The organism is Xanthomonas rydalmerensis, from assembly GCF_033170385.1.
GTDB lineage: Bacteria > Pseudomonadota > Gammaproteobacteria > Xanthomonadales > Xanthomonadaceae > Xanthomonas_A > Xanthomonas_A rydalmerensis.
Map to the genome: position 1 here is coordinate 4,872,812 of NZ_CP126170.1, position 56,805 is coordinate 4,929,616.

Genomic DNA, 56,805 nt, shown 5'->3' on the forward strand with positions numbered 1-56,805 from the left:
CACCTGCCGCCGTTGCCGCTGGCCCTGCTGCAACTCGGTCTGGGCACCGGCAACTGGGCGCTGATGGGCGCCCTGCTGTACGTGCTGATGCCGGCCGGCGTCGGCTATACCTCGGTGCTCGGCGCACTGCTGGCGGCGGCCGTGGCCACCGCCATCGCGCATGTGCCGGCCGGTATCGGCGTGCTGGAAGCGGTGGTGCTGCCGCTGCTGGGGTCGCAGGCGCCGCAAGCGGAACTGCTGGCGGCGTTGCTGGCCTACCGCGCCTTCTACTACCTCGGCCCGTTGCTGCTCGCCTGTGCCGGCTATGCGGTGCTGGAGGCGCGGCGCCGGCGCGGCGCTCAGGCGCCACCACACGCAGCGGGCACCGACTGACACGGCTGCGGCCAATCGCGTTAGCGGCGGCCCCGGCGAGCTGAAGGCGATCGCGCAGTTCCTTCTCGACTGTGCCGCGGAGATGGAGCGCGTGGGTGCCGATTACGATCATCTGCACCTTTCCGACCACATCGCGCAGTTCGAGACTGCACCGCAGTTCGTGGTGGCTGCCGCGACGTTGGGATGATGCAGTCCGCGCCGGAGCGGTCGGCGGGCGACCTGCGCACCACGCCGCCCCCCGGCATACCACCATCGCCGCGGCCTACAGCACCGTCAGATTGGCGTACGCCATCACCAGCCACTTGGCGCCGGCCTCGTCGAACTGCACCTGCACGCGGGCGTGGGCGCCGCTGCCTTCGTAGTCGATGACCACGCCGCCGCCGAACTTGGGATGCTGCACGTTGGCACCGAGCTTGACCGCCGGCGCCTCGATCACGCCATGCCCCATGCTGCGCGGCGCGCCCAGCGATGCGCTGCGCGAGACCTGCACCTTCGGCCGTACTTCGTGCAGCAGCTCGCGCGGGATCTCGCGCAGGAAGCGCGAGGGCACGTTGTAGTTGTCCTGGCCGTGGATGCGCCGCGATTCGGCATAGCTCAGCACCAGCTTGTGGCGGGCGCGGGTGATGCCGACGTAGGCCAGGCGCCGCTCTTCCTCCAGGCGCCCGCTCTCTTCCAGCGAACGCGCACTGGGGAACAGGCCGTCTTCCATGCCGGCCAGGAACACGATCGGGAATTCCAGGCCCTTGGCCGAGTGCAGGGTCATCAGCTGCACGCCCTCCTCGCCGGCCTGGGCCTGGCCTTCGCCGGCCTCCAGCGAGGCGTAGGCCAGGAACGCGACCAGTTCGGTCATCGCCTGGCGGCCTTCGTCGGCGTCCTCGTCGCCGTCGGCGCGGACGAAGCGCGAGGCCACCGACACCAGTTCGTCGAGGTTGTCGGTGCGCGATTCCGAATCCAGCCCGCCGCGGCTCTCCTTGCTCCAGTGCTCGCGCAGGGTGGAGCGCGCCAGCACCTGGTCGATCTGCTCGGGCAGCGGTAGCCCTGCCACTTCCGCGGCCAGTTGCTCGATCAGGCCCAGGAACTGGCCCAGCGCGTTGCGCGCGCGTGCGGCCAGTTCGCCGCCCTGCTGCGCGGCCTGTTGCGCCGCCGCCCACAGCGACAGCGACTGCGCGCGCGCCAGCCGCCGCACCTCGTCGAGCGTGCGATCGCCGATGCCGCGCGCCGGCGTGTTCACCGCGCGCTCGAACGCCGCATCGTCGGCACGGTTGGCGACCAGGCGCAGGTAGGCCAGGGTGTCCTTGATTTCGGCGCGCTCGAAGAAGCGCATGCCGCCATAGACGCGGTACGGCACCTGTTCGGCGATCAGCGCCTCTTCGAACGCGCGCGACTGCGCGTTGCTGCGGTAGAGCACCGCCGCCTCGCTGTAGCTGCCGCCGTCGCGTACCCACTGGCGCACGCGCTCGACCACGTAACGCGCCTCGTCCACCTCGTTGTAGGCCGCGTACAGGTCGATCGGCTCGCCATCGCCCGAATCGGTCCACAGCTGCTTGCCGATGCGGTCGGGGTTGTGCGCGATCACCGCGTTAGCGGCGTTGAGGATGTTGGCGCTGGAGCGGTAGTTCTGCTCCAGGCGGATGGTCTGCGCGCTCGGGAAATCGGTGAGGAAGCGCTGCACGTTCTCGACCTTGGCCCCGCGCCAGCCATAGATCGCCTGGTCGTCGTCGCCGACCACGAACACGTGGCCGCTGTCGCCGGCGAGCACGCGCACGAACGCGTACTGGATGGCGTTGGTGTCCTGGAACTCGTCGACCAGGATCTCGCCGAAGCGGGCGCGGTAGTGCGCCAGCAGCGCCGGGGTGTCGCGCAGCAGTTCGTGCGCGCGCAGCAGCAGTTCGGCGAAGTCGACCAGGCCGGCGCGGTCGCAGCGCTCCTGGTACAGCGCATAGGCGCTGCGCAGGGTGGTGACCCACTCGTCGCGCGGCTCCGGCTGGATGTGCTGGGCGCGGCGGCCCTCGTCCTTCTGCTGGTTGATCCACCACACGATCTGCTTGGGCGGGAACTTGCCCTCGTCCAGCTCCAGCTGCTGCACCACGCGCTTGACCAGCCGCAGCTGGTCATCCGAATCGAGCACCTGGAAGCTCTCGGGCAGCTTCGCGTCCTGCCAGTGCAGGCGCAGCAGCCGGTGCGCCAGGCCGTGGAAGGTGCCGATCCACATGCCGCGGCTGCCGTTGCGCAATTGCAGGTCGGTGCGCTGGCGCATCTCGCCGGCCGCTTTGTTGGTGAAGGTGACCGCAAAGATGCCGTGCACCGGCACGCGCTGGACTTCGTTGAGCCAGGCGATGCGGTGAATGAGCACGCGCGTCTTGCCGGACCCGGCGCCGGCCAGGACCAGGTAATGGCCGGGCGGTGCGGAAACGGCCTCGCGCTGGGCGGGGTTCAGATCGTCGAGCAAATGAGAGACATCCACCCGCGCATTTTAGCCGGTGCGGCGGCGCAGCGGCTGCGACAGCGCGCGCCGATCGGCGTGCGGCATCGCCTCAGTCGGCGCGGAACAGCCGATCGGCGAGGAAATCCACGAACACGCGCAGCTTCGGCGACAGCTGCCGGCTCGAGGGCCACACCACGAAGAACGCGCCCCCGTCGGCCAGGTGCGCGTCCAGGACCGACTGCAGGCGGCCGTCGGCCAGTGCATCTTGCGCAAGGAACGCCGGCATGCAGGCGATGCCCATGCCGGCGATCGCCGCCGCGCGCACCGCTTCCATGTTGTTGCAGGTGAGCACCGCCGGCGGCAGCGGCGCCGGTTCCGCCAGCGGCCAGTCCTGCGGCTTGCCGGTGCCGGGAACGCGGAACAGCACGCCGTCGTGCGCGGCCAGCTGCGCCGGGGTCTGCGGTACGCCGCGGCGGCGCAGGTAGTCCGGCGCGGCGCACAGACAGAAACGGAACGGCCCCAGGCGCCGCGCCAGCAGCCGCGAGTCGGCCTGCACGCCGCTGCGGATCACCGCGTCCAGGCCGTGTTCGAGCAGGTCGACCACGCGGTCGTCGAACGCCAGGTCCAGTTCCACGTCCGGATAGCGCTGGCGGAACTCGGGCAGCAGCGGCACCAGGAAGCGGTAGCCGATCGTCGGCAGGCCGACCCGCAGCCGCCCGCGCGGCGCCTGCCGGGTCTGCGCCAGCGCGTCCTCGGCCTCGCGCAGGTCGGCCAGTACGCGCTGGCAATGCTCCAGGAACAGCGCGCCCTCGGCGGTCAACGCGATGCGCCGGGTGGTCCGCTGCAGCAGGCGCACGCCGAGCTCGCGCTCCAGCGCGGCCACGCTCTTGCCCACCGCCGAGGCCGAGATGCCGAGCACGCGGCCGGCGCCGACGAAACTGCGCTGTTCGGCGGTGCGGACGAAGGCAACGATGCCGGTGAGGCGATCCATGCCGGGATATTAGAGCGTTCCATTCCGCAAAGCGCGGAGGACTGCGGCCTTTTTCGCGGATTGCCGCCTCGGTATCTCTAGTGGCGTCCCGATCTCCGCCGCAAGAGTCGCTCCGATGACCTCCGCTTCAACCTCCGCTTCAACCTCCGCTTCAACCTCCGCTTCGCCCTCCCGCTCCACTCCCGTGCCGCGCCGCGGCGCCGCCCTGGCCGCGGTGTGCCTGGCCGCCCTGGCACTGCCGCTGAACTTCTCCGGCGGCGCCGTCGCCACCCCGGCGATCGGCGCGGCCCTGGGCGGCAGCGCGCTGGCCCTGGCCTGGATCACCAACGCGTTCATGCTCAGCTTCGGCAGCCTGCTGCTGGCCGCCGGCGCGCTCGCCGATCGGCATGGGCGGCGCCGGGTGTTCCTCGGCGGCCTGGCACTGTTCGCCACGGCCAGCCTGGGCGTGGCCGTGGCCGGCTCGGTCGCGGCGATCGATCTGTGGCGGGCGCTGCAAGGCGTCGGTGCCGCCGCCGCGCTCGCCGCCGGCACCGCGGCGCTGGCGCAGCTGTACACCGGCGCGGCGCGCACGCGCGCGTTCAGCCTGCTCGGCACCACCTTCGGCACCGGCCTGGCGTTCGGCCCACTGGCCGCCTGCGCCCTGAGCGAACAGTTGGGCTGGCGCGCGATCTTCTTCGGCGTGGCCGCGGTCGCGGCACTGGCGTGGGCACTGGCCGCGCGCTGGCTGCCCGCCTCGCGCGCTCCGGCCGCCGGGCCGCCCGACCGCGCCGGCGCGCTGTGTTTCAGCGCGGCGCTGGCGCTGTTCACCGCCGGCCTGATCCAGGGGCCGCACAGCGGCTGGGGCAGCGCCGCGACGCTGGCCCTGCTCGGTGCCGCCGCGCTGCTGCTGCTCGCTTTCGTGCGGATCGAACGGCGCCGCCGCCATCCGCTGCTGGACCTGAGCCTGTTCCGCTACCGGCGCTTCGTCGGTGTGCAGCTGCTGCCGGTCGCCACCTGCTACAGCTACGTGGTGCTGTTGGTGCTGCTGCCACTGCGCATGATCGGCGTGGATGGCGCGCCGGCCGCCAGCGCCGGCCTGACGCTGCTGGCGCTGTCGGCGCCGATGCTGCTGGTGCCGAGCCTGGCCGCCGCACTGGCGCAGCGCATCGCCCCGGCCTGGCTGTCCGCGGCCGGGTTGGCGGTGGCCGCGGCCGGCCTGTGCTGGCTGGGCGCGCGGCCACCGGCGCAGGCGCTGCCGGCGCTGCTGTTGATCGGCGCCGGCACCGCCCTGCCCTGGGGCCTGATGGATGCACTGTCGGTCAGCGTGGTGCCGACCGAACGCGCCGGCATGGCCGCCGGCCTGTTCGGCACCTTGCGCGTGGCCGGCGAAGGCATCGCCCTGGCCAGCGTGGCGGCCTTGCTGGCGGCGTTGTTGCACGTGCGCCTGGCCGCGCTTGCGCCGCTGCTGCCGCACGCGGCCCTGGCGGACACCGCACAGCGGCTGGTCGCCGGCGATCTACCGGCATCCTTACAGGGGGGCGCGTTGTCCGCAGCGCAACTGCGCTTGGCCTACGCCGCGGCCTTCGGCACGCTGACCCGGGTGCTGGCGGCGATCACCGCGCTGGCGGCGATCGCGATCTGCGTGCTGCTCGGGCGCACGCCGCAGGATGCGGTGGAGGGAAGCCGCGGATCGCGATAGGAGCCCCCCTGTAGGAGCGGCTTCAGCCGCGACGGGCTTTCCCGAAATCCCGGGTCGCGGCTGAAGCCGCTCCTACAAAAGGAGGTCGCGGCTGCGCCGCGCGCAACCGCGGCCGGCATGCGCCGCGGCGCTCAATGCACGGCGGCGACCGGCAACTCCAACGTCAGCAAGGCTTGCGCGGTCTGCTGCGCCTGCGCCCGCAGCTCGGGGATCGCCAGGCTTTCCCACAGGCTGCCGATGCGCAGGCTGCCGAGCACGCGGATACGCGGCGTGGCGCGGCCGTCGGCGTCGAGCAGCGCCCCGTCGGCGGCGCTGCCCACGCCGATGCCGTGCGGCCCCGGCTGCGCATGGCCGCAGCCGAGCAACTGATGCAGCAGCGGATTGCGCATGGTCTGCGCGCGCAGTTCGACGCCGGTGGCGTTGATCACGCAGTGCGCATCGAGCTGCAGCGGCACGCCATCGGCGCCCGTGCCGTTGACCTGCACGCAGGCGCCGACCGGGAACACCGTGTCCAGCCGCGCGCGGTGCAGGCGCAACTGGCCGACCCGGCGCATCGCCTGCAGTTGCGCGAAGACCGGTGCGGCGATGCGATGACGGTGCACGTCCCAGTAGCGCACCACGTGGCGCAGGAAGCGGCGCTGCTCGGCCACCGACAGCGACTGCCACAGCGCCTGGCTCAGCGGCCGCACCCGGTCCATCACGCTCTGCCAGGGCTGGCCCTGCGCCTGCGCCGCGGCGGCGTGGCGGCGCAGCGCGCGCATCCGCTGGCGCAGCGGCATCGCCAGCAGCGCCTGCGCATCGAAGTCGGCTGGCGCGCCATGCGCAGCGTGCGGTAACGGCAGCAACGCATGCCGCGACACCACGTGCACCGGGCCACGGTGCGCGTTGGCCAGCAGGGTCAGCACGCTGTCGGCCATGCTCAGCCCGGAGCCGACGATGCACACCGTCGCCTCACGCGGAATCGCCTGCAACTGCGCGTAATCCCACGCCTCCACTCGCGCCGGCGCATCGAGACTGGGGGCGCCGCGCGCCGGCAGCGGGCGCAGGCTGTTGCCCAACGCCAGCACGGTGGCGCCGGCATGCAACTGGCCACCCTCGTGCAACTGCAGACGTTGTCCGCCCGTCGGCTGCGGGTGCAACGCCAGCACCCGCGCCTGGCGCCATTGCAGACGCGCCGGCCCGGCGGCCTGCGCCTGCAGCAGGCGCGCGCGCAGATAGGCGGCGTAATGGCGGCGCTGCACGTAGGCCTCGGCCAGTGCGGCGCGCGACAGCTGCGGATACAGCGCCTGCTGCTGCAGCCAGTCGAGGAAATCGTCGGGCGCCTCGACGAAGGCGCTCATGCGCCCGGCCGTCACGTTCAGCAGGTGCTCGGCGCAGGGCGTCGCATAGGCCACGCCCTGCGCCAGCGCCGGCTGCGACTCGATCAGTTGCACGCGCAGCGCGGTGCCGGCCCGGCGCAGCACCTGCAACGCGACCAATACGCCGGCCGCGCCGCCGCCGACGATGGCGATATCGCAGTCGTCGTCGGCCGGTTCGCTGGGCACAAGCTCATTCATGCGGCGATTGTAAGGGAAGCCCCCACCGGCCCGGCCCTTGGCTGAGAACCGTCGCGCATGTGCCCGCACCGATCGCGCATGAGCGCGTCATGCGCCTGTCATCGGCATGCGCTTCACATCAGCGCATCGGCCAGGCGCGCGATACCTTCGCGGCTGCGTCGCCAGGCCGGCCGCTTGCGCCAGTCCTGCAGCGTCAGCATCCGCGCATCGGCCAGGTAGTCGGCTTCCACCGCGCGCAGCCGCTGCACCACCGCGGCGCTGTAGCAGAGCATGCCGACCTCGGCGTTCAGCGCGAACGAGCGGATGTCCAGGTTGATCGACCCGACCAGGGCGATGCCCTCGTCCACGCTCAGGTGCTTGGCGTGCAGGAAGCACGGCCGGTACAGCGCGATCTTGACCCCGCTGCGCAGCAACTCGTCGTAATAGGCCTCCTGCGCCCAGGCGGTGAGCCGCTGGTTGTTGCTCTCGGACACGATCAATTGCACGTCCACCCCGGACAGCGCGGCGATGCGCAGCGCGCTGAGCGTGGCCTCGTCCGGCACGAAGTACGGCGTGACCATGACGATGCGCCGCCGCGCCAGGTGGATCAGCGCGTTGACCGTGTCGCGCGCGTTCTCGAACGGGTACGCCGGCCCGCTGGGCAACAATTGCGTGGCGACGCCGCCGCCGTGGATGGAGGCCGGGGCGACCACGCTCAGGCGCTGCCCGGTCTCGATGAACCAGTCGCTGGCGAACACCGCTTCCAGATGCGCCACCACCGGCCCCTGCACCCGCGCCACCAGTTCGCGATTGGGATGGCCGGGGACGAACTGCGGCTCGGCCAGGTTCTGCGAACCGATGTAGCCGACGCGGTTGTCGATCACCGCGATCTTGCGATGGTTGCGCAGATCCATGCGGCCGCTACGGCGCCAGCGCAGCCCGCCCGGCAACAGCGCCTGCACCTCGACCCCGGCCGCGTGCAGGCGCCTGCGGTAGCGGCACAGGCCACGACGACCGCCGCGCGCATCCAGCAGCAACCGGCAGTGCACGCCACGCGCGGCGGCGCGCAGCAACGCGGCGCTCACCGCATCGCCGACCGCGTCGTCGAACATCAGGTAGTACAGCAGGTGCACGCGCTCGACCGCCGCGTCGATGTCGTCGATCAGCGCCTGCAGCGAGGACGCATAGCGGTCGAGCAGCTCGACGCTGTTGCCGTGGGTCGGCATGAAGTCGCCCTGGCGCTCGACCAGCGGCACCACCTCGGCGACCACGGTGTCGGCCGGCGGCGCCCAGCGCAGCGCGGTCAGCGGCACCTGCTGCTCGCGGATGACCTGCGAGGCCAGCGCCTGGCGGCGGATGCGCTCGCGCGACAGCCAGGGGTGGCCGAGCAACAGGTACAGCGGCAGCCCCAGCAACGGCACGAAGCCCACCAGCAGCAGCCAGCTGCGCGCCGCGCCCGGCGTGGTGCGGGTGGGGATCCACAACAGCGCCACCAGCCGGATCAACCAGTCCAGCGCCAGCAGCCACGTGCCTTCCAACCAGACCGGCAGCATCGCGATCCTCGCAACCCAGGTCGCCCGATTCTGCGGACTGCGCCGACAAACGCAACCATGGCCGCATCAACGGCGGGTTTTTCCATGCCCCCAGACGCACGAAACCCGCCTTGCGGCGGGTTCCGTGTCCAGCGTGAGCAGCGATCCGAGGATCAGCCGATCACTTGATCTTGCCTTCCTTGTACAGGACGTGCTTGCGCACGACCGGATCGTACTTGAGGAATTCCATCTTCCCCGGGGTGTTCTTCTTGTTCTTGTCCGTGGTGTAGAAGTGGCCAGTACCGGCCGAGGAAATCATACGGACCTTATCGCGCTTGCCTGCCATGATGCTCTACTCCTCAGACCTTTTCGCCGCGCGCACGCAGCTCAGCCAGAACGCTGTCGATGCCGTTCTTGTCGATGGTGCGCAGCGCGTGCGCGGAAACCTTCAGCTTGACCCAGCGGTTCTCGCTGGCGACCCAGAAACGGCGCTCGTGCAGGTTGGGCAGGAAGCGACGACGGGTTCTGTTGTTGGCGTGGGAGACGTTGTTACCCGTCTGCACACGCTTGCCGGACACTTGGCATACGCGGGACATTGCGCACCTCGATAGTAGTTTGAGTCGCCCATAGCCTGGGAGACGGCGGCCCCGGCAGCCCTGCGGCCACCACGCGACGTGGGAAATCAAGCGGTTACGCTGGAAGAGGCCGGCCGGAGATCGCGCATCCGGCCGCCGTTCCGACCGGAGCCGGGCACAGCGAGCCGCGCATTATGCAGGCGATCAAGCACTTGTGCAAGTTGTCCACAGGGGCCGGGCGGTGTGCGGGTCCGTGCCGCTGGACCGAGCAGGCGTTGCTATTGTATCCGGCCGAATCGGCTTGCTAGCCTGCCCCGGTCATGCGCCGCCTGTTCCGACCACTGCGTACCTCCCTGCTGATGCTGCTGCTGGCGGCATTCGTGGTCGTGCCGGTGGCCGATGCGCTGGCCTGCGCGCTGGAGCCGGAGTCCGCCGACGCCGTGCACACGCCCGCCGCGGCGCATGCCGATGGCGACGACAGCGACGGCAAGCACGCCGGCAGTTGCAGCCACAATCATTGCCACCACTCGAATCTGAGCCTGCCGGCGAGCACCCTCGCCATGCTCGGCGCGCCACGACCGGCGCGCTGGATGCAGGCCGGCGAGGCCGCACCCGACGGTCTCGTCCAGGACGGATTGAAGCGACCTCCCCGAGCGTGAGTTGAGCGTGTCCCGCGATCGCGGGTTTCCGTTTCCCTCACCTCTGGAATTTCTTCATGTCGACTCCGACACGTCTGCCGCCGCGCGCGGCCGGGCGGGTCGTTGCCGTGCTGCTGGGCCTGGTCCCGGCCGCGCTGGCGATGGCGCAGACCGCCCCTTCCTACGACACCTTGCTCGAACGCCTCGACCAGTTGCCCGGCACCCGCGTGGGCGCGGCGCTGGCCGAGGCCGCAGACGCACGCGCCGACCAGGCCCGTGCGCTGCCCAACCCGTCGCTGTCATACTCCACCGAAAACGCCTGGGGCACCGGCGCCTATGCCGGCACGGGCCGGGCCGAAACCACACTCAGCCTGTCGCAGCCGCTGGAGCTCTGGGGCCAGCGCGGCGCACGCGTGCGCGCGGCCCGCGCCGAGGCCGACAGCGCTGCATTGCGCGGCGCGCAAAGCCGCAGCGATGCCGCCGGCGAACTGGCGCTGGCCTACGCGCAGGCGGAGGCCGCATTGCGCCGCGCCGCCCTGGCCGAACAGGCGCTGGCGCTGACCCGCGACGATGCGGCGGCCATGGCCGCGATGGTCGCGCAGGGCCGCGAGCCGCAACTGCGTGCGGTGCAGGCGCGCAGCGAGGTGGCCGATGCCAGCGCCGCGGTGGACGAGGCACAGGCATTCCGCGACGCGGCGCTGGCACGCCTGGCCGCGATCGCCCTGCTGGAGACGCCGGTGCAGTCCATCGACGCCGGCCTGCTCGACCGCGCGCCCCCACTGCCGCGCGCGCGCGAGGCGGCGGCGCTGCCGGTGCGCATCGCCAGCGCCGAGGCCGAGGCCGCCGCGCGCCTGGTCGAGGTGGAGCGCAAGCGCGCCCTGCCCGACCTGAGCCTGACCGCCGGGCAGACCCGCTTCCGCGAAGACCGCGCCCACGCCTACACGCTCGGCGTCAGCCTCAGCGTGCCGCTGTTCGACCGCAACCGCGGCGGCATCCGTGCCGCCAGCGCCGAACAGCGCGCGGCCGAGGCGCGGCTGGACCAGCAACGCCGCGCCAGCGCCGCCGACCGCCTGGCCGCGCTCGCCACGCTGAAGGCCGCCGGTAGCCGCACGCGCGCGGCCGACGACGGCGTGGCGGCCGCGGAGGAGGCCTATCGCCTGGCCCGCATCGGCTTCGATGCCGGGCGCATCGCACAACTGGAACTGCGCAGCACCCGTGCTGCGCTCATCGCCGCCCGCGGCATCGCCGTGGACGCCCGCCTGGCGCGGGTCACGGCAGAAATCGAGCTGGCCCGCCTGGAAGGGCGCGCGCCGTTCATGGAGGTCCAATGAACCTGTCCCGTCCGATCTTCCGCGCCGGCTGCCTGCTGCTGGGGCCCCTGCTGGCACTGCTGCTGGCCGCGTGCGCCGGCGACAAGCAGGCCGCCCCGGCGGCCGCCGATGCCCACGGCCATGGCACTGAACGCGAGGACGCCGCGCGCGAGCGCACCGACACGCCCGATGCCGATGCCGATGCCGATGCCGGCGACACGGTACGGCTGACCCCGCAGCAACGCGCCGCATCGGGGATCGAGGTGGTCGCGGTCGGCCGCGGCGGTGGCGCATCGACCCGCCTGGCCGGCCGGGTCGAACCGGCGGTGGGTGCACGCGCCGCGGTGGCCGCGAGCATCACCGGCCGCGTCGAGCGCGTGCTGGTCGCGCCCGGCAGCACGGTGCGCCGCGGGCAGCCGCTGGCGATCGTGGTCAGCGGCGAGGCCGCGGTGTTCCGCGCCAATGCGCTGGCCGCCAGCGCCGAGGCCGAGGCCGCGCGGCTGGTGCATGCGCGCGACCAGACCCTGGTCGCGCAGGGCGTGGTCGCCCGCCAGGAGCTGGAAAGCTCGCATGCGCGGGCCGTGGCGGCGCGTGCGCAGGCCGCGGCGGCACAGGCGCAGGCTGCGGCCAACGGCGCGCCCGACGCCAGCGGCCGCGTGCGCATCGTCAGCCCGCTGGACGGGCGGGTCGGCGCGGTGCAGGTCACCCCGGGCAGCGTGGTCGCGGCCGGCAGCGTGGTGGCCGAGGTCACCGATCCGGCCATGAACGAACTGGTGTTCGCCGCGCCGCCGGCACTGGCGGCGCAGGTCGCACCGGGGACGACGCTGGAGGTGAGCGCGCCAGGCGCCAGTTTCGCCGCCACGGTCACTGCGGCGACCGCCGACCTGCGCGCCCCGGGCGGTGCCGCGGTGATCCGCGCCATGCCGGTCGCCGCGCCGCTGCCGCCGGCGGGGTCGCCGGTGTCGGCGGTGGTCGTCACCGAAGGCCAGGACACCGCGCTGAGCGTGCCGGCCGACGCGGTGCAGACCGTGGAAGGCCGCAGCGCGGTGTTCGTCGCCGTCGCCGAGGGCTTCCGCGCGCAGCCGGTGCTGACCGGACGCCGCGCCGGCGACCGCATCGAGATCCTCGACGGGTTGCGCGGCAGCGAACGCATCGCCGGCCGCAACGCCTTCCTGCTCAAGGCCGAACTGGCCAAGGGCGACGCCGAGCACGGCCACTGAGGACGCGACCATGTTCACTCTCATCATCGACACCGCGGTGCGCCTGCGCTGGCTGGTGCTGTTCCTGGCCGCGCTGATCGCCGGCTGGGGCCTGTACCAGTTGGGCCGGCTGCCGATCGACGCGGTCCCGGACATCACCAACCGCCAGGTGCAGCTCAACACCGTCGCCCCGGCGCTGACCCCCGAGCAGATCGAACGCCAGGTGACCTATCCGCTGGAGACGGCGCTGGCCGGCATTCCCGGCCTGGTCACCACGCGCTCGCTGTCGCGCAACGGCTTCTCGCAGGTCACCGCGATCTTCAGCGACGCCACCGATCTGTACTTCGCCCGCCAGCAGGTGGCCGAGCGCATGCGCGAGGCGGCCGAGGATCTGCCCGACGGCGTGACGCCGCGGCTGTCGCCGGTGACCACCGGCCTGGGCGAGGTGCTGATGTGGACGGTGGACTTCACCGCGTTCGACCCGGCCCGGCTGGCGCGGCCGGGCGCGGCGGGCTGGCAGGCCGGCGCGGTCTACCGCACGCCGGAAGGCGAACTGCTGCGTACGCCGCAGGAACGCGCCACCTACCTGCGCACCGTGCAGGACTGGATCATCGCGCCACAGATGCGCTCCAGCCCGGGCCTGGCCGGGGTCGACACGATCGGCGGCTACGTCAAGGAATACGCCGTGCATCCGGACACCGCGCGGCTGGCCGCGCATGGCCTGGGCCTGGCCGATCTGGTGACGGCCCTGCAGCGCGCCAACGTGCAGGCCGGCGCCGGCTTCGTGCAGCGCGCCGGCGAAGGCCTGGTGGTGCGTGCCGACGGCCTGGCGCTGGGCGCCGACGATCTCGCCCAGGCGCCGGTGGCCACCCGCAATGGCGTGGTGGTACGTGTGGCCGACGTGGCCGAGGTCGCAACCGGCCGCGCACCGCGCCTGGGCGCGGCCAGCCGCAACGGCCACGAGGCGGTGCTGGGCACGGCGTTGATGCTCGCCGGCGACAACAGCCGCACCGTGGCACAGGCCGCGGCCGCGCGTTTGCAGCAGGTCAACGCCACGCTGCCGCCGGACATCGTCGCCATGCCGGTGCTGGACCGCAGCGTGCTGGTCAACGCCACCATCCGCACGGTGGCCAAGAACCTCACCGAAGGCGCGTTGCTGGTGGTGGTGGTGCTGTTCCTGCTGCTGGGCAACCTGCGCGCGGCGGCGATCGCCGCGCTGGTGATCCCGTTGTCGTTCCTGTTCGCGGTGATCGGCATGCAGCGCTTCGGCATCAGCGGCAACCTGATGAGCCTGGGTGCGCTGGACTTCGGCATCCTGGTCGACGGCGCGGTGATCGTGGTCGAGTCGACGCTGCTGCTGTTGGGCCAGCGCCGCGCCGCGCTGGGCCGCGCCCTCACCGCGGCCGAGCGGCTGGGCGTGGCGGCGGAGGCGGCACGCAAGATGGCGCGGCCGGCGGCGTTCGGGCAGTTGATCATCCTGCTGGTGTTCGCGCCGATCCTCACCCTGGAGGGCGTGGAGGGCAAGACGTTCCAGCCGATGGCGGCGACCTTCATGCTGGCCCTGGTCGGCGCGTTCCTGTTCTCCTTCACCTTCGTGCCGGCGATGGCCGCGCTGCTGGTGCGCGAGCCGACCCCGCGCGCCGATGCGGCCCCGGACCACGCCGGCGAGCACGAGACCTGGTTGATCGGCTGGCTGCGGCGGCGCCTGCAACCGCTGATCGGCGGCGCGGTCGCGCGTCCGCGCACGGTGGCCGCTGGCGTGGCGCTGGTGGGCGTGCTGGGCGTCGGCGCGTTCGCGCTGCTGGGCCGCGAGTTCATGCCGACGCTGGACGAAGGCAACGTGGCGATGCAGGCGTTGCGCGTGCCCTCGACCTCGCTGGAGCAGTCGCTGGCGATGCAGCTGGCACTGGAGACGGCCATCGCCCGGCAGCCTGAGGTGGCGGCGGTGTTCTCGCGCATCGGCACCGCCGAGGCGGCGATCGACCCGATGCCGACCAACATCTCCGACAGCTTGATCATGCTGAAGCCACGCGCGCAGTGGCCCGATCCGGCATTGCACAAGGAAGCGCTGGTGGAACGCCTGGAACAACTGGCCGGACAGCAGCTGGGCAACGGCGTGGAGTTCAGCCAACCGATCGAGCTGCGTTTCAACGAGTTGATCTCCGGCGTGCGTACCGACCTGGCGGTGATGGTGTTCGGCGACGACATGCAGCGCCTGCGCGCCACCGCCGACCAGGTGGCGCTGAAACTGCGCGCGGTGCCCGGCGCCGCTGACGTGCGGGTGGAACAGGTCGCCGGCCTGCCCACGCTCAACGTGCGCATCGATCACGTCGCGGCCGCGCAACTCGGGCTGACTGCGGCCGACGTCAGCGAGGCGGTGAGCACCGGCATCGGCGGCGCCGCGGCCGGGCGGATCTTCGAGGGCGACCGCCGCTTCGACGTGGTGGTACGGCTGGACGACGCCGCGCGCAACGATCCGGACCAGCTGGCCGCACTGCCGATCGCCACGCCTGCCGGGCAGGTGATTCCGTTGTCCTCGGTGGCGCGCATCGACGTCAGCGAAGGACCGAACCAGATCAGCCGCGACAACGGCAGCCGCCGCGTGGTGGTGCAGGCCAACGTGCGCGGTCGCGACCTGGGCGGCTTCGTCGCCGCAGCGCAGGCGGCGGTGGCCGAAGTAGCGCTGCCGCCGGGCGCCTACCTGCGCTGGGGCGGACAGTTCGAGAACCTGCAGCGTGCCGAACGGCGCCTGGCGATGGTGGTGCCGGTGGTGTTCCTGCTGATCGGCAGCCTGCTGTTCATGGCCCTGCGCAACGCCAGGGAAGCGTTGCTGGTGTTCGGCTGCGTGCCGCTGGCGCTGGTCGGCGGCATCCTCGCCCTGCTGCTGCGCGGCATGCCGTTCTCGGTCTCGGCGGCGGTCGGCTTCATTGCCGTGTCCGGCGTGGCGACCTTGAACGGGCTGGTGTTGATGCAGGCCATCGGCGAGCGCCGCCAGGCTGGCGAGGCGCCGTGGCAGGCCGCGATCGACGGCGCGGCCAGCCGCCTGCGCGCGGTGCTGACCACCGCGCTGGTGGCGATCGTCGGCTTCCTGCCGATGGCCATCGCCAGCGGCGCCGGGGCGGAGGTGCAGAAACCGCTGGCGACGGTGGTGATCGGCGGGCTGCTCACCGCCACCGCGCTGACCCTGCTGGTGCTGCCGACGTTCGCCGCGCGCATCGCCGGGCCGCGCGTGGCCGGCTGATCCCGCACAGGCCGGCGCGCTTCCCGCTGGAAGCGGCGCCGGCCCGCGCGGCGGCCGTCAGGCCTTCTTCTTGCGCGCGGCGATGTAGGCGCGGATCTGCTGCTGCAACACCGGCAGCGGCACCGAGCCCTGCTGCAGCACCGCGTCGTGGAAGGACTTGATGTCGAAGTCCGGGCCGAGTTCGCGCTCGGCCTCGGCGCGCAGGTCGAGGATGGTCAACTCGCCGAGCTTGTAGCTCAGCGCCTGGCCGGGCCAGGAGATGTAGCGGTCGACCTCGGTGGTGACCTCGTGCTCGCTGAGCGCGGTGCGCTCGCGCAGATAGGCCTGCGCCTGCGCGCGGGTCCAGCCCTTGTGGTGCACGCCGGTGTCGATCACCAAACGGCAGGCGCGCCACATCTCGTAGCTGAGCCGGCCGAAGTCCTCGTAGGGCGTGGCATAGATGCCCATCTCCTTGCCCAGCTTCTCGGTGTACAGCGCCCAGCCCTCGCCGTAGGCGGAGATGTAGTTCTCGCGGCGGAACGCCGGCTGCGCGCTCTGTTCCTCGGCCAGCGCGCCCTGCAGCGAATGGCCCGGCGAAGATTCGTGCAGGGTCAGCGCCGGCAGGTTGTACAGCGGCCGCGACGGCAGGTCGTAGGTGTTGAGCCAGTAGGTGCCGACACCACCGCGGCCGGCGGTCCAGAACGGGGCGATGTCCGCCGGCACCGGCACGATGGTGAAGCGCCCGCGCGGCAGCGTGCCGATGAACTTGCCGACCTCGCCATCCACCCGCTTGGCGATCCACGCGGCGCGATCGAGCAGCTCCTGCGGGGTCTTCACGTAGAACTGCGGATCGGTGCGCAGGAACTGCAGGAACGCCGGGAAGGTCTTCTGCCCGGCCGGCGCCTGGAAGCCGACCTGCTGGATGATCGCGTCCATCTCCTTCTGGATCCGCGCCACCTCGCGCAGGCCGAGCTGATGGATCTGCTCGGGGTCCATGTCCAGCGTGGTGTACTCACGGATCTGCTGCCGGTAGAAGGCCTTGCCGTCGGGCAGGGCTTCGGCGGCCAGCGTGGTGCGCGCCTGCGGCATGTACTCCTGGCGATAGAAGGTCAGCAGCTGCGCGTAGGCCGGGATCACCTTGTCGCGCAGCGCCGCCTGCGCCTGCGCGCGCAGCTGCGCCTGCTCGGCGGCGGGAATCTGCGCCGGCATCTGCTTGAACGGCGTGTACAGCACCGCCGCGGTCGGATCCTTCAGTTCGGCCACATTGGCGATGGCGCCGTCGCGACCATCGAGCACCGCACGCGGCACGCTGAAGCCGCGCTTGAGCCCGGCGCGCATGTTGTCGGTCTGCTGCGCGAAGTAGCGCGGCACGTCCTCCAGCCGCGCGATGTAGGCGCGGTACTCGTCTGCAGTGCGCAGATTGCGTCGGGCCATGAACGCCAGGTCCGACCAGAACGCGCTGTCGGAGTTGAACGGCATCTCGTAGGCGCGCAGCCGCACCGAGGCGGCCAGGTTCTCCACCTGCGGCCGGTACACCGCCAGGTTCACCTGGTTCTCCGGCGAAAGCTGGGCCGCATCGAGCGTGTCCAACTGCTGCAGCACGTCCTCCCACACCTTCAAGCGCGCTGCCTGCGCGGCGGCGCCGACGTCCGGCAGACGGCGGTTGTCGCCGCTGCTGTCGCTGTCCTCGTCGGCCTGGCCGAGCTGCGCCTGGCGCCAGGCCCACTCCTTCTCGTAGATGGCCTGGAAGCGCGCATCGGCGGCGCTGGCAGCGGCCGTGGCCGGCACTGCGCCGGACGTCGGCGACGCCGGCGGTGCGGCCAGCGCGGGCGCAGCGACGGCGAGCGCGAGCAGCAGGGAAGCGGCCAGTGGGGTCTTGGCGAACATCGGCATGGGCGGCACACGGCAGGAACGGATCGTCGATCATCGCATCCCCACCCTGCTTGGCGGGTGGGCCGGAAGTCCTGTGTGGAGCGATGATGGGGTGACGGCGTAAGGTATCTGATAACCCGCTCTTTGCCGGAACCAACGTGGCATGTCGTCATTCGTAGGAGCGGCTTCAGCCGCGACGGGCGTTACCGACAATGCCGGCCGCGGCTGAAGCCACTCCTACAGTGGGCCTTCCCCACCGATTAGAAGCCCCTGAGACCACCGATACACATGCACCTCCACCGTTGGCTTCGGTTGCGGCTGCCACTTCACGAAGGAGAAGTCAGCCATACCGCATCCCAATACGGATATTCGCCCAGACGCGGCACCAGGCCGGCACGCAATGGATTAGCCACGATGTAACGGGCAACACGCAGGACATCGTCGTCGCGCCGCAGCGCATGATCATGGAAGCCACGCGACCAGACACAGCCGCCACGACCGCGCGCGAGATTCACTGCGCGGGCGCACCGCCCCTTGGCCCGCTGCATGGCCTGCGCCAACGTCATGGTGGCATGTAGTTCGATCAGGCCATGCCAGTGGTCGGGCATCAACACCCAGCACAGCAGGCGAGCACCGGGCCAGCTGCTTCGCTCTGCCAGGCACGCCGCAGCCGCATGGGCGCACCGCCAATCCGCGAACAATGGCGCGCGCTCGAACGTCACAGCGGTCAGCAAGTAGAGCTGCCCCGTATCGCCATGGCGTCCAGCGCGCAACGCGCGATGGCCTTTGGTTGGTTCGATGTGCATGGCACCAGCATCCAGCTCATCGCACCATGGCAACAGCGGCGCTTGACTGGCGCGCTTGTCGGAATAGTGCGCGAATCCATGTCGGATTGGTGCCGGCAACGGCGGGGCGCGTGCTTGCCGCGGTGTCTGCGCCGTGATCCTTGCCACTGAGGGCGGCAAGGTCCGGGTCGCGGCTGAAGCCGCTCCTACGAGAGGGCCGGTCGCGATCGGAAACTGTTACGCGCCGTCTGCGATCCCGCGCCGGCGCGCCGCGCTCAATGCGAGGCGCGGTCGCGGCGCCAGCCGCGGTGCTTGATGTCCAGGTACAGGCTGTAGAACGCGGTGAAGGCGGGGAACAGGTTCTGCAGCACGCCGACCGAGTCCTGTTTGGCCGAGAACATGAAGTAGCTCAGCGTCATCAGGCTGCCGACCACGCTCATGTACCAGAACAGGCGCGGAATCACCGGCTTGCCGGCGCGCTTGGAGGCGACGAACTGCACCAGCCAGCGGCCGCCGAACATCAGCGCGCCGACGTAGCCGATCAGCTTCCAGCCGGTGACGTGCAGCCCGGTCCAGTACAGCGCCTGGATCGGTTCGTTGAGGAAATGCGCGTCCATCTCAGCGCTCCTGCACCGCGGTGCGGCGGCTGCGAGCGATCAGCCAGGCCACGCCGCGCAGATCGCGGATGCCGACCAGGGCGCGGTTGAGGTTGTTGTACTTGGACACGCCCGAGGTGCGGTGGCGATGGTTCACCGGCACGCTCAGGGTCTGCCAGCCGGCGCGCTGCATCAGTGCCGGCAGGTAGCGGTGCATGTGGTCGAAGTACGGCAGGTCCAGGAACGCCTCGCGCTCGAACAGCTTGATGCCGCAGCCGGTGTCAGGGGTGTCGTCGCGCAGCATGCGTGCGCGGATCGCATTGGCCCACTTCGACGCCCAGCGCTTGCTGCCCGAATCCTGCCGCGACACCCGCCAGCCGGCGAACAGCTTGACCAGCGGCTCGGCTGCCTGGCGTGCGGCCAGCAGCTTGGGAATGTCGGCCGGGTCGTTCTGGCCGTCGCCGTCGAGGGTGGCGATCCACAGCCCGCGTGCGGCCTTGACGCCGTTGCGCACCGCCGTGCTCTGCCCGCTCTGGCTGACGTGGTGCAGCACGCGCAGCTCCGGCGTGGACGCCTTCAGCCCTTCGAGCACCGCCAGGGTGTCGTCGCGCGAATGATCGTCGACGTAGACGATCTCGAAATCGATCGTGCCACGCAGCGCGGCGACGATCTCGGCGACCAGCGGCGGCACGTTGTCGCGCTCGTTGAACACCGGGACGACGACGGAGAGGGAAAGCTGGCTCATGGATTCGGCAGGGCTGGGCGCGGGGCGCGCGTGGGGGAAAAAGCGGCAGGCATTGTGCCGCGGACCGATGATCCGCGGATGAAGCGTCAGGCGGCGGCGCCGAAGTACTCCCGGCACCAGGCCACCACCTGCGGCAGGCCGACCTCGATCGGGGTGCTCGGATCGAAGCCGAACGCGGCGTGGGCCCGTGCAGTATCGGCCATCGTCTCGATCATGTCGCCCGGCTGCATCGGTCGGTACTGTTTTTGGGCGCTGCGCCCGGCGGCGGCCTCGATCACCGCGATGAAACGCTCCAGTTCCACCGGGGTGTGATTGCCGAGGTTGAACACGCGGTGCGGCGCCGGCTCGGTGGAGGGGTGTTCGAGGGCGCCGAGCACGCCGGCGACGATGTCGGCGACGAAGGTGAAGTCGCGGCGCATGCGACCGTGATTGAACACCTCGATCGGGCGCCCGGCCAGCACCGCGCGGCTGAACAGCAGCGGCGCCATGTCCGGGCGGCCCCAGGGGCCGTACACGGTGAAGAAGCGCAGCCCGGTGGCGCGCAGGCCGTACAGCTGCGCATAGGTGTGCGCCATCAGCTCGTTGGCGGCCTTGGTCGCCGCGTACAGCGAGCGCGGCTGGTCGATGCGCTGGTCCTCGGAGAACGGCGGCGTCGCCGAATCGCCGTACACCGAGCTGCTGGACGCGTAGACCAGGTGCTCCACGCCACGGTGCCGGCACAGCTCCAGCATGTTGACGAAGCCGACCAGATTGCTGTCGACATAGGCGTAGGGGTTCTGCAGCGAATAGCGCACTCCGGCCTGCGCGGCCAGGTGCACCACGCGGGTCGGCTGCACCTCGTCGAACAGCGCGGCCAGGCCGTCGCGATCGGTCAGGTCCAGGGTCCGGATGTCCGCGTTCGCGCACAGCGCGGCAACGCGGTCGTGCTTGAGCTGCGGGTCGTAGTAGTCGTTGTAGTTGTCCAGGCCTACCACCAGTTGCCCGGCGGCACGCAGCGCGCGAACGGTATGGGCGCCGATGAAGCCGGCGGCGCCGGTGACGAGAATGGGCATGGCGGAGATCCTGGAAAGCTTGGAACGGCGTGCGCGGGGCGCGGGGGCGGAGCAGCGGGTCAGAACAGCCCGAAGCGCTTGCGCGCGACATTGGGCCGGGCGGGGTCGATCACGTCCTGCAGGCCCTTGGCGTCGAAGCGGTCCAGCAGCGCCTCGGCGCCCTTCTTCAGCTTGAGCGCCATTTCCTCCGGATACAGCGGCACCAGGGTCATGAACGCGATGGTCTTGTCGGCATCGATGACCAGCTCCGCGAACGCCTCCGGGGTGCTCACCGGCGGCAGCACGATCGCGCCGTCGAAGCCGACGCCGGGCGCGTACGGCTCGGCCGGGTCACCATTGGGCACGGTGTGGCCGAACCCCAGCCAGGTGTCGTACTTGTGCGGCAGTCGCGCCAGGGTCTTGAGCAGGCGCACCGGCCAGTAGTGGCGCTCGTCCTGGAAGTCGTCCTGGGTGATCGGCCAGTCGGGCGGCAGGGTCAGCATCAGCTCCATGAAGCGCGGCGCCTCCACGCCCTCGGGCAGGACCATCGGCAGGTCGCTCATGCCCGAGGTCACAAGCCGCAGGTACGGCGCTTCCGCCGTCGCCGGCACCACGTGCACGTCCAGGTGCACGGTGTCGGAGATGATCTCGTGCAGCACGCCGGCGACCGGCCCCAGGTGGCGTTCGATGTGCGCGCCGATCTGCTCGATGCAGGAGTCGCCGCGCGCCGGTGCGAACGGCTTTTCCTCGCGATGCTGCAGGATCGGGCTACCGCCCGGGCTGATCTGCGTGTCCTCGTTGCTCATGCAATGCTCCGGTTGCTGGCCAGCGCCGCGGCGCGCGGCCTCAGCGCAAGGTCAGCGGCGCGTCCTTGGCCAGCGCCGCCTTGCGCTCCTTGCTGAATTCCCACCACGGGCGCGGCGTCTCGCCCTGCATGAAACGCACGATCGACAGGAACACGTCGATCACGCAGTGGTCGTGGACCACGCCGGTGCGCAGGCACAGCTGCGCGTACATATCGTAGGGATCGCGGCCCTGCAGGTGCGCGGGCACGCGGATGCCGATCAGGCGCAGGTCCTTCTCGCAGGCCGGCCCGACGTTGGGCAGGTCGGTCAGGCGCAGCAGATGGTGGCGGTCGACCTTACTGGGATGCATGGCGGAGGCGGTCCTGGCGGACGCGGGCGGCGGCGCTCAGGCCTGCCGCGGACGCAGTTTCTCGAGCACGCCGTCCAGCGTGTCCAGGTCGGTGTAGTGGATCACCAGCTTGCCCTTGCCGCCGCGGCCGTGGGCGATGGACACCTTGGTCCCCAGCGACTCGGACAACTCGGTCTCCAGCGAGGCGATGTCGGCCTGCGGCGCGGTGCGCGCCGGCTTGGCCTTGCGGTTGCTCGGCACCTTGCCGGCGGCGAACTGCTGCGCGCGGTGCTCGACCTCGCGCACCGACCAGCCCTGGTCGGCGGCGTCGGAGGCCAGGCGACTGGCCAGCTCCGGCGACAGCGTCAGCAAGGCACGCGCATGGCCCATCTCCAGGCGCCGCGCTTCCAGCAGCGCGCGGATCGCCGGCGGCAGTTCCAGCAGGCGCAGCAGGTTGGACACCGAGGCGCGCGAGCGGCCGACGGCCTCGGCGGCCTCGGCGTGGGTCAGCGAGAATTCGTCGATCAGCCGCTGCAGCGCCTGCGCCTCTTCCAGCGGATTGAGGTCCTCGCGCTGGATGTTCTCGATCAGCGCCATGGCGATGACGGTGCGGTCGTCGAGCTCGCGCACCACCACCGGCACGTCGCTGAGGCCGGCCAGTTGCGAGGCGCGCCAGCGGCGCTCGCCGGCGACGATCTCGAAGCTGCCCGGCGCCAGTTCGCGGGCGACGATCGGCTGGATCACGCCCTGCGCCTTGATCGACTCGGCCAGCTCCTGCAGCTTGGCCTCGTCCATTTCCTGGCGCGGCTGGTACTTGCCCGGCTGCAGTTGCCCGACCGGCAGGCGGCGCAGGCTCTCGCCCGGCTGCAGCTCGGCGGTGGGCGCCGGCGCGGCCGCGCCCTTCGGCCCCAGCAGCGCTTCCAGGCCACGGCCGAGGCCGCGCTTCTTCGCTCCGAGGGCGGGGGGCTTGGCACTCATCAGTACGTCTCCATGGCCGGCACCGGCCGATTGCGTTCGTTGCGGCGGCGCACGATCTCGCCGGCCAGTCCCAGGTAGGCGACGCCGCCACGCGAGGTGCGGTCGTAGCCGACGATGCTCTGGCCATGGCTGGGCGCCTCGGCCAGGCGCACGTTGCGCGGCACGATGGTGCGGAACACCTTGTCGCCGAAGTGGTTGGTTAGCTCCGCCGACACCGCGTTGGCCAGGTTGTTGCGCACGTCGAACATGGTCCGCAGCACGCCTTCGATCTCCAGCGCCGGGTTCAGCTCGGCGCGCAGCGCCTCGATGGTTTCCAGCAGCGCGGTCAGCCCTTCCAGCGCGTAGTACTCGCACTGCATCGGCACGATCACCGAATCGGCGGCGGTCAGCGCGTTCAGGGTCAGCAGCGACAGCGCCGGCGGGCAGTCGATCAGGATGAAGTCGTAGGCCTCGCGCAGCGGCGCCAGCGCGGTCTTCAGCCGCTGCTCGCGCGCCGGCTGATCCATCAGCTGGATCTCGGCGGCGGTGAGATCGATGTTGCCCGGCAGCAGGTCGAAGCCCTCCGGCGCGGTCACCCGGATCTGTTCGGCGCTGCTCTCGCCGAGCAGCACGTCGCAGGTGGAGGCAGCCAGCTCGCGCTTGTCGATGCCGCTGCCCATCGTCGCATTGCCCTGCGAGTCCAGGTCCACCAGCAGGACGCGCTGCGACTGCCGCGCCAGCGACGCGGCCAGGTTGACCGCGGTGGTGGTCTTGCCGACGCCGCCCTTCTGGTTGGCGATGGCGATGATGCGGGCCATGCGGGAGCCTCGTCGGCGATGGGGTGGGACCGGGCATTATGCGGTCACAGCCCCCCATGGCGGAAATCGGGGCCGGCCGCGGCCGCCGCTCAACCGCGCTCGACCACCACCAGGTGGCGGTCGGCGCCCAGGCCGGGGACCTGCAGCGGGTGCACCGTCGGCGCCACCCAGCCCGGTGGCAGCGCGGCGATCTCCTCGTCCGGGCGTACGCCCTTCATCGCCAGCAGGCGCCCGCCCGGGCGCAGCAGGTGGCCGCCGACGGCGACGATGCCGGCCAGCGTATCCAGCGCGCGCGCGGTCAGCAGGTCGTAGGCGCCGGGCTCGTCCAGCGCCTCGGCGCGCGACTCGGCCACCCGCGCGTTGTCCAGGCGCAGCTGGCGCACCGCCTCGCGCAGGAACCGCGCCTTCTTGCCGTTGCTCTCCACCAGGGTCACCCGCAGCTGCGGCCGCGCGATCGCCAGCGGGATCCCGGGCAGTCCGGGACCGGTACCCAGGTCGGCCAGCGCGCCCTCCTGGGCGAACGGCTGCATGGCCAGCGAATCCAGCAGATGGCGGGTCACCATCTCGTGCGGGTCGCGGATCGCGGTCAGGTTGTAGGTGCGGTTCCAGCGCGTCAGCAGCGCCAGGTAGGCCAGCAGCGGTGGCGCCAGCGCGGCGGCGTCCAGGCCTTGCGCGTGCAGGCCCTGCTCGAGCGCGACACGGACGGAATCGGGAAGAGAGGCATCGGTCATCGGCGGATTATCGCAGGTGGCGCCGCTGCCCGAGACGCGCGCTGCGCTAGGACGCGGTCTCGACCGGCACCTCCGCGCACCAGGCCAGCGCGGCCCGATAGCCGGGTGCGGCCTCCCATTCGTACAGGTGCCAGGCCTGGGCCGCGCCCAGCCCCGGGTCGCACCAGACCAGGCGCAGCGCGCCGGCGGCATCCTCGGCAAAGCGCAGCCGGTGCAGGCCGAAGGCGATGCCGTGGCCGTGCGCCTTGAGCAGCGCCTCCTTGGCGCACCACAGGCGGAAGAAAACCGCCTCGCGTTCCGGCGCCGCCAGCGCGGCCAGCAGCGCGACCTCCTCCGGGTGGAAGAAGCGCTGCGCCAGTTCCAGCAGGCGTGGCCGCGGCCGCTGGCGCTCGATGTCCACGCCCAGCCGCGCGTGCGTGGCGACCGCCACCAGCAGATAGCCGCCGCTGTGGCTCCAGCCGGTGTCCACGTGCGCCAGCGGTGCGTGCAGCCCGGGCCGGCCGCGGGCGTCGCGGCGCAGCGGCAGCTGTGCCGCCGGCACCGCCAGCTCCCCGGCCAACAGGCGCCGCGCCTGCGCCTCGCCGGAAGTGCGCGGCGGATGCGGGCGCAGCCACAGCGCCACCGGGCCGACACGCCAGTCCGGTGCTTCGGCGGCAACGGCGACAGGCGGGGGTGCGGACTCGCTCACGCCGTCGCCACAAACTGTAATGGCCACTGCGCGGTGCCGCCGGCGTTATACGGCCGCTTCACGACGGCGCTCCTTAAATGGCGCCCACCCCACCGCTTCTGGTGCGGACCGAACCGAGGAGTCTGACGCATGGGCATCATTATCTGGTTGATCGTCGGCGGCATCGTGGGCTGGCTGGCCAGCATCATCATGCGCCGTGACGCACAGCAGGGCATCATCCTGAACATCGTGGTCGGCATCGTCGGCGCGCTGATCGCCGGCTGGCTGTTCGGCGGCGGCATCAACCAGGCGATCACCCTGTGGACGTTCCTGTACTCGTTGATCGGCGCCATCATCCTGCTGGCGATCGTCAACCTCTTCACCCGCGGCCGCGCGCGCTGACGCAGCGCCTTCGCCGCTTGCGCAAACGCCCGGTTCGCCGGGCGTTTTGCGTTTGCGGCCCCGCTCACGGCGCAACGCGGTCGGCGGGATGGCGTACGCCGTCCTCGACCGGCACCGCAATGGTCAGCGCATACGGGTCCACGCCCTCCAGGCAGCCGACGTTGTAGCCGTACAGGCTGGGATCGGAGCGGCGCCGATGATGCGTGTAGATCCCGCAGGTGCCGCAGAAGTAATGCTGCGCGGTGTGGGTGTGGAACTGGTACAGGCGCAGCGCCTGCTCGCCCTGGCGGACATGCAGGGCCGCCAGCGGCACCGAGGCGACGATGGCACCACGGCGCCGGCACAGCGAGCAGTTGCAGCGGCGCGGGTCGACGATGCCGTGCGGCAGGTCCAGGTCGATCTGCACCGCACCGCAGTGGCAGCTGAGCCGATGCAGCGGCGCGATCGCGGTGTCGCCGACCTTGTCGATGCAGCGGCGCACGTGGCGCTCGCTCACGCCGCCGGCTCCAGCTCGACCCAGGCCGGCGCATGGTCGCTGGGGCGGTCCCAGCCGCGCGGCTCGCGGTCGATGCCGGCGCCGCGGGTGCGCGCCTTCAGCGCCTCGGACACCAGGGTCAGGTCGATGCGCAGGCCCAGGTCGCGGCGGAAACCGGCCTGGCGGTAATCCCACCAGCTGAAGATGCCGCCGTCGGCGTGGTGCAGGCGGAAGCCATCGTGCAGGCCGAGCGCGAGCAGCTTGTGCAGGGCACCGCGCTCGGCGGTGGAAGTGAGGATGTGGTTGTCGCTCCACACCAGCGGATCGTGTACGTCGCGCGCGTCCGGGGCGATGTTGAAGTCGCCCAGCACCACCAGCCGCGGATGCCGCTGCAGCTCGTCGGCCAGCCAGGCGTGCACCGCTTCCAGCCAACGCAGCTTGTAGGCGTACTTGTCGGTGCCCACGTCCTGGCCGTTGACCACGTACAGATTGACGATGCGCAGGTCGCCGACGGTGGCGGCGATGGCGCGCTTCTGCTCGTCCTCCAGGCCCGGCACGCCGATCTGCACGTCGCTGATCGGCAGGCGCGACAGGATCGCCACGCCGTTGTAGGTCTTCTGCCCGGCGAACACGCTGCGGTAGCCGGCCTCGGCCAGCGCGGTGTCGGGAAACTTGTGGTCCTCCAGCTTGGTCTCCTGGATCCCGACCACGTCCGGCGCGAACGCGGCCAGCCACTGTTGCAGGTGCGGCAGGCGCACGTTGAGCGAGTTGACGTTCCAGCTGGCGATCTTCAAGAGAAATCCGGGACGGGGAAGCCGGCCGCTATTCTGACCGCAGCCGCGGCGCCGGCCAAACCGCGGATACCAGGCCGTTCAGCGCCGCGCGCAGCACTGCGCGAACAGCGCCGGCGCCAGGTTCAGCGCCTGCTGCCGTTGCGCCTCGTTCAAGCCGTCGAGCAGTTCCTCGGCGCCGAGCGCCTGCTCCGGCGGCGGGAACGGTCGCTCCGGCGCCTGCCGCGCGGCCAGTTGCCAGGCCGCGGCGTACGGCGGATCGGCCACCGCCAGCCAGGGCGCACGCAGCAATTGCGCCAAGGCGTCGATCGACGTGCGGTCGCCGTGCAGCGCGCGATCTTCCAGTTGCGTCACCACGTCCTCGGCATCGCGCTCGTCGGCGGCCGACAGCGGGGTGCGTTGCCCGTCCGCGTCGACACTGCCGGCCCGCGCCACCAACTGCGCCACCCGCTGCGCCAGCAACTGGCGTTGCGCATCGGCATCGCCGCGCGCGGCCGCGCTGCGCAGCATCGCCTCGATCTGCGCGGCATCGAACCCGGCAACGCCACGGCAGGCCGCGAGACGTTGCCGCTCGGCCGCCCGTCTCGCCGCAGCGGCCGCGGCGTCCTCGGCGTCTGCGCCCGGCAGCAATGCCGGACGGGACGGCGGCGCTTGCGCGCGTTGTCGGCAATCCAGCGCCAGCAGCGCGGTGGCGGACAGGCGCTGCGCCTCGCTGGTGCCGGCCGCCAGCGCCGCATCGGGCGGCGTGGTCGCGGACGTCGGCAGCGGCGACGATGCTGCAGACCGCGGCGGCGACGGCGCTTGCGCCTTGTTCGCGGCAACGGCCGGCGCGGCCGTCGGCTGTATCAGTTTCGCCGCGAGCGTGAGCGCGGCCACCCCCACCACCACCGCGCCGCCGAACCAAAGCAGCGCACGCCGCATCCCCGCCATGCTCAGTGCGCCGCCGCCGTGTAGGCGTCGCGGTCGAACGCCATCGGCTGCGCCTGGCGCAGGCGCTGCATGGCGTCGGCCGCGGCCTGCTCGCGCAACTGCAGGTCGATCTGCCCGCGCACCGCCTCGAAGCGCGCCGCGGTCTTCGCATCCAGGCGGATCAGGTGATAGCCGTCGGGTCCGCGCACCGGCGCGGAGACCTGCTCCACCGCCAGCCGGCGGATCGGCGCATCGAACGCATCGGCCAGATAGCGGCCGAAGGTCGGCGACAGCTGCCCGCCCTCGCCGGCGGTGGCGGTGTCGTCGGACTCGTGCATCGCCAGGGTGGCGAAGTCGGCGCCGCCATCGAGCTGGCGCTTGAGCGCCTCGGCGCGCTGCAACGCCTGCGCCTCGGTCAGGATGTGCCCGCTGCGCGGCCCGCCCTGCGGGTGCAGGGCGACGAACAGGTGGCGCAGATGGTATTCGGTGTAGTCGTCCGGATGCGCGGCGAACTGCCGGCGCAGCATCGCCTCGTCGATGTGCGCGTCGGCGCTGAGCCGCGCCTGCGCGGCCTCGGCCAGGATCGCATCGGCGGCGCGGCGCAGGCGCGCGGCCACCACCGGGTCGTCCTGCAGATGCTGTTGCCGGGCCTGGTCGAGCAGGATGGCGCGGTCGGCGAAGCGGCGCACCACCGAGGCATCGTCGATGCCGGCGGCGCCGCGCGTGGCGTCGCCGGCCAGGGCGCGGTATTCGCTGGCGGTGAACTGCTGCGCACCGACGCGCAGCACTACCGGGTCGGCGGTGGCGGTCTCGGCGGCCGGCGCGGCCAGGACGGCGAACGCGGCCACCGCGCACGTGACCAGGGTGATGGACCTGGCCACGGCGGACGTTGCGAAAGACAGGGACATGCGCTTCTCCAGGAGTGAAGAGGGCGGCACGCGACGCCGGAGCGTCGCGGCCGCAACGAGGCGGCCGACACGGGGCCGGCCGCCAGGACCTGCAAGGACTCAGTCGTGCTTGCCGCGCGCCTTCAGGTACGCGATCGCCGCCTTCGGGTCGTCGGTGGTGATCAGGCTGAACGCCTCCTGGTTGACGATGAAGTTGAGATCGCCACGGTTGTCGGCGGTGTCGCGGCCGCCGGAGTAGGAGAAATAGAGGTCAGACAGCTGATAGCAGCAGGCGCCGCTGTTCTGGTAGAACTTCCCGGCCAGCGGGCTGTCCGGAATCGCCTGGAACACGCCGACGCGCACGCCACGCTCGCGCACGCGGTCGGCCTGGCCCTGCAGCAGGCCACCGAGCTGCTTGACGTTGATCTCCATCGCCTCCTTGGTATCGCTCCAGGCCGATATGGCGTTGTCGACATTGATCTTGGTCAGCATGTTGGTGGTGAACACCGGAATGCCGACCATGCTGGTGGTGTCGGCGCGGAACGCCGAGCGGCTCGGGTACAGGGTGGCATTGACCTTGGCCGCGACGAAGTTGGACGCACCCACTGAGAACGCGGCATCGGCCGCACGCGACACCGCACGCACCGAGGCGGCGTCCTTGATGTCGAACACGATCGGGGTCTTCAGGCCGTGCTGCTTGAAGTAGGAGAACAGCTCGTCCACGCGCGGCACGTGGTAGCCGGTAGTGGTGCGGCGGTCGGGGGTCAGCAGGAACAGGCCGCTGACCACCGACCACGGGGTCACGGTGATCGACGGGTTGTAGCCCTGGTTGCTCATCGGGTCGTACTTGGTTTCGCCGGCACGGCTGGTCCACACGTTGGTGGTGCGACCGAGGTTCCAGTCGTGCAGCACCACCGGCACGCCGTCGCTGGTCATCTTGATGTCCAGCTCCACGCCGTCCATGCACTGGTCGTTGGCCAGCTGCAGCGAACCGCGCGAGTTTTCCGGCATGTCGGGGAAGTTGCCATACTTGCCCCACAGACCGCGGTGGGCCAGCACGACGCTGTCGCCGCTGCTGTCGCCGAACAGGATGTTGCTCATCTTGGTACCGACGGTGTCGTTGCAGTTGGCCATCGCCAGCTGCGGCACGACGGCCAGGGTCACCAGGGCGCCGAGCACGCGGCAGGCGCGCGCCAGGGGCGAGGGAACGAATGCGATCTTCATTGGGCTGCGTCCGGTTCTGAAGGAAAGGGGGAGACACGGGGGGGACGAGCGCCGGTCAGGTCGACGCATGGCGGCATCTCGTGTGTTGCGCTCCGCACGGACGTCTCGCGCAGGAGCCTGAGCCACCGTGATCGGCGGCGGCGTCGGGCGAGAACCTAATAACTTACTGTGAATTATTTATTTCCAGGGTGCGACCCGGTGCGGGACTGTGGACTGCACCCCGATTTGGTGCAGTTTCGGTCCCGCGATGGGCCCTGGTGGCGGGAGTTCGGACACCGCCTTGTGCGCGCGCTGCCGTCGGGAGCGCGCTAGCTGCATCGAGGACGTGCCGGTCGCGGCTGAAGCACGCCTCCAGTCATCGCCGCTGTTGCCGCGACATGGCGAGACACGTGGTTACGTTGTGGGAGCGGCTTCAGCCGTGACGAGGCGTTACCGGCCAGGCTGTCGCGGTGAAGCCAAACCCGCGCGCACGTGCCCTATCGCCCCGCCCTGCACCCGCACCTGGACGTCGGCTGCGCCCCGCTCACCGCACCAGGAACGAGAGCATGCGCGCGATCCGCGCATACGGCGGTTTCAGCAGGTCGCTGCCGGCGCGGCGCGACTGCCACAGGACCGGCAGCGCCTTGCTGAAGGCGTCGAAGCCGGCACGACCGTGATAGGCGCCCATGCCGCTGGGGCCGATGCCGCCGAACGGCAGCGCGTTGGCGGCGAAATGCAGCAGGCTGTCGTTGACGGTGACCCCGCCGGCGAGGGTGGCGTGCAGGATGGTCTCGATCCGCGCGCGGTCGTGGCTGAAGGGATACAGCGCCAGCGGCCGGTCGCGGCTGTTGATCTCGGCGATGGCCGCATCCAGGGAGCGGTAGCTGCGCACCGGCAGGATCGGGCCGAAGATCTCCTCCCGCATCAGCAGCGCGTCGTCGCCCGGCTGCAGCACCAGCGTGGGCACGATCAACCGCTCGCGCTCGGCACGTTCGCGTTCCACCGTGGCCAGTTCGATGACCTCCAGGCCGCGCGCACGGGCATCGTCCAGATAGCTGCGCAGGCGCCGGTACTGGCCCTCGTTGACGATGCGGGTGTAGTCCTCGGCGCTGGCGAAATCGCCGTAGCGCGCCAGCACCTGCGCACGCAGCGCCTGCACCAGCGCCGCCTCGCGGCCTGCGTCGATCAGCACGTAGTCCGGGGCGATGCAGGTCTGCCCGGCGTTGAACCACTTGCCGGTGGCCAGGCGCGCGGCGGCCTGTTCCAGTGGGTAGTCGGCGCAGACGATGGCCGGCGACTTGCCGCCCAGTTCCAGGGTCAGCGGGGTCAGGTTGGCGGCGGCGGCCGCCATCACCTTGCGCCCGACCGCGGTGGAGCCGGTGAACACCAGGTGGTCCAGCGGCAGCGCGGCGAACGCCGACGCCACTTCGGCACCGCCCAGCGCCACCGCCACGCGCTGCGGCGGGAACACCTCGGCCAGCAGCGACTGCAGGAACTGCGCGCTGCGCGGGGTGTGCTCGGAGGGTTTCAGGTAGACGTGATTGCCGGCGGCGATGGCGGTGGCCAGCGGGATCAGCGCCAGGTTGACCGGGTAGTTCCAGGGCGCGATCACCCCGACCACGCCGACCGGCACCGGCCGCACTTCCGCGCGTGCCGGCCACAGCCGCCAGCCGGCGCCGACCCGCTGCGGGCGCATCCAGCGCTTGAGGTGGCGCAGCAGGTGGTCGATCTCGCCAAGCACGGTCATGCCGTCGGCGAGCAGCGATTCATGGCGCGAACGGTGGCCGAAATCGGCGGCGATGGCATCGGCCATCTCCGGCAGCCGCCGCTTCAGCGCCGCGCGCAAGCGCAGCAGGTCCTCGCGGCGCTGCGTCCGCTCCGGCTTGGCCGATTGCCAGGCCGCGCGCAGGCGCTGCAGGGTGACTGGCAGGGCGGCCAGCGGCGTGTCGGCGGAAGCGGCATCGGCAACGGGGGTCGGCATGGGCGCACTATACGATGGCGGTTGCGGGTGTCGTGCGCGTCAGTCGCAGGGCAGCGGCACGACCGAGACCCTGAGGTTTCACAGCGGGTCGCGTCGGGACTGAAGTCCCTCCCACAAGGGGCGCGCCAGCATCGCCGCGGACTGAAGTGCCACCTGTGGGAGGGACTTCAGTCCCGGCCCGATGGAGCTGGGCACGCGAGACGCTGTGCTCCGGCTACGCCGGTTCTTCCAGCAACCACGCCTGCAACTGCGCCAGCGAGGCGACTTCATGGTGCGGCACGATGCCCTCCGGCGCCGCGGCGCCGTGCGCATTGAACCAGCAGGTGTGCAGGCCCGCGGCCAGGCCGCCGCCGATGTCCGCCTGCGGGTTGTCGCCGACCATCAGCACCTGCGCCGGCGGCGGATCGCCCAGTTGCGCCAGCGCGTGCGCGAAGATCCCTGGGTGCGGCTTGGCCACGCCCACCACCTCGGAAATGGCGATGACCTCGAAGCGATCGTGCAGGCCGGTGCGTTGCAGGCGCGCGTTCTGCAGTGCGCCGAAGCCGTTGGTGACCAGGCCGAGGCGGGCGTGGCCGCGCAAGGCGTCGAGCAAGGCCACCGCCCCGTCCAGCGGCGTGCACAGTTCGGCCATCGCCGCCAGGAACGCCGTGTTCAAGGTCTCCGGCTCAGTCTGCAGGCGCTGCGCCCAATCGGCGAAACGGCGCTGCTGCAATTGCAGCGCGGTGATCGCGCCGTTCTGGTACTGCACCCACAGCGGTCGATTGCAGGCGGTATAGGCGGCGTACTCGGCTTCGCCGAACTGCACGCCGTAGCCGGCGAACATGCGCTGCAGGCCGGCGAAGGCGTCGAAGTGGAACAGGGTGTCGTCGGCGTCGAACAGGATCCAGCGGTAGCGCATGTGGCGGCACGACGAAGGCGGCGGGCGCTCATGGTAGCGCCGCCTCGCCGTGCAGACGACGACGCCGGCCCTCGGGCCGGCGTCGTGTGCGGCAACTCAGTACCGCGCTGCCGCCTGGCGCCGTCATCCGCCCGTCCGTGCCAGGTCCTCGACCAGCAACTCGTAGGCATCGGCGGTGTTGCGCTTGAGCGTATAGGACAGCGCCCGGACCTGCCGCTCGCCATAGGCATGGTCGTCGGTGCCCCGCACCACCGCCCAATGCGACGCCTCGTGAACCAGGGTCCCCGCCTGCTCCACCGCATCCAGGGTGAAGTACGCCGCGCACAGGTAGATCCGCTGCGGATTGTTCGGCCACACGTACGCGATCGTGTCCTCGGCCTCGTGCTCGTCGAACTCGAACGCAGCCTTGCGGTCCAGCCGCTGCAACGCCTCGACGATCTGTCGGTAGTCTCGACGGTAGCCGTCCAGATGCGCGGGGGTGCCGCGGCTGTCGAAGTGCTTGCCGACCAGGCCGGCGAGCGCCTGATCGGACAGCCCGAGGACGTGGTTGCAGAGGGCCACGGCGTTTGCCAGCGCTTTGTCGGCGACCTTGAATTCCTGCGGATTCAATGGGCGTGTCATCGTTCTGCCTCGTCATCGGCCACATGGCCGTGACGCAAGCGTGCGGCGACCAGCACGAGCCGGCACTCGGTCAGCGCCTCAGATCGGCAGGCGCAGATGCTGATGCCAAAAAGTCACGATCGCTCCAACGCAGAACGCCGGCACGAGGCCGGCGTCCTGTCGATGACCGCCGTGTCGATGGCTCAGTGACCCGACCCCCGCGAGGCGCCCAGCCCGGTCTCGGCGCGGATCTGCTGCGCCTTGAACGCGGCGCGTTCCTTGCCGGCCTGCGCGCTGCGGTCCAGCACCGAGAACAGCCAGATGCCGACGAAGCCGATCGTCACCGAGAACAACGCCGGCGAGGTGTACGGGAACGGCGCCGAGCCGGTCGGGTTGCCCAGCGTGTCCACCCACACCGACGGCGACAGCACCGTCAGCACCAGCGAGGAGATCAGGCCCAGGAAGCCGCCGATCACCGCGCCGCGGGTGGTGCAGTCCTTCCACAGCAAGGACAGGATCAGCACCGGGAAGTTGGCCGAGGCGGCGATGGCGAAGGCCAGCGACACCATGAAGGCCACGTTCTGCTTCTCGAACACGATGCCCAGCAGCACCGCGATGATGCCCAGCGCGATGGTGGTGACGCGCGACACCTTCAGCTCCGAGCCCGGGGCCGGATTGCCCTTCTTGATCACCGTGGCGTACAGGTCGTGGGACACCGCCGAGGCGCCGGACAGGGTCAGGCCGGCGACCACCGCCAGGATGGTGGCGAAGGCCACCGCGGAGATGAAGCCCATGAACACGTTGCCGCCCACCGCGTTGCCGACCAGCACCGCCGCCATGTTGGCCGCGCCCTTGCCGCCGTGGATGGTGCCGGTGGCGACGTCGGCGAACTGCGGGTTGGTCAGCACCAGGGCGATGGCGCCGAAGCCGATGATGAAGATCAGGATGTAGAAGTAGCCGATCCAGGTGGTGGCCCACAGCACCGACTTGCGCGCCTGCTTGGCGTCGGGGACGGTGAAGAAGCGCATCAGGATGTGCGGCAGGCCGGCGGTGCCGAACATCAGCGCCATGCCGAAGGAGATCGCCGAGATCGGATCCTTGACGAAGCCGCCCGGGCCCATGATCGACAGGCCGGCACTGGCCGCCTCTTCCGGCGAGGCGCCGCCGTTGGCCGCCACTGCGGTCTTCACCCGCACGCCCTCGGCGAACAGCGCCTCGAAGCTGAAGTTGAAGTGCCACATGATCGCCACGGCCATGAAGGTCACGCCGGTCAGCAGCAGCACCGCCTTGATGATCTGCACCCAGGTGGTGGCGGTCATGCCGCCGAACAGCACGTAGACCATCATCAGCACGCCGACCAGGCTCACCGCCACCCAGTAGTCCAGGCCGAACAGCAGCTTGATCAGCGCGCCGGCGCCGACCATCTGCGCGATCAGGTAGAACAGCACCACCACCAGCGTGCCGGAGGCGGCGAAGCTGCGGATCGCGGTCGGCGCGAAACGGTAGCCGGCCACGTCGGCGAAGGTGTACTTGCCGAGGTTGCGCAGGCGCTCGGCCATCAGGAAGGTCAGGATCGGCCAGCCGACCAAAAAGCCGATGGCGTAGATCAGGCCGTCGTAGCCGTTGGTCATCACCGCCGCGGTGATGCCCAGGAACGAGGCCGCCGACATGTAGTCGCCGGCGATCGCCAGGCCGTTCTGGAAGCCGGTGATGCCGCCGCCGGCGGTGTAGAAGTCGGATGCCGAGCGGGTCTTCTTCGCCGCCCATTTGGTGATCCACAGCGTGCCGGCGACGAAGAAGGCGAACATTCCGATCGCCACCCAGTTGGTCGGCTGCTTGTCGGTCTGGCCGACATCGCCGCCCGCGGCCAGGGCCGCGCCGGCCGGCAGCAGCGCGGCCAGCAGCAGCAGAAGGAAGCGCAGGTGCTTGCTCATTGGCGGGCGTCCTCGAGGATGTCGGCGGTCAGCTGGTCGTACACGGTGTTGGCGCGACGCACGTAGATCGCGGTGATGGCGATGGTGAAGACCATCACCCCGATCGCGATCGGAATGCCGATGGTGGTGACGCCGCTGCCCATCGGCTGGGCCAGGAACGCCTTGTCGAAGGCGATCAGGCCGATGAAGCCGAAGTAGGCCAGCAACATCAGGATGGTCAGCGTCCAGCCCAGTGCGTTGCGCTGGCGCTTGAGCGCGTGATACTTCGGATTGGCGTCGATCTTGGCGATCAGCGCGTCGTTGGAGAGGGTCATGTGGTGACTCCGGAAAGTGGCCGCGGCGCGGATCAGAAGCTGTATTTGGTGGTGAACTGCAGGCGGGTGATGTCGCCCTTGGCGCCGCTTTCGATCTCGCGCTTGCCGTACATCAGCTCGGCGCCGATATCGACCTTGGGCAGCGGCGAGTAGAAGACGTTGCCGCGGATGCTCTGCACGCTCTTGGTCACGCCCAGGCCGGTGCGCGCGGTGTCGTTGTCGTAGTCGCTGCGCGCATAGATCAGGTTGGTGCGCAGCTTGGGCGAGAACGCGTGGCGCCAGCCGACATAGCCGGCGACCACCCCGACCGTGTCCAGGTCGCGGTCGGCGGCGTCGTACACCGCGTTCTGGGCGATGCCCAGGCCGATGTAGCGGCCGATGCCTTCGCCGCCGGTGAGCTGGTAGAACAGGCTGTCGCTGTCGCTGGCCACCCACTTGCCGCCCAGGGTCAGGCCGCCGGAGGCCTTGCTGGCGTCGGCACCGGTGGCGCGGTTGTCGACCTTCTGCTGGCCGACCACGCCGGCGACGCCGAAGCTGCCCCAGTCGCCCTTCCAGCCGTAGCGCACGGTCAGGTCCGGCAGCGCGCCGCGGTCGGAACTGGCGGTACTGACCACGCCGGCCACGCTGCGCGTGTACAGGGTGGTTTCCGGGTTCTCCAGGGCGATGCTGAAGCCGCCGTTGGTGTAGCGCACCTGCGCCTGGCGCACGAACACCACGCCATCGGTGGGGCCGATGAAGTCGGCCGCTTCCGGCAGCGCCGCCGGATCCATGAAGTTGGACCAGGTCTGGCCGGCCAGCCAGTGGTTCCAGTACATGTAGGCATGGCGCAGGGTGGCGCCGTAGGTGTTGGTGGCGGTCTGGGTGCCCAGGGAATTGCCGAAGAAGTCCAGCTCCACCAGCGCGCCGGCCTTGTTGCCGCCTTCGGTGACGCTGTCCACGCCGAAGTTGATCCGCGAGAACTTGGCGTGGGCGTTGTAGTCGGTGCCGGACTTGGCGCCGCCCACCGGAGTCTGCCCGGGCAGGTACAGCGCGCGGCCGGTGGCGTCGTCGGCGAGCTGGCCGTCGCCGGTGCGGGTGGCCAGGAAGTCGGCCTTGATGAAGCCACCGACCTTGAAGGTGGTGCCGGGCGTGGCCCCCGGGGTGATCGTGGTGACCTGGATCGGCGCCTTGCCGGCCGGCGGTGTCGGGGGTGCCGGCGGCGGCGCGGCCTGGGTCGAGCGGACCGCGGCGACCTCGGTCTGGGTCTGCGCGATCTGCCCCTGCTGCTGTTGCTGCGCGGACAGCAGTTGTTGCACCTGCCGCTCCAACTCGGCCACGCGGGTCTCCAGCGCCTGTTCGCGCGCCGAGGGTTTGCCTTGGGCGAAGGCCGCGCCAGGCGCGACCAGGGCCACCAACAGCGCGGCCGCCAACGGGCGACGCGCCAAGGATGCGATGCGGTTGCTCATTACTCCCTCCCGAATAATGGATCGCCGCGCACACAGGCGCGGCCGAACCGCAGCGTGCGCGACCGCGCTGGCCGCGCCTATTGGCCATTAGTCGAACGTCGGCTGAGTTACGACCATCGTCTAAGGCCCGGCGCGTGTGCGCTTAACGCCGGATGCGGCACACTTCGCATTGACGCGCCGCCGCATGCGGCGCCCCGTTCATTGCAGAGGGAACCATGGCCGATCTCTATCCCGTCGATCCGCAGTTCGCCGCCCGGGCGCGGGTCGACAAGACCCAGTACCAGACCCAGTACAAGGCATCGGTGGAACAGCCGGAGGCGTTCTGGGGCAAGGTGGCCGAGCGCCTGGACTGGTTCAAGAAGCCGACCCGGATCAAGGACGTCAGCTTCGCCCTGGACGACTTCCATATCCGCTGGTTCGACGACGGCGAACTCAACGCCAGCGTCAACTGCCTGGACCGGCAACTGGCCACCCGCGGCGACAAGACCGCGCTGCTGTTCGAGCCGGACAGCCCGGATGCGCCGTCCTACCGCGTCACCTATCGCGAGCTGTACGAGCGCGTGTGCCGGCTCGGCAACGCGCTGCGCGCGCTCGGCGTACAGAAGGGCGACCGCGTCACCATCTACCTGCCGATGATCCCGGACGCGGCGGTGGCGATGCTGGCCTGCGCACGCATCGGCGCGATCCACTCGGTGGTGTTCGGTGGCTTCGCGCCCAACTCGATCGCCGACCGCGTGATCGACTGCGGCAGCAAGCTGATCATCACCGCCGACGAAGGCCTGCGCGGCGGCAAGAAGATCCCGCTGAAGGCGAACGTGGACGCGGCGCTGAAGCTGCCCGGCACCACCAGCGTGGAAACCGTGCTGGTGGTGCGCCACACCGGCGGCGCGGTGGACATGCAGGCCCCGCGCGACCGCTGGTTCCACGACGTGGTCGACACACAGCCGGCCGAGTGCGAGCCGGAACGCATGAACGCCGAGGATCCGCTGTTCATCCTCTACACCTCCGGCTCCACCGGCAAGCCCAAGGGCGTGCTGCACACCACCGCCGGTTACCTGCTGTATGCGGCCTACACCCACGAGACCGTGTTCGACCTGCGCGAGGACGACATCTACTGGTGCACCGCCGACGTCGGCTGGGTCACCGGCCACAGCTACATCGTCTACGGGCCGCTGGCCAACGGCACCACCGCGCTGATGTTCGAAGGCGTGCCCAACTACCCGAGCGTGTCGCGCTTCTGGGAAGTCATCGACAAGCACCAGGTGACGATCTTCTACACCGCCCCGACCGCGATCCGCGCGCTGATGCGCGAAGGCGAGGCGCCGGTGAAGAAGACGGCGCGCACGAGCCTGCGCCTGCTCGGCAGCGTCGGCGAGCCGATCAATCCCGAGGCCTGGCGCTGGTACTACGACGTGGTCGGCGACGGCCGCTGCCCGATCGTGGACACCTGGTGGCAGACCGAGACCGGCGGCATCCTGATCACCCCGCTGGCCGGTGCCATCGACCTCAAGCCCGGCTCGGCGACGCTGCCGTTCTTCGGCGTGCAGCCGGCGCTGGTCAGCGCCGACGGCGAGATCCTGGAAGGCGCCACCGAGGGCAACCTGGTGCTGCGCGATTCCTGGCCGGGGCAGATGCGCACCGTCTACGGCGACCACCAGCGCTTCATCGACACCTATTTCCGCACCTACCCAGGCAGCTACTTCACCGGCGACGGCTGCCGCCGCGACGAAGACGGCTACTACTGGATCACCGGCCGCGTCGACGACGTCATCAATGTCTCCGGCCACCGTATCGGCACCGCCGAGGTGGAGAGCGCGCTGGTCTCCCATCCCAAGGTGGCGGAAGCGGCGGTGGTCGGCTTCCCGCACGACATCAAGGGCCAGGGCATCTACGCCTACGTGACCCTGGTCGCCGACGAGCAGCCGAGCGAGGCCCTGCACAAGGAACTGGTGGCCTGGGTACGCAAGGAGATCGGCCCGATCGCCGCCCCCGACCACCTGCAGTGGGCGCCGGGCCTGCCCAAGACCCGCTCGGGCAAGATCATGCGCCGCATCCTGCGCAAGATCGCCGAGAACGCCCCCGACCAACTCGGCGACACCTCGACCTTGGCCGATCCGTCGGTGGTGGATTCGTTGGTGAACGAGCGGTTGACGCGCTGAGGCGCGCCGGGATTCGGGAGTCGGGATTGGGGATTCGCCAAAGCGGTCCCCTGTCCGTGTCCAATCTCCTGACGACGTCACGCTCCGCTGTTGCTGTTGCTCTACGAATCCCCAATCCCAAATCCTGAATCCCCGCCCCATGCCCACCCTGCTGATCGCCGACGACCATCCCCTGTTCCGCGAGGCGCTGCGTGGGGCGGTGCAGCGGGTGATGCCTGGGGTGCAGCTGTACGAGGCCGACAGCGTGGAGGCGCTGTACGCGCTGGCCGATCGCCACGCCGATGCCGATCTGCTGCTGATGGATCTCAACATGCCTGGCGCGCAGGGCTTCAGCGCGCTGGTGCACATGCGCGCGCTGCATCCGCAGTTGCCGGTGGTGGTGGTGTCCGCACGCGAGGAGCCGACGGTGATGCGGCGCGCGCTGGACCACGGCGCGTTCGGCTTCATTCCCAAGTCGGCCGACTCGGACACCATCGGCCTGGCCCTGGGTACGGTGCTGGACGGCGAACACTGGGCGCCGCCGGAGGCGCACAACGTGCCGCCCACCGACCGCGCCGAGCGCGAGGTCGGGCAGCGCTTGCGCGAACTGACCCCGCAGCAGTTCCGGGTGCTACAGATGCTCGGCGCCGGCAGCCTCAACAAGCAGATCGCCTACGACCTGGGCGTGTCCGAGGCCACCATCAAGGCCCACGTCACCGCAATCCTGCGCAAGCTCGGCGTCACCAACCGCACCCAGGCGGTGCTGCTGGCCGGCAAGCTGGCCATCGACAGCGACGCCATCGTGCTGCCGCCGGAAGAGGACTGAGCCGCCGCCGGGAGCGCGCACGCTCCGGCCTGCAGGCCACGCTCAGCCCGATGTCCCGTCCTCGTCGCCATAGAACACCACGCCGAGCTTGATCCGTTCGCGGCCCTGCGCGCGGCGGTGGCGGTTGGTGTCGCGCAGCGAATACACACAGCCGCAGTATTCCTGCTGGTAGAAGCGCTCGCGCTTGCTGATCTCGACCATGCGCGCGGCGCCACCGTGCTTGCGCCAGTTGTAGTCCCAGTAGGTCAGCGCCGGGTACGGGGACGCCGCACGGATACCGCTGTCGGTGATCTGGCGCATGTCCTTCCAGCGCGAAATGCCCAGCGAACTGGTCATCACCGCATAGCCGTGCTCGTGCGCGTACAGCGCGGTGCGCTCGAAGCGCATGTCGAAGCACATCGTGCAGCGGATGCCGCGTTCGGGCTCGTTCTCCATGCCCCGGGCGCGGGCGAACCAGTTGTCGGTGTCGTAGTCGGCGTCGACGAAGGGCACGCCATGCTGTTCGGCGAAGCGGATGTTCTCCTGCTTGCGCAGTTCGTATTCCCTGGCCGGGTGGATGTTGGGGTTGTAGAAGAACACCGTGTAGTCGATACCGGACTCGACGAAGGCCTCCATCAACTCGCCGGAACACGGCGCGCAACACGAGTGCAGCAGCAGGCGTCCACCGTCGCCGGGCAGGGTCAGGCGCTCGCGGACATTGCTCATGGCGAATCCGCCAACAGTTGCACGACGCTGGAGAAGTCCAGGCCGCCGCGGCCCTGGCGGCGGTTCAGCGCGTACAGGTTGCGCGCCAGTTCGCCGAGCGGGATCGCCGCGCCGGTGGCCATCGCCGCCTCCGCGGCCAGGCCCAGGTCCTTGAGCATCAGGTCGCTGCCGAAGCCGCCGCTGTAGCCGCGCGAGGCCGGCGCCTGTTCCAGCACGCCCGGCCACGGGTTGCAGACCTCGGTGGCCCAGCTGCGGCCGGTGCTGACCGCCATCATCCGCGACAGCGCCGCCGGATCCAGCCCATGCGCGGCGCCCAGCGCGAGCGCTTCGCCGGTCGCGGCCATGATCACCCCCAACGCCATGTTGTTGCACAGCTTGGCCACCTGCCCGGCGCCGGCCTCGCCCATGTGGAAGATGTTGCGGCCCATCGCCTCCAGTACCGGCCGCGCGCGCTCCAGGGTGGCGGCCGGGCCGCCGACGATGAAGGTCAAGGTCCCGGCAGCGGCGCCGGCGGTGCCGCCGGACACCGGCGCATCCAGCGGCTGCAGGCCGCGGGCCTCGGCCGCAGCGGCCAGCGCGCGTGCGGAGGCGGGAGCGATCGTGCTGCTGTCGATGAGCAGCGCGCCTGCGGGAATGTGCGCGAGCAGCCCCTGCGCACCGAGGAACAGGTCTTCGACGTGGCGGCTGGCCGGCAGCATCGAGATCACCACCTCGGCCTCGGCGACCGCGGCCACCGCGCTGTCGGCCGCATGCGCGCCAGCGGCGGCGGCAGCCGCGAGGGCGGTGGGGTTGAGGTCGAACACGCGGACCACGTGCCCGGCCTTGACCAGGTTGACGGCCATCGGGCCGCCCATGTTGCCCAAACCGATGAAGGCGATCCGGCTCATGCGCGGGTCTCCGTGTGGCGGCCGAGATCGGCCAGGGGGTGGGCCTGCGGCGGCCAGGGCGCGTGGAAGAAATCGTGCGCCCACGCGGCGGACGCGGCCTCGAGCGTGGCCGGCTGCCAGTGCGGGGCGCGGTCCTTGTCGATCAGCAGCGCGCGGATGCCTTCGGCGAAATCGCCATGCGCGGCGCAGTGCAAGGCGACGGTGTACTCCAGCCGGAACACCTCGGCCAACGACAGCGATGCGGCGCGCTGCTGCAGCTCGAAGGCCAGCCGTGCCGAGCCTGGCGCGCCGGCCGCCAACGTCGCCTGCGCCGTCGCGATCCACGGATCGGTGGCGTCGAGGCCGGCGATCGCCGCCACCGCCGCGTCCAGCGTGGAATGCGCGCAGGCGTCGGCGATCGCGGCGGCGTGCCGTTGCAACGGGCCGGCCGGCGCAGGCGTGGCGAAGCGGGCCAGCAGCGCGTCCAGCGCGTGCGAGGTGTCGTGCGCGGCGGCCGGCCAGGCCGTCGCCTGCAGGGCGGCCAGCACCTCCGCGCGCGCCGCCTCCGGCACGTGCACATCGGCCATGCCGGCATAGATCGCATCGCCGGCGCCCAGCGGCGCGCCGGTCAAGGCAAGGAACAGGCCCGCATGCGCCGGCACCCGCGACAGCAGCCAGCTGCCGCCGACGTCGGGAAACAGGCCAACCGTGATCTCGGGGAAGGCGAGCCGGGACCGTTCGCCGACCACGCGGTGGCTGGCGCCCGCCATCAGCCCGATCCCGCCGCCCATCACGATGCCGTGGCCCCAGCACAGCACCGGCTTGGGGAAGGTATGGATGCGGTAGTCGAGGCGGTACTCGGTTTCGAAGAAGGCCTCGGCATGCGCATCGCCGCGCGGGTCCGCCTGCGCGTCAACGCCGCGCGCCGCACGCTCGCGCATTCCGCGATACAGGCCATGCAGATCGCCGCCGGCGCAGAACGCCTTCTCGCCCGCGCCCTGCAACACCACCAGCGCCACCGTCGCGTCCTGCGCCCACTGCGTCAGCTGCGCATCCAGCAGGCGCGCCATCTCCAGCGACAGGCCGTTGAGCGTGCGCAGCGCGTTGAGCGTGGCGATGCCGATGCGGCGGCCGTCGCCAGCGGCACGTGTCTCGAACAGCACCGCGGCGGCGTCGGTGGCGAGCGCGCTCACGCGTTCCTCCATACAGGCGCACGCTTGCCGAGGAAGGCGTTGACGCCCTCGGCCTGGTCGGCGCTGTCGAACAGATCCACGAACGCCTCGCGCTCGCTGATCAGCGCGCTCGCATGCGACTGCATGCGGGTGGCCTGCACCAGGCGCTTGGCCGCGGCCACGCTGATCGGACTCTGCCGCGCCGCCTTGGCCGCCCAGTCCAGCGCGCGCGCCAGCGCCTGTCCGCTCGGCACGACTTCCTCGACCAGGCCGATCCGCAGCGCGGTCTCGGCATCGACCCGTTCGCCGAGCAGGATCATGCGCTTGGCCCAGCCTTCGCCGACCAGCCGCGGCAGGTTCTGGGTGCCGCCGGCGCAGGGCAGGAGGCCGACCGTCGCTTCGGGCAAGGCCATCTGCGCCTGCGCCTCGGCGATGCGCAGGTCGCAGGCCAACGCCGCTTCGAGCCCGCCGCCCATCGCATAGCCGTTGATCGCGGCGATGCTGACGCCGCGGAATCCGCTCAGCGCCTCGAAGGCCTCGCCGAAGCGGCGGGCCGCTTCGCGCGCCAGCGCCTTGTCGCCGTCGGCGAACTGCTTGAGGTCGGCACCGGCGCTGAAGAACTTCTCGCCGGCGCCCACGAGCACCAGCGCATAGATGTCGCGATCGGCGTCCAGCGCGTCGACCAGCTCGCGCAGCGCACGCAGACTGTGCACGGTCCAGGTGTTGGCCGGCGGATTGGACAGGGTGACCACGGCAGTGTGGCCGTCGATCTGCAGGGCCAGCCCGGTCCAGTCCCGGCGGCGGTAGGAGGTGTCGGCGGCGCTCATCGCAATTCCTCTTCGGTGTTCAACAGGTGGCGCGCGACGATCACGCGCATGATTTCGTTGGTGCCTTCCAGGATCTGGTGCACCCGGCTGTCGCGCAGCAGGCGTTCGACCGGGTACTCGCGGATGTAGCCGTAGCCACCGTGCAGCTGCAGCGCGTCGTTGCAGATCGAAAAGCCGGCATCGGTGGCGAAGCGCTTGGCCATCGCGCACCACACCGTCGCATCGCGCGCGCCGGCGTCGAGCTTGCGTGCGGCGGTGTGCACCATCTGCCGCGCGGCGACCAGCTGCGTGGCCATGTCGGCCAGGGTGAACTGCAGGGCCTGGAATTCGGCGAGCTTCTTGCCGAACTGGCGGCGCTCGCCCAGGTAGCGCCGCGCCGCATCCAGCGCGCCCTGCCCCGCCCCCAGCGAGCACGCAGCGATGTTGAGGCGGCCGCCGTCGAGGCCGCGCATCGCGATGCGGAAGCCCTCGCCTTCCTCGCCCAGGCGATGCGCGAGCGGCACGCGCACGCCGTCGAAACTCACCGCGCGGGTCGGCTGGCTGTGCCAGCCCAGCTTGTCCTCGTTGCGCCCATAGGCGATGCCCGCCGCATCGGCCGGCACCGCGAAGGCGCTGATGCCGCGCGGGCCGTCCTCGCCGGTGCGTGCCATCACCACCAGCAGGTCGGTCGCGCCGGCGCCGGAAATGAACGCCTTGCTGCCGTCGATGCGGTAGCCGTCGCCATCGCGCACCGCCCGGGTCTTCAGCGCGGCCGCGTCGGAGCCTGCGCCGGGTTCGGTCAGGCAGTACGAGGCGAGCTTGGCGCCACTGGCCAACGCCGCGCCCCAGTCCCTGCACACGGCCGGCGTGGCGAAACGGGTCAGCATCCAGGTGGCCATGTTGTGGATGCTGATGAAGGCCGCGGTGGACGGATCGACCGCGGCCAGTTCCTCGAACACGATCGCCGCATCCAGGCGCGACAGCCCGCTGCCGCCGGCGTGCTCGTCCACGTACAGGCCGCAGAAGCCGAGTTCGCCGGCCTTGCCGATCGCCTCGCGCGGAAAGATCCCGTCCGCGTCCCAGCGCGCCGCGTGCGGCGCCAGTTCGGCCTGGGCGAAGCCGCGCGCGGCCTCGCGATAGGCGCGCTGCGCCTCGTCCAGCCCGACATCGGCCGACTGCTCCAGCGGCCACTGCATCGCCGCGGCCATCACGACAGGCGGATCGTGGTGTTGACGCCCTGCCCGGCGCCGGCATCGTCGAACCAGCGCGCAGTGACGGTCTTGGTCTGCGTGTAGAACTGCACCGCCTGCTTGCCGTAGGGGCCGAGGTCGCCGAGCTTGGAGGCGCGCGAACCGGTGAACGAGAACAGCGGCACTGGCACCGGGATCGGCACGTTGATGCCGACCTGGCCGACGTCGATCTCCTCCTGGAACTTGCGTGCGGCGGCGCCGGACTGGGTGAACAGCGCCGTGCCGTTGCCGTTCGGATTGGCGTTGACCAGGGCGATCGCGTCCTCCAGCGTGGCCGCCTCCAGGATCACCAGCACCGGGCCGAAGATCTCCTCGTCGTAGATGCGCATGCCCGGCGCGACCCCGGAGAAGATCGTCGGGCCGACGAAGTTGCCATGAGCGAATCCGGGCACCGTCGGGTTGCGTCCGTCCAGTTCCAGCGTCGCGCCCTCGGCGATGCCGGTGGCGATCAGCGCTTCGATGCGCTCGCGCGCACTGCGCGAGATCACCGGCCCCAGATCGGTGCCGGGTTCGCTGCCGGCGTTGACCTTCAGCGTCTGCGCCTTGGCCACCAGCGCCGGAATCCACTGCCGCGCCTCGCCGACCAGCACCAGCGTCGAAGCGGCCATGCAGCGCTGGCCGGCGGCGCCGAAGGCCGCCCCCACCAACGCGTCGAGGGTCTGCTCGCGCGCCGCATCCGGCAACACCACCGCATGGTTCTTCGCGCCCATCATGCATTGCACGCGTTTGCCGGCCAGCGCCGCACGCCGGTAGACGTGGGTGCCGACCTTGGTGGAGCCGACGAACGACAGCGCCTTGATGTCGGCGTGGTCGCACAGCGCATCGACCACCTCGGCGCCGCCATGCACGACGTTCAGCACGCCCTTGGGCACGCCCGCCTGCACCGCCAGTTCGACCAGGCGCATGGTCACCAGCGGATCCTGCTCGGATGGCTTGAGCACGAAGGTGTTGCCGGTGGCGATGGCCATCGGGAACATCCACAGCGGGATCATCGCCGGGAAGTTGAACGGGGTGATGCCGGCGCACACGCCCAACGGCTGCAAGAGCGTGTAGGTATCCACGCCGTTGGCGACGTTGTTGGCCAGTTCGCCGAGCTGCAGGTTGCCGATCGCCGCGGCCTGTTCCACCACTTCCAGGCCGCGGAACACGTCGCCTTCCGCGTCCGCCAGGGTCTTGCCCTGCTCGCGGGTGAGGATCGCCGCCAGCTCGCCCATGTGCGCACGGATCAGCTGCTGATAGGCCAGGAAGATCCGCGCACGGGTACCGATCGGCGTCTTGCGCCAACTCGCGAATGCGCGTTGCGCGGCGGCCACGGCGGCATCCACTTCCGCGGCCGTGGCGAACGGCACGCGCGCGAGCACGTCCTGGGTCGCCGGATCGACGACCTCGCGCCATTGGCTGCTGCTGGATTCGACGAACGCGCCGTCGATCAAGAGCTTGACGGTCGCCACGTCGGCGCCGGTCCGGGTCATCTGGTTCACGGGTCCTGTCTCCTCATCGCATCACCACCGGGCGGGCGGCGATGGACAGGACAAGCGAACGCGCGGCGCAAGGGCCCCGACGTCGTTCCGCTCGTCAGGTTGCCCACCGCAACACCCGAGAAAGAACGTCGCAGGACGTCCACGTCAGGCCGGTCTCCGGGCTTGCGAGCAATGCGCGACCGCATCACCCCGACACCTTCCCGCTTGCGCAGTGGTCTGTTGTCGGGTGTTCTCGCCTACCGTTGCGGGGGCAGCGCCGGCATCGGACCGGCTTCCCGTTTCACCCGGTGCGTCTTGCGACGACCAGGCACCTGAAGCGTGGCCAGTGTAGTCGCGCCGCGGCGACAGCAACACGCTGCAGCGCAGCGCGCGGTGTTGGCGTCGGCAAGCAGCGCGCCATTACCGACCGCGCACAGCCGCGTTCGCCTCAGCAGGCGGCGCGTATCACCAGCATGCACAGCGCCGCAGCGGCGACACCGGATTCCCTGCAGCGATCAACCGAATGCGCTGCAGTGATCACGGGCGCTGCGGGCCATCGCAGCACCCCACGCGGAACGCCGGCCGGCACGCCCCGCTATAGCCGATGCTAAGAAGAGAAGCTGCAGGTTCGCGTGCGTTCCAGGGATGTTCGCCGCAGTTGGCCGCTGTTAGACTGCGCGTCCCCTTGGGGAGTAGCCTGCTGTCCGACCTGCGCGGACAGCGCCCGTGTCAACACACTCGGCCGATGCGCCGTGGTACGGGCAGCCAGTTCGGTTGGCGAGACCAGCGGCGAGTGCGCAAGGCGAAGGCCGGGCGCGCGCGCTCGTCGTTGTCGCCTGTCCCGGTACGGTCCCCCATGTCGTTTCTTTCGATTCTCCTGCTCGGCATCGCCATGTCGACCGACGCCTTCGCCGCCGCCGTCGGCAAGGGCGCGGCGATGCAACGCCCACGCTGGGCCGACGCGCTGCGCGCCGGCCTGATCTTCGGCTGCATCGAGGCACTGACACCCGCGCTGGGCTGGGTGCTTGGCCAAGCCGCGTCCAAGTACGTGGTCGCCTTCGACCACTGGATCGCCTTCGGCCTGCTCGGCGCGCTGGGCGTGCACATGATCGTCGCCGGCCTCAAGCCGGAGTCCGACGCGCCCGACGAGGCCGCGCCCAAGCGTCACGGCTTCTGGAGCCTGGCCGCCACCGGGTTCGCCACCAGCATCGACGCGATGGCGGTCGGCGTCGGCCTGGCCTTCCTGGACGTGAACATCGTCGAGGTCGCGGCGATCATCGGCCTGTGCACGCTGACCATGGTCACCCTGGGCATCATGCTCGGCCGCGCGCTCGGCGCGCTCGCCGGCAAGCGTGCGGAGATCGTCGGCGGCGCCCTGCTGATCGCGATCGGCAGCACCATCCTGTTCGAGCATCTGCACGGCGCGGGGTGAGCGCCGCGGCGCCTGTTTCGGCCGGGATTGGGGATTCGGGATTGGGGATGTGCGACGACGGTGCGCGCCCATCTCGCCATGCCGGCGCCTTGGGTCAGGCCGGCCTGTCAGTGAAGTCCAGGTAGGTGGACAGGATGCAGTGATGGCACTGCGCAGCGCCACCCAGGGAGTTGGGTGCGCGGCGCGACCAACATCATGAGTTCTGCGGGAAGAATCCATAACTTGCCGTTGAAATTGATGGCGTGTTCGGGAAATCCTCACCAGCACCAAACCAACAACCAGGCATTACCCACTTGGAATCAGCGCCCCATGAAGAGGCGCCGATGCCATTTACTTCGCAACACCTTGCTGCGCATTAGAACTTGTACGTGGCACGCATCCAGTAGTAGCGGCCCAGCGTGTCGTAGGTGCTCACGTCGGTGTTCGCGTTCAACACGTTGTTCTGGTACATCATCGGCGGCTGCTTGTTGGTCAGGTTGTCCACGCCAAGATCCAGGCGCAGGTTGGCCCCGGCCATGTCGTAGCCCACCTGCAGGTTGTGGTACATGTAGCTGCCGTAGTCCAGCACCACGCCCTTGAACGCCGCATCGGCGGACATGTTCTGGGTCAGGTCGCCGCTGCCGACCTGCATCTTGCCGATCCAGCGCGTGGTCCAGCTCGCATCCCAGTTGCCCAGCTTCCAGCCGAGCAGGGCATGCGCGCGCCAGTGCGCGTAGTTGCCGTAGGACGAGTTGTAGCGGCCGGCCATGTGCACCACCGTGTCCCCGGTGTCGATGTCGTAGCGGTGCAGGTAGGTGCTGTCCACGGTCACGGTGAACTTGCCGTAGTCGGTGGCGGGCAGCGCGTAGCTCGCCCCCAGGTCGATGCCCTGGGTATTGAGCTTGCCGATGTTCACCACCGGCGTCTGGATGTAGTCGATGTTGCCGGCGCTGACGCTGCTGGCGGGATAGCGGTGGATGTAGCTGCAGTACGGGCTGTTGTTGTCGTTGTAGCAGAGATCGGCCACGGTCTGCGCGGAGATCGGCTGGATCAGATCATTGAGCTTGACCTTCCACCAGTCGAGGTTGACCGACAGGCCCGGCACGTACTCGGGGCTGTAGACCAGGCCGTAATCGAACGAGGTGCCCTTCTCCGGCTTGAGCTGGTAGCCGACATAGGTGGCACCGGACTTGATCGCGTTGGTCTGCGAAAGGCCCGTGCCGCTGAAGCCGGCCGGCACGCCGGCGCAGGCGTTGTCATGGCCGCTGCCGCTATAGCCGACGCACGGATCGATGAAGTTCGGCGCGTCGGCGGTAGGGCCCTGGTAGATGTCGGTGATGGTCGGCGCGCGGAACACCTGCGCCGCGGTGCCACGCACCATCAGGTCGTGGATCGGCCGCCATTCCACCTGGAACGAGGCGCTGTTGTTGCCCGAACGTACGCTGCTGTAGTCGGAGTAGCGATCGCTCAGCGTCAGGTTGAGCGCGCCGATCGGCGAGGACTGCTCCAGCACCGGCAGGAACAGCTGCGCGTAGGCTTCCTTGACGTTGAAGCTGCCGCTCAGCGGCGAGGCGCAGGCTTCGGAGGAGACCGCACAGGTGTTGTCGCTGTTGATCAGCGCGTTGGCCGACACGCTGGAGCTCAGGCTCTCCTTGCGGTACAGCGCACCGACCGCCAGCTGCGCGGCGCCGGCCGGCATGTCCCACAGGCTGCCGTTGGCGCTGGCTTCCCACTGGCGCATGATGGTGGTGGTTTCCTGGCGCGGGATCGACTCGTTGCTCTGCAGCCAGGCGACCGTGGTCGGGCTGCCCTGGTCGAGGATGTTGACCTGCCCGGCATTGATGGCGTTCTGCAGCGCGGCGTAATCGACGTAGCCGTGGCTCCAGTTGCGCTGGCGGTAGTGGCCGTAGTTGAAGTTGGCGTCCCACACCCAGCTGCTGTCGCCGATGCCGCCCTTCAGGCCGATCACGTCCTGGTCGGTGGCGGTGTCGTAGAAGCCTTCGCGCTGGCCGAGCGAGGTGAAGCGCGTCTGATACTCGTAGCCGTTGGGGCCGAACTCCACACCGAACGGGTTGTACGGATTGTTGGCGGCGATGGTGATGCCGTCGTTCTGCGCATCGAGCGGCAGCGGCGCGATCGCGAAGTTGGACATGGTGTGGTTGTGGTAGGCGTTGACGTACGCCTGCATCGAGTCGGTGATGTTGAAGCTGCCGAGCACGAAGCCGCCGACGCGCTGCTGCGGGGTCAGCAGCAGGTTCTGCGCCTCGTAGTTGTAGGAATCGGCCGAGGAGCTGTAGCACTTGTAGCCACCGCTGCCGTTGCCGGTCAGCGCGCCGTCGGCGGCGCAGCCGTTGGCCGCCAGGGTCGCCGCCGGCAGCTTGTAGTAGCCGGTCGGCGTGCGCGCGGAACCGCCCTTGTAGACGCTGCCGCTGGACAGGTACATCGCGTACTTGGAGAACGCGCGATTGGCGGTGGAGACCTCCTTCTGCTTGTTGTAGTCCAGGCCGACCACGACGTTGCCGCGGTCCCAGGTCTTGCCGAAGGTGAAGCTGCCGCCCTGGCGCGCGCCGTCGCCGCGGCTGGTCTGGCCATAGTTGGCCGAGACTTCGCCGCCTTCGAAGTTCTTGCGCAGGATGAAGTTGACCACGCCGCCGATGGCATCGGAGCCGTACATCGCCGAGGCGCCGACCTTCAGCACTTCGACGTGGTCGATCATGTTGGCCGGGATCGAGTTGACGTCGTTGTTCTGGATGCGGTGGCCGTCGATCAGGATCAGCGTGCGCTCGTCGCCGAGGCCGCGCAGCGAGATGGTCGAGGCGCCGTCGCCGCCGCCGTTGTTGACCTGCGGGTTGGTGGCGGCACCGGCGATACCGGGCAGCGCCTGCAGCAGATCGCCCAGGGTCTGCTTGCCGCTCTGCTGGATCTGCTGGCGATCGACCACGGCGACCGGGCTGGCGGTCTCCACGTCCACGCGACGCACCAGCGAACCGGTGACGGTGAGCTTGTCCAGGGTCACCGGCGCATCGCCGGACGCGGCCGCCGCCGGCGCGGCGCTCTGCGCATAGAGCGTGGCGGGAAGCGTCGCCATGGCCAGGCAAACGGCGTGGGCGAGTCTGTTCTTTGCTACGGACATCGGGAAGACCTCATGTGATGTGCGACAAGCGCCAGCGCTGCACGCAGGCGCGAAGCGTCCCGAACGCGCGGCTGCGCGGCGGGTGGAATGGATGCCTCGGGCCTGCGGTCCATTACAGGACCGTCAGGCACTTGTTAGTTTTTTATAAGAGGGGTGTTGTTTCGGTGTGCCAACGTGCGCCAGGGCCTGACAAAAACGCCACTGCAACCGGCTGCAGCGCACGCGGCGTCCTTACCGTTCAACCGGCAGACGGGAACGATTCAGGCAACCGCGCGGGACTCAAGCGCCGCGGTAATCCCAGCGCTGCAGGAACGGCTGCAGTACCGGCAGCACCGGGGCGAAGGCATCCTGGTAGGCACGCCAGCGGTCCAGGGCCTTGCGGTTGATGCCCTCCACCACCTGCGCGTAGCTCGGCGTGCTGATGAAGCCCTTGCCCTGCGCATGCCGCTGGAACTCCAGCAGGCGTTCCGGCTGCTCCAGGTGCAGGAACTGCCCCAACCGCGCCACCTGCGCCTGCGGGTCGGCCACCAGGTCCTCGTAACGCAGTTCCAGCGCGCGCGGCTGCAGCAAGGCGGCGTGATACAGCCAGAACTCCATCGCATCGGCATAGCCGCGGGCCAACCGCGGCAGGCTGGAACACAGCAGGGCGAAGGCCGGCGAGCGGAACGCCTGCATGTAGCAGCTCAGCAGCACGTCGCAGGGATGGCGCAACGCCAGGATCACCGGGGCCTCCGGGAACAGCCGCCGGATCAGCGGCAGACGCAGCAGGTTCAGCGGGTTCTTGTCGACCAGGCGCTGGCCCGGCTGCAGCTGCACTACCCCGCGCACCGCCTGCCAGTACTCGGCGCGCAACTCGGCGCAGGCGGCATCGTCGAGGTCGCCCAGCCCGTCCGGCCAGGCCACCCCGCGGGCCTCCAGGCGATCGGCCAGTCCCTGCAGGAACGGCCGCTCGTCCATCGCGACCAACTGCGGATGGGCGTCGAGCATCTGTTCCAGCAGGGTGGTACCCGAGCGCGGGAAGCCGACCACGAAGATCGGCGAGTCCGCCATCGCCGGCGCCTTCACCGGCCGCGCCGCGGCATGGCGCGCCGGGTCCCAGCGAGAACGCGCGACCGGCAACGGCGGCGCATCCGCCGCCGCCAGTTCCGGCACCAGCGCGGCCAGGCCGTCGACCTGGCCGGCGTGGCCCTGCGCGCAGGCATCCAGCGCTTCGTCATGCAGGCCCAGGCGGTCGCAGACCCGCGCCAGGGCGAAGAACAGATTGCTCTGCTTGCGCCGGTCGACCGCACTGCCGTCGGCCAGCAGCCCGCGCAGCAGCGCATGCGCCTGCTGCCAGTGGCCCTCGCGCATGGCCAGCACCGCCAGCGCGTTGGCAGCGTCCTGGCGCACGTCGGGGTCGTCGATCCGCTCCGGCGGCGGCAGCTGCGCGGCGGCCTCGCGCGCCTGCGGCAGGCGATTGGCGCGTTCGAGCACCAGCACCAGCCGCGACCAGGCCCGCGCCGGCTGTGCCATCGGTCCTTCGGCGCAGGCGCGCAGCAGCGTGCAGGCGACATCGGTCGCGCCGCCCTGCGACAGCAGCCAGGCCAGTTCCACGGTGGTGTCCGGACCCAGCGGCGGCCACTGCCGCCAGTCGGCGATCAGTGCCTGTACGCGCTGGAAGTCGCCGCATTCGTGGCAGGCCATCGCCGCGTGCACGCACAGCGGCGGGGCCTGCGGCGCCAGCGCATGCGCATCGAGCAAATGTTCGCGGGCAGCGGCGTAGTCGCCGGCGTCCATCGCCAGCAGGCCCAGATTGTGGTGCGGCAGCGGATCGTCCGGCGCCAGCGCGCGGGCGCGAAGATAGGCCTCGCCGGCCGGGCCGGGTTCGCCGGCCTCGCGCAGCGCCGTGCCCAGGTTGTTCCAGTGCGCCACTTCGTGCGGCTCGCGCTCGGCCAGCGCGCGGTACACGGCGGCGGCCGGCGCCGGCTGGCCCTGCATCTGCAGGCTCATCGCCAGCAGGCTGCTGGCCAGGACATCGTCGGGGCGCTGCCGCAGATAGGCGCGGGCACCGTGTTCGAGCGTCTGCGCCTGGCCGGCCTCCAGCGCCGCCAGCAGGTCCGGGAGCGAAGGCATCGCGGTGTCGTCCAGGGAGGTCATGCGCAGGCGGGTGGTGGGCGGTCCACCACCTTAGCCGCCGGCCCGCGCCGTGCGCCACGCCGGCCGCGCCGCCACTTGCCACACAGCGCATACATTGCCGTTACAAAAACACACGACGGTCCCTAGATCGGATCGTGATAGGCGGTGAGGAAGGCGCGCAGCGAGGCCGGCTTGACCGGCTTGGTCAGCAGCCGGTAGCCGCGCTCGCGGGCCTGCAGCTTCAGTTCGTCGCGGCCGTCGGCGGTGAGCAGCGCGCCGGCCACCGGCCCGGGCATCGCCGCGCGCAGCGCGTCCAGCGTCTCCAGGCCGTCGAGCCGGTCGTGCAGGTGGTAATCGACCAGCATCACGTGCGGCGCGCGCGCGGCCTGCGCCAGCGCCTCGTCGACGGTGCTGGCGCAGATCACCTCCACTTGCCAGCGGCCGAGCAGTGCGCGCATGCCGTCGAGGATCTCCTGGTCGTTGTCCACGCACAGCACGCGCAGTCCGGCCAGCGAGTCGGCGGCGGCCGCCGCGCGTGGCGCGCGTTGCTGCGCCTGCGCTGGCGGCGCCGCCCGCGGCACGCTGATGGAGAACATGCTGCCGTGGCCGACGCGGCTGCGCGCGTCCAGGTCGTGGCCGAGCAGGCGCGAGATGCGCTGGCAGATCGACAGGCCCAGACCCAGCCCCTGCTCGCCCCAGTCGAACGGCTGCTGGTAGCGCTGGAATTCGTCGAAGATCTGCTGCATGTGGTGCGGCGGGATGCCCGGGCCGGTGTCCCAGACCTGCAACTCCAGCGCCGCGCCGCGGCGGCGCATGCCCAGCACGATGCGGCCCTGGCGGGTGTAGCGCAGCGCGTTGGCGAGGAAGTTCTGCAGCACCCGGCGCAGCAGCCGGCGATCGCTGCGCACCCACAGCGGGCGCGCGTACACGTGCAGCCGCAGGCCGCGGCCGGCGGCGATCGGGCTGTACTGCGCGGCCAGTTCGCGCAGCAGCAGGCCGGCATCGACGTCCTCGATGGTCGGGCGCAGGCCGCCGGCATCCAGCCGCGACACGTCGAGCAGGCCGTCGAGCAGTTCCTCGGCCGCGCGCAGCGAGGCGTCCACGCGCTCGGCCAGGTGCCGCTGCTCCTCGCTCTGATGCGCATCGCGCAAGGCCGAGGCGAACAGGCGTGCGGCGTTGAGCGGCTGCAACACGTCGTGGCTGATCGCGGCCAGGAAGCGGGTCTTGGACTGCTGCGCCAGCTCGGCCTCGCGCGAGCGATCGGCCACGCGCTGCTCCAGGGTCTCGTTGGCTTCAAGCAGCGCCTGTTCGGCGCGCTTGTAGTCGGTGATGTCGTTGTAGCTGGTGACGTAGCCGCCGCCGGGCAGCGGCTGGCCGCGCATCTCGATCACCTTGCCGTCGCTGCGGGTGCGTTCGAACACGTGCGGGGTGCCGGCGCGCATGTGCGCGATGCGGCGGGCGATCTGGTCCTCCACCTCGCCGCCGCCGAGTTCGCCGCGCTCGGCGTTGTAGCGGATCAGGTCGGCGACCGGCCGGCCGACGTAGAGCATGCCGTCGGGGTAGCCGAACATCTGCTGGTAGCGGCGGTTCCACGCGGTCAGGCGCATCGCCGGATCGACCACGCTGACCCCGGCGCTGATGTTCTCCAGCGTGGTGGAGAGGATCTCGCGGTTGAAGCGCAGCTCCTGCCCGGCCTCGTCGAGCACCGCCACCACCTCGCCCAGATCCATGCCCGAGCCGCGCAGCAGGCTGGTCAGCACCAGGCGCGCGGAGGCCGCGCCGATCGAGGCGGCGAGCAGGCGCTCGGTGAACTGCACCCAGGCGCGGTCGGCCACGGCATTGGGTTGCGGCTCGCGGCCGAGCAGTTGCGCCTGCTCGGCAAAGGCGCGGCGGGCGTGGCGTTCGCCGACCATGCGCTCGGCCAGCGCCTGCAGATCGACCACGCGCACCTGCCCGAGCCAGTCGCCGGCCACCGCCGGGCGCTGCGAGTACGGCTCCAGGAACGGCGCCGCGCGCAGGCGCTCGTCCAGGCCCGGCCGCCAGCGTGCCGACACCAGCATCATCGTGCCGACGTTGACCAGCAGCGACCAGAACGTCCCGTGCGCCAGCGGGTCCCAGCCGCTCATGCCGAACAGCTGCTGCGGGCGCAGCCAGGAGATGCCGAACGGCCCGTCCAGCAGCCAGGCCGGCGCCAGCCAGCCGGCCTGGGTCAGCGCCGGCAGCAGCAGCGTGTAGATCCAGGTGGCGAAGCCCAGCACCATGCCGGTCTCCACGCCCTTGCGGCTGGCGCCGCGCCAGTACAGACCGCCGATCACCCCCGGCGCGAACTGCGCCACCGCGGCGAAGGCCATCAGCCCGTACGAGGCCAGCGTCGTGTCGTTGCTGCTGCTGCGGTAGTAGCCGTAGGCGATCAGCGCCAGCAGCAGGATCGCCAGGCGGCGGATCCACAGCACCTTCGAGGCCACGTCGGCACCGGCCGCCTGGTGCCCGCGGCGGCGCAGCAGCACCGGCATCACCAGGTCGTTGCTGATCATCGTCGCCAGCGCGATGCTGGAGACGATGACCATGCCGGTGGCGGCGGAGAACCCGCCCACGTAGGCAACCAGGGCCAGCGCGGTGCGGCTTTCGGCGAGCGGCAGCGCCAGCACGATGCTGTCGTCGGCCACGTCGCCGCCGCCGAACAGCGCGATGCCGGCCGCGGCGATCGGCACCACCATCGCCGAGATCAGCACCAGGTACAGGCCGAACAGCCAGCGCGCCTTGCGGATGTCGCCGACGTCGCTGCACTCCACCACCGCCACGTGGAACTGCCGCGGCAGGCACACCAGCGCCAGGAAGCTGAGCAGGGTCTGCGAGATGAAGCCCACCGGCGGGGTGTTCTGGAACAGCGTGCGCGCCGACTGCAGCACCTGGCCGCCGTCGCGCACGGACAGCCACACGTAGGCGAATACGCCCACCGCCACCATCGCCAGCAGCTTCACCACCGACTCCAGCGCGATCGCCAGCATCATGCCGTGGTGGTGTTCGGTGGCATCGACCTGGCGGGTGCCGAACAAGGTGGCGAACAGCGCCATCCCCAACGCCACGTACAACGCCGGGTCGGCGTAGAACGGCGCACCGGCGCTGGACTGGCCGCTGAGCACCTGCAGGCTCATCGCCACCGCCTTGTACTGCAACGCCAGGTACGGCACCACGCCGACCAGGGCGATCACCGCCACCAGTGCGGCCAGGCGCCGCGAGCGGCCGAAGCGCGAGGAGATGAAGTCGGCGATGGACACCGTGTTCTCGCTGCGCGCGATCAGCGCCAGGCGCTCGACGATGCGCCAGCCGAACAGCAGCATCAACAGCGGGCCCAGATAGATCGGCAGGTAGCCGGCGCCGTTGCGCACTGCGCTGCCGACTGCGCCGTAGAACGTCCACGACGAGCAGTACACGGCCAGCGCCAGGCTGTACACCGCCGGCCGCAACCATGGCCGCTCCGGGTACAGCGGACGGCGGTCGCCCCACCACGCCACCGCGAACAGCAGCGCCGCATAGCCGACCGACACCAGCAGCAGGATCCAACTGGAAACCAAAGGCGAGCCCCCACGACGATGCGTGCAGTCTAGAGCGTGCGCTGGGTTTCGGCGTAGTCGGGGGTTCGGGTCGTTGCGTCTCGCTCGGGCTGCGCGTGCACCGGGCTGGTTGCCGCGATACTGTTGCTGTTGCTGTTGCTTTATGGCCCCCCGGGCGCGGCAGCCACGGCGGGGTGTGCTTGACCAGCCTACGGCTGTGGTGGAGCACTTCTTTTGGTTACTTTTCTTTGCACAAGCTAAAGAAGCGCTTCTCAGCAGCCGAAGGCTGATCAAAGTAACTCGCCGTCAGGGCGAAAGTCGTTGCTGTTGCTTTTAAGCTTCTAAGCGCAAAAGCCACGGCAACCACCATAGCCAGGGCAAAGGCAAAGCTTTCGCCTTGCGGCGAGTTACTTTTCTTTGCTTGTGCAAAGAAAAGTAACCAAAAGAAAGCACACCCTGCCTCGCGCCCTCCGCGCTGCGCGCTCCGGGTCCGCGTCCAGCCCGGGGATCCGCGGAAGGGGCTTGTCTGCTTCGCAGCCAAGTCCGGGGCAGTCGCCTCACGGCGCCAGCCCGCCCGCCGGGGCGAAGCAGTGCTTCGCCTTTTTCCGGCGAGCCCTGCCCCTGCCGCGGACGGCGCACGTCCCTGTGCGCCGCCCCTTCGGGGTTTTTCCCCGGGCTGGCCGCCGCTTCGGAAGGGAACCCGGTAAGTCAAAAGCAAC

At 70.5% G+C, this 56,805-nt stretch carries 48 protein-coding genes and 1 riboswitch (1 of these 49 running past the window's edge); of the genes, 11 read left to right on the forward strand and 37 right to left on the reverse strand.

From position 1 onward, the window contains the following. Together QN245_RS20845 and QN245_RS21545 are read left to right on the forward strand one after the other, a co-directional pair. Positions 1-372, forward strand: partial view of a UPF0104 family protein gene (locus QN245_RS20845; protein ID WP_202394914.1) — the final stretch only. It extends 591 nt beyond the left edge of the window; the window shows 372 of its 963 coding nt (coding positions 592-963); its start codon lies beyond the left edge, outside the window; its stop codon occupies positions 370-372. Next, complete coding sequence (locus tag QN245_RS21545; protein ID WP_425612888.1) at positions 305-559, forward strand: Imm32 family immunity protein; 255 nt, start codon at positions 305-307, stop codon at positions 557-559. Before QN245_RS20845 ends, QN245_RS21545 begins: the two co-directional genes overlap by 68 nt. 75 nt (positions 560-634) lie before the next feature. Here QN245_RS21545 and uvrD read toward each other — a convergent pair whose 3' ends face one another. After that, the gene (gene uvrD, locus QN245_RS20850) at positions 635-2,836 is read right to left on the reverse strand and encodes a DNA helicase II (RefSeq protein ID WP_160969499.1); all 2,202 of its coding nucleotides are present in this window, start codon (positions 2,834-2,836) and stop codon (positions 635-637) included. A gap of 70 nt (positions 2,837-2,906) precedes the next feature. After that, a complete protein-coding gene (locus QN245_RS20855) occupies positions 2,907-3,788 on the reverse strand; it encodes a LysR family transcriptional regulator (protein ID WP_317844135.1) in 882 nt (293 codons plus the stop codon). Between the two features lie 115 nt (positions 3,789-3,903). Between QN245_RS20855 and QN245_RS20860 the strand changes: the two genes are divergently transcribed. Beyond that, positions 3,904-5,466: an MFS transporter gene (locus tag QN245_RS20860; RefSeq protein WP_425612889.1), complete on the forward strand. Its 1,563-nt coding sequence runs from the start codon at positions 3,904-3,906 to the stop codon at positions 5,464-5,466. A gap of 131 nt (positions 5,467-5,597) precedes the next feature. Here QN245_RS20860 and QN245_RS20865 read toward each other — a convergent pair whose 3' ends face one another. The 4 genes from QN245_RS20865 to rpmB form a co-directional block, all read right to left on the reverse strand. Beyond that, complete coding sequence (locus QN245_RS20865; RefSeq protein ID WP_317844137.1) at positions 5,598-7,022, reverse strand: FAD/NAD(P)-binding protein; 1,425 nt, start codon at positions 7,020-7,022, stop codon at positions 5,598-5,600. A gap of 113 nt (positions 7,023-7,135) precedes the next feature. After that, positions 7,136-8,554, reverse strand: a complete 1,419-nt coding sequence (cls, locus tag QN245_RS20870; RefSeq protein ID WP_317844138.1) for a cardiolipin synthase — start codon at positions 8,552-8,554, stop codon at positions 7,136-7,138. A 160-nt stretch (positions 8,555-8,714) separates the two neighbouring features. Continuing rightward, on the reverse strand, positions 8,715-8,882 hold the full coding sequence (gene rpmG, locus QN245_RS20875; RefSeq protein WP_169411268.1) for a 50S ribosomal protein L33: 168 nt from the start codon (positions 8,880-8,882) through the stop codon (positions 8,715-8,717). A gap of 10 nt (positions 8,883-8,892) precedes the next feature. Beyond that, the gene (rpmB, locus tag QN245_RS20880; RefSeq protein WP_160969509.1) at positions 8,893-9,129 is read right to left on the reverse strand and encodes a 50S ribosomal protein L28; all 237 of its coding nucleotides are present in this window, start codon (positions 9,127-9,129) and stop codon (positions 8,893-8,895) included. 299 nt (positions 9,130-9,428) lie between these two features. On the opposite strand from rpmB, the gene QN245_RS20885 reads away from it, so the two are divergent. Genes QN245_RS20885 through QN245_RS20900 form a run of 4 tightly spaced genes read left to right on the forward strand, consistent with a single transcriptional unit; the run spans position 9,429 to position 15,496 of the window. Then, positions 9,429-9,767, forward strand: coding sequence for a hypothetical protein (locus QN245_RS20885; protein ID WP_160969511.1), 339 nt, complete (start codon positions 9,429-9,431; stop codon positions 9,765-9,767). Between the two features lie 56 nt (positions 9,768-9,823). Continuing rightward, positions 9,824-11,077, forward strand: a complete 1,254-nt coding sequence (locus QN245_RS20890) for a TolC family protein (protein WP_317844139.1) — start codon at positions 9,824-9,826, stop codon at positions 11,075-11,077. Next, entirely contained in the window at positions 11,074-12,276 is a 1,203-nt protein-coding gene (locus QN245_RS20895) for an efflux RND transporter periplasmic adaptor subunit (RefSeq protein WP_317844140.1), read from the forward strand. The genes QN245_RS20890 and QN245_RS20895 overlap by 4 nt, the downstream gene beginning before the upstream one ends. Positions 12,277-12,286: 10 nt before the next feature. Further along, the gene (locus tag QN245_RS20900; protein ID WP_317844141.1) at positions 12,287-15,496 is read left to right on the forward strand and encodes an efflux RND transporter permease subunit; all 3,210 of its coding nucleotides are present in this window, start codon (positions 12,287-12,289) and stop codon (positions 15,494-15,496) included. Between the two features lie 57 nt (positions 15,497-15,553). Here the strand turns inward: QN245_RS20900 and QN245_RS20905 are convergent, their stop codons facing one another. The 11 genes from QN245_RS20905 to QN245_RS20955 all read right to left on the reverse strand — a co-directional run bounded on the left by QN245_RS20905 (position 15,554) and on the right by QN245_RS20955 (position 24,832). Then, a complete protein-coding gene (locus QN245_RS20905; protein WP_317844142.1) occupies positions 15,554-17,368 on the reverse strand; it encodes a DUF885 domain-containing protein in 1,815 nt (604 codons plus the stop codon). Between the two features lie 305 nt (positions 17,369-17,673). Beyond that, entirely contained in the window at positions 17,674-18,153 is a 480-nt protein-coding gene (locus tag QN245_RS20910) for an REP-associated tyrosine transposase (protein WP_317844143.1), read from the reverse strand. Positions 18,154-18,407: 254 nt separating this feature from the next. Continuing rightward, positions 18,408-18,749 (reverse strand): lipid-A-disaccharide synthase N-terminal domain-containing protein, encoded by a 342-nt coding sequence (locus QN245_RS20915; protein WP_048491144.1) that lies wholly within the window; start codon positions 18,747-18,749, stop codon positions 18,408-18,410. Position 18,750: 1 nt separating this feature from the next. Next, positions 18,751-19,473 carry a glycosyltransferase family 2 protein gene (locus QN245_RS20920; RefSeq protein ID WP_010342743.1) on the reverse strand — a complete coding sequence of 241 codons (723 nt, stop codon included), beginning with the start codon at positions 19,471-19,473 and terminating at the stop codon, positions 18,751-18,753. 86 nt (positions 19,474-19,559) lie between these two features. Then, positions 19,560-20,525, reverse strand: coding sequence for an NAD-dependent epimerase/dehydratase family protein (locus tag QN245_RS20925; RefSeq protein WP_317844144.1), 966 nt, complete (start codon positions 20,523-20,525; stop codon positions 19,560-19,562). Between the two features lie 59 nt (positions 20,526-20,584). Further along, positions 20,585-21,310: a suppressor of fused domain protein gene (locus tag QN245_RS20930; protein ID WP_160969521.1), complete on the reverse strand. Its 726-nt coding sequence runs from the start codon at positions 21,308-21,310 to the stop codon at positions 20,585-20,587. Between the two features lie 40 nt (positions 21,311-21,350). Then, positions 21,351-21,659, reverse strand: coding sequence for a helix-hairpin-helix domain-containing protein (locus tag QN245_RS20935; protein WP_017908743.1), 309 nt, complete (start codon positions 21,657-21,659; stop codon positions 21,351-21,353). Positions 21,660-21,695: 36 nt separating this feature from the next. After that, on the reverse strand, positions 21,696-22,616 hold the full coding sequence (locus QN245_RS20940; protein ID WP_160969523.1) for a ParB/RepB/Spo0J family partition protein: 921 nt from the start codon (positions 22,614-22,616) through the stop codon (positions 21,696-21,698). Next, positions 22,616-23,413 carry a ParA family protein gene (locus tag QN245_RS20945; RefSeq protein ID WP_160969525.1) on the reverse strand — a complete coding sequence of 266 codons (798 nt, stop codon included), beginning with the start codon at positions 23,411-23,413 and terminating at the stop codon, positions 22,616-22,618. Before QN245_RS20945 ends, QN245_RS20940 begins: the two co-directional genes overlap by 1 nt. Positions 23,414-23,502: 89 nt before the next feature. Next, the gene (gene rsmG, locus QN245_RS20950) at positions 23,503-24,144 is read right to left on the reverse strand and encodes a 16S rRNA (guanine(527)-N(7))-methyltransferase RsmG (RefSeq protein ID WP_184646748.1); all 642 of its coding nucleotides are present in this window, start codon (positions 24,142-24,144) and stop codon (positions 23,503-23,505) included. 46 nt (positions 24,145-24,190) lie between these two features. Further along, positions 24,191-24,832 (reverse strand): 4'-phosphopantetheinyl transferase family protein, encoded by a 642-nt coding sequence (locus QN245_RS20955; protein WP_317844145.1) that lies wholly within the window; start codon positions 24,830-24,832, stop codon positions 24,191-24,193. Positions 24,833-24,961: 129 nt separating this feature from the next. On the opposite strand from QN245_RS20955, the gene QN245_RS20960 reads away from it, so the two are divergent. After that, positions 24,962-25,213, forward strand: coding sequence for a GlsB/YeaQ/YmgE family stress response membrane protein (locus QN245_RS20960; RefSeq protein WP_017908994.1), 252 nt, complete (start codon positions 24,962-24,964; stop codon positions 25,211-25,213). Positions 25,214-25,277: 64 nt separating this feature from the next. Here QN245_RS20960 and QN245_RS20965 read toward each other — a convergent pair whose 3' ends face one another. The 11 genes from QN245_RS20965 to QN245_RS21015 form a co-directional block, all read right to left on the reverse strand. Further along, entirely contained in the window at positions 25,278-25,709 is a 432-nt protein-coding gene (locus QN245_RS20965; RefSeq protein ID WP_317844146.1) for a GFA family protein, read from the reverse strand. Continuing rightward, positions 25,706-26,482, reverse strand: coding sequence for an exodeoxyribonuclease III (gene xth, locus QN245_RS20970; protein WP_317844147.1), 777 nt, complete (start codon positions 26,480-26,482; stop codon positions 25,706-25,708). Before xth ends, QN245_RS20965 begins: the two co-directional genes overlap by 4 nt. A 78-nt stretch (positions 26,483-26,560) precedes the next feature. Then, positions 26,561-27,400, reverse strand: a complete 840-nt coding sequence (locus tag QN245_RS20975) for a hypothetical protein (protein ID WP_317844148.1) — start codon at positions 27,398-27,400, stop codon at positions 26,561-26,563. Between the two features lie 11 nt (positions 27,401-27,411). Next, entirely contained in the window at positions 27,412-28,296 is an 885-nt protein-coding gene (locus QN245_RS20980) for a peptidylprolyl isomerase (RefSeq protein ID WP_317844149.1), read from the reverse strand. A gap of 99 nt (positions 28,297-28,395) precedes the next feature. After that, the gene (locus QN245_RS20985; protein WP_317844150.1) at positions 28,396-29,499 is read right to left on the reverse strand and encodes a glycerophosphodiester phosphodiesterase family protein; all 1,104 of its coding nucleotides are present in this window, start codon (positions 29,497-29,499) and stop codon (positions 28,396-28,398) included. Between the two features lie 523 nt (positions 29,500-30,022). Next, complete coding sequence (locus tag QN245_RS20990) at positions 30,023-31,459, reverse strand: coniferyl aldehyde dehydrogenase (RefSeq protein ID WP_317844151.1); 1,437 nt, start codon at positions 31,457-31,459, stop codon at positions 30,023-30,025. Between the two features lie 214 nt (positions 31,460-31,673). Further along, positions 31,674-32,357: a pyrimidine 5'-nucleotidase gene (yjjG, locus tag QN245_RS20995; RefSeq protein ID WP_317844152.1), complete on the reverse strand. Its 684-nt coding sequence runs from the start codon at positions 32,355-32,357 to the stop codon at positions 31,674-31,676. Positions 32,358-32,480: 123 nt separating this feature from the next. Next, positions 32,481-32,978: a M35 family metallo-endopeptidase gene (locus QN245_RS21000; protein ID WP_317844153.1), complete on the reverse strand. Its 498-nt coding sequence runs from the start codon at positions 32,976-32,978 to the stop codon at positions 32,481-32,483. A gap of 182 nt (positions 32,979-33,160) precedes the next feature. Then, entirely contained in the window at positions 33,161-34,891 is a 1,731-nt protein-coding gene (locus QN245_RS21005) for a cation acetate symporter (RefSeq protein WP_184448904.1), read from the reverse strand. Beyond that, positions 34,888-35,205 carry a DUF485 domain-containing protein gene (locus tag QN245_RS21010; RefSeq protein ID WP_160969548.1) on the reverse strand — a complete coding sequence of 106 codons (318 nt, stop codon included), beginning with the start codon at positions 35,203-35,205 and terminating at the stop codon, positions 34,888-34,890. The genes QN245_RS21005 and QN245_RS21010 overlap by 4 nt, the downstream gene beginning before the upstream one ends. 32 nt (positions 35,206-35,237) lie before the next feature. Further along, a complete protein-coding gene (locus tag QN245_RS21015) occupies positions 35,238-36,650 on the reverse strand; it encodes a DcaP family trimeric outer membrane transporter (RefSeq protein ID WP_317844154.1) in 1,413 nt (470 codons plus the stop codon). Between the two features lie 215 nt (positions 36,651-36,865). On the opposite strand from QN245_RS21015, the gene acs reads away from it, so the two are divergent. Together acs and QN245_RS21025 are read left to right on the forward strand one after the other, a co-directional pair. Continuing rightward, entirely contained in the window at positions 36,866-38,809 is a 1,944-nt protein-coding gene (gene acs / locus QN245_RS21020; protein ID WP_317844155.1) for an acetate--CoA ligase, read from the forward strand. A gap of 139 nt (positions 38,810-38,948) precedes the next feature. Further along, positions 38,949-39,614, forward strand: a complete 666-nt coding sequence (locus QN245_RS21025; RefSeq protein WP_010342764.1) for a response regulator transcription factor — start codon at positions 38,949-38,951, stop codon at positions 39,612-39,614. Positions 39,615-39,656: 42 nt separating this feature from the next. On the opposite strand, the gene QN245_RS21030 is transcribed toward QN245_RS21025, so the two are convergent. Genes QN245_RS21030 through QN245_RS21055 form a run of 6 tightly spaced genes read right to left on the reverse strand, consistent with a single transcriptional unit; the run spans position 39,657 to position 45,885 of the window. Further along, entirely contained in the window at positions 39,657-40,319 is a 663-nt protein-coding gene (locus tag QN245_RS21030) for an epoxyqueuosine reductase QueH (RefSeq protein WP_317844156.1), read from the reverse strand. Beyond that, positions 40,316-41,206 (reverse strand): 3-hydroxyisobutyrate dehydrogenase, encoded by an 891-nt coding sequence (gene mmsB / locus QN245_RS21035; RefSeq protein ID WP_160969136.1) that lies wholly within the window; start codon positions 41,204-41,206, stop codon positions 40,316-40,318. Before mmsB ends, QN245_RS21030 begins: the two co-directional genes overlap by 4 nt. Next, complete coding sequence (locus QN245_RS21040) at positions 41,203-42,390, reverse strand: enoyl-CoA hydratase/isomerase family protein (RefSeq protein ID WP_425612890.1); 1,188 nt, start codon at positions 42,388-42,390, stop codon at positions 41,203-41,205. Before QN245_RS21040 ends, mmsB begins: the two co-directional genes overlap by 4 nt. After that, complete coding sequence (locus tag QN245_RS21045; protein ID WP_317844158.1) at positions 42,375-43,184, reverse strand: enoyl-CoA hydratase; 810 nt, start codon at positions 43,182-43,184, stop codon at positions 42,375-42,377. The genes QN245_RS21040 and QN245_RS21045 overlap by 16 nt, the downstream gene beginning before the upstream one ends. Then, positions 43,181-44,371 carry an acyl-CoA dehydrogenase family protein gene (locus tag QN245_RS21050; protein ID WP_160969142.1) on the reverse strand — a complete coding sequence of 397 codons (1,191 nt, stop codon included), beginning with the start codon at positions 44,369-44,371 and terminating at the stop codon, positions 43,181-43,183. Before QN245_RS21050 ends, QN245_RS21045 begins: the two co-directional genes overlap by 4 nt. Beyond that, the gene (locus QN245_RS21055) at positions 44,371-45,885 is read right to left on the reverse strand and encodes a CoA-acylating methylmalonate-semialdehyde dehydrogenase (protein ID WP_317845411.1); all 1,515 of its coding nucleotides are present in this window, start codon (positions 45,883-45,885) and stop codon (positions 44,371-44,373) included. The genes QN245_RS21050 and QN245_RS21055 overlap by 1 nt, the downstream gene beginning before the upstream one ends. Positions 45,886-46,024: 139 nt before the next feature. Beyond that, a riboswitch (cobalamin riboswitch) is annotated at positions 46,025-46,224 on the reverse strand. 505 nt (positions 46,225-46,729) lie between these two features. On the opposite strand from QN245_RS21055, the gene mntP reads away from it, so the two are divergent. Further along, positions 46,730-47,305, forward strand: coding sequence for a manganese efflux pump MntP (gene mntP, locus QN245_RS21060; RefSeq protein ID WP_160969144.1), 576 nt, complete (start codon positions 46,730-46,732; stop codon positions 47,303-47,305). 355 nt (positions 47,306-47,660) lie between these two features. Here mntP and QN245_RS21065 read toward each other — a convergent pair whose 3' ends face one another. From QN245_RS21065 to QN245_RS21075, 3 genes are all read right to left on the reverse strand, one after another. Continuing rightward, complete coding sequence (locus QN245_RS21065; protein WP_317844159.1) at positions 47,661-50,372, reverse strand: TonB-dependent receptor; 2,712 nt, start codon at positions 50,370-50,372, stop codon at positions 47,661-47,663. A 324-nt stretch (positions 50,373-50,696) separates the two neighbouring features. After that, the gene (locus QN245_RS21070) at positions 50,697-52,529 is read right to left on the reverse strand and encodes a sulfotransferase (RefSeq protein ID WP_317844160.1); all 1,833 of its coding nucleotides are present in this window, start codon (positions 52,527-52,529) and stop codon (positions 50,697-50,699) included. 146 nt (positions 52,530-52,675) lie between these two features. Then, positions 52,676-56,107, reverse strand: coding sequence for a hybrid sensor histidine kinase/response regulator (locus QN245_RS21075; RefSeq protein WP_317844161.1), 3,432 nt, complete (start codon positions 56,105-56,107; stop codon positions 52,676-52,678). Positions 56,108-56,805: the final 698 nt, after the last annotated feature.

Excerpts from the sequence above, each read along its gene's own strand:
- QN245_RS21545 (WP_425612888.1), top strand. The coding sequence starts at position 305 with ATGCGGTGCTGGAGGCGCGGCGCCGGCGCGGCGCTCAGGCGCCACCAC.
- QN245_RS20855 (WP_317844135.1), bottom strand. The coding sequence starts at position 3,788 with ATGGATCGCCTCACCGGCATCGTTGCCTTCGTCCGCACCGCCGAACAG.
- QN245_RS20860 (WP_425612889.1), top strand. The coding sequence starts at position 3,904 with ATGACCTCCGCTTCAACCTCCGCTTCAACCTCCGCTTCAACCTCCGCT.
- QN245_RS20865 (WP_317844137.1), bottom strand. The coding sequence starts at position 7,022 with ATGAATGAGCTTGTGCCCAGCGAACCGGCCGACGACGACTGCGATATC.
- cls (WP_317844138.1), bottom strand. The coding sequence starts at position 8,554 with ATGCTGCCGGTCTGGTTGGAAGGCACGTGGCTGCTGGCGCTGGACTGG.
- rpmB (WP_160969509.1), bottom strand. The coding sequence starts at position 9,129 with ATGTCCCGCGTATGCCAAGTGTCCGGCAAGCGTGTGCAGACGGGTAAC.
- QN245_RS20885 (WP_160969511.1), top strand. The coding sequence starts at position 9,429 with ATGCGCCGCCTGTTCCGACCACTGCGTACCTCCCTGCTGATGCTGCTG.
- QN245_RS20890 (WP_317844139.1), top strand. The coding sequence starts at position 9,824 with ATGTCGACTCCGACACGTCTGCCGCCGCGCGCGGCCGGGCGGGTCGTT.
- QN245_RS20895 (WP_317844140.1), top strand. The coding sequence starts at position 11,074 with ATGAACCTGTCCCGTCCGATCTTCCGCGCCGGCTGCCTGCTGCTGGGG.
- QN245_RS20900 (WP_317844141.1), top strand. The coding sequence starts at position 12,287 with ATGTTCACTCTCATCATCGACACCGCGGTGCGCCTGCGCTGGCTGGTG.
- QN245_RS20905 (WP_317844142.1), bottom strand. The coding sequence starts at position 17,368 with ATGCCGATGTTCGCCAAGACCCCACTGGCCGCTTCCCTGCTGCTCGCG.
- QN245_RS20910 (WP_317844143.1), bottom strand. The coding sequence starts at position 18,153 with ATGCACATCGAACCAACCAAAGGCCATCGCGCGTTGCGCGCTGGACGC.
- QN245_RS20915 (WP_048491144.1), bottom strand. The coding sequence starts at position 18,749 with ATGGACGCGCATTTCCTCAACGAACCGATCCAGGCGCTGTACTGGACC.
- QN245_RS20920 (WP_010342743.1), bottom strand. The coding sequence starts at position 19,473 with ATGAGCCAGCTTTCCCTCTCCGTCGTCGTCCCGGTGTTCAACGAGCGC.
- QN245_RS20925 (WP_317844144.1), bottom strand. The coding sequence starts at position 20,525 with ATGCCCATTCTCGTCACCGGCGCCGCCGGCTTCATCGGCGCCCATACC.
- QN245_RS20930 (WP_160969521.1), bottom strand. The coding sequence starts at position 21,310 with ATGAGCAACGAGGACACGCAGATCAGCCCGGGCGGTAGCCCGATCCTG.
- QN245_RS20935 (WP_017908743.1), bottom strand. The coding sequence starts at position 21,659 with ATGCATCCCAGTAAGGTCGACCGCCACCATCTGCTGCGCCTGACCGAC.
- QN245_RS20940 (WP_160969523.1), bottom strand. The coding sequence starts at position 22,616 with ATGAGTGCCAAGCCCCCCGCCCTCGGAGCGAAGAAGCGCGGCCTCGGC.
- QN245_RS20945 (WP_160969525.1), bottom strand. The coding sequence starts at position 23,413 with ATGGCCCGCATCATCGCCATCGCCAACCAGAAGGGCGGCGTCGGCAAG.
- rsmG (WP_184646748.1), bottom strand. The coding sequence starts at position 24,144 with ATGACCGATGCCTCTCTTCCCGATTCCGTCCGTGTCGCGCTCGAGCAG.
- QN245_RS20960 (WP_017908994.1), top strand. The coding sequence starts at position 24,962 with ATGGGCATCATTATCTGGTTGATCGTCGGCGGCATCGTGGGCTGGCTG.
- QN245_RS20975 (WP_317844148.1), bottom strand. The coding sequence starts at position 27,400 with ATGCGGCGTGCGCTGCTTTGGTTCGGCGGCGCGGTGGTGGTGGGGGTG.
- QN245_RS20980 (WP_317844149.1), bottom strand. The coding sequence starts at position 28,296 with ATGTCCCTGTCTTTCGCAACGTCCGCCGTGGCCAGGTCCATCACCCTG.
- QN245_RS20985 (WP_317844150.1), bottom strand. The coding sequence starts at position 29,499 with ATGAAGATCGCATTCGTTCCCTCGCCCCTGGCGCGCGCCTGCCGCGTG.
- QN245_RS20990 (WP_317844151.1), bottom strand. The coding sequence starts at position 31,459 with ATGCCGACCCCCGTTGCCGATGCCGCTTCCGCCGACACGCCGCTGGCC.
- yjjG (WP_317844152.1), bottom strand. The coding sequence starts at position 32,357 with ATGCGCTACCGCTGGATCCTGTTCGACGCCGACGACACCCTGTTCCAC.
- QN245_RS21000 (WP_317844153.1), bottom strand. The coding sequence starts at position 32,978 with ATGACACGCCCATTGAATCCGCAGGAATTCAAGGTCGCCGACAAAGCG.
- QN245_RS21005 (WP_184448904.1), bottom strand. The coding sequence starts at position 34,891 with ATGAGCAAGCACCTGCGCTTCCTTCTGCTGCTGCTGGCCGCGCTGCTG.
- QN245_RS21010 (WP_160969548.1), bottom strand. The coding sequence starts at position 35,205 with ATGACCCTCTCCAACGACGCGCTGATCGCCAAGATCGACGCCAATCCG.
- QN245_RS21015 (WP_317844154.1), bottom strand. The coding sequence starts at position 36,650 with ATGAGCAACCGCATCGCATCCTTGGCGCGTCGCCCGTTGGCGGCCGCG.
- acs (WP_317844155.1), top strand. The coding sequence starts at position 36,866 with ATGGCCGATCTCTATCCCGTCGATCCGCAGTTCGCCGCCCGGGCGCGG.
- QN245_RS21025 (WP_010342764.1), top strand. The coding sequence starts at position 38,949 with ATGCCCACCCTGCTGATCGCCGACGACCATCCCCTGTTCCGCGAGGCG.
- QN245_RS21030 (WP_317844156.1), bottom strand. The coding sequence starts at position 40,319 with ATGAGCAATGTCCGCGAGCGCCTGACCCTGCCCGGCGACGGTGGACGC.
- mmsB (WP_160969136.1), bottom strand. The coding sequence starts at position 41,206 with ATGAGCCGGATCGCCTTCATCGGTTTGGGCAACATGGGCGGCCCGATG.
- QN245_RS21040 (WP_425612890.1), bottom strand. The coding sequence starts at position 42,390 with ATGGAGGAACGCGTGAGCGCGCTCGCCACCGACGCCGCCGCGGTGCTG.
- QN245_RS21045 (WP_317844158.1), bottom strand. The coding sequence starts at position 43,184 with ATGAGCGCCGCCGACACCTCCTACCGCCGCCGGGACTGGACCGGGCTG.
- QN245_RS21050 (WP_160969142.1), bottom strand. The coding sequence starts at position 44,371 with ATGGCCGCGGCGATGCAGTGGCCGCTGGAGCAGTCGGCCGATGTCGGG.
- QN245_RS21055 (WP_317845411.1), bottom strand. The coding sequence starts at position 45,885 with ATGACCCGGACCGGCGCCGACGTGGCGACCGTCAAGCTCTTGATCGAC.
- mntP (WP_160969144.1), top strand. The coding sequence starts at position 46,730 with ATGTCGTTTCTTTCGATTCTCCTGCTCGGCATCGCCATGTCGACCGAC.
- QN245_RS21065 (WP_317844159.1), bottom strand. The coding sequence starts at position 50,372 with ATGGCGACGCTTCCCGCCACGCTCTATGCGCAGAGCGCCGCGCCGGCG.
- QN245_RS21070 (WP_317844160.1), bottom strand. The coding sequence starts at position 52,529 with ATGCCTTCGCTCCCGGACCTGCTGGCGGCGCTGGAGGCCGGCCAGGCG.